The following is a 56,128-nucleotide window of genomic DNA, read 5'->3' on the forward strand; positions in this document are numbered from 1 at the left end:
ATGGGTGTACGCCTTCCGCGCGGAACCCGTCGTGCACGTTCCGCTCATCGTTGCCCGGAAGGCGTCCGGCCGGAAGTTCGGAGCGCGGGTCATCGACTGGATGTCCCGCCTCGCGGCCCTGGAAGGGCGGAACTGGGTTCGACACTTGGCGCACGGACACTGGGCTGCACGCCTACTTTGAGCAGCTTGGTTTCAGGCATGTCCGCACGGAGGCGCCGCCGCACCGGCTCTCGGGATGGCTCGCTCAACGGCCGGCGGGTGAGCTAGTGCCGGACGACCTTCTGCCCGTCCGCCCTGCTGTCGGGAGTCAGAGCACGGACGCAGTCGCCAACGCGGGAGTGCCCCACCAGAGGACATGACTCGCGCGCAAGGCGCCCCGCGGCGCGTGGCTGCGGGGCGCCTTGTGGGGTTTAGTCGATCTGCTCCCCGTCGTGCGTACCGCCCTTGCAGTGGTTGTCCGCCAGATCGGGCGTTCCGCCGCCCTGCTTGCACTCAGAAGGGGTGACGTAGGACGGGGCGCCCTGTGCGGTGGCGGTGGCGGCGGCTGTGAGGCCGAGTCCGGCGAGGGCTGCCGTGGCGATGACGGCGGCGAGGGTTCGTCGAATGCGCATGTGGTTCCCCTTTCACGGATTGCCTCGGTTGGGGCACTAGTCAGCTTGATCTCCACCCATGTGGGTGGCGCGTCATGTCACGCCATTCGGGTGACAGTGCTGCCGGGTTCGGGGTCGGTGACGCGACCCGTGGGACAGGCCCAGTGAGTCCGTTCCCGGGAGGACGTGGGTCTCACTTGGGGTCTCATTGCCGCGCTGTCCAGTGTCGTCCGGGGACGTCCCGCGAGAGGCGATTCACAGCCCTGACGTCGCCCTTTGACAGTTGGCGAACAGTGTCGGATGGCTGCGGACCAAGATCGGACAACTCGTCATGCGTAGGTCTCGGGTTCGAATCCCGAAGGCGGCTCCGCCATGAACCCCAGGTCAGACATCTGACCTGGGGTTTTTTTCATGGGTGTACGTCTTCCGCGCGGAACCCATCGTGCCCTTCCCGCTTGGCGCTGTGCTGGATCCCGGGCGGATCGGTCCGGTGCTCACTCCTGCCGGTCCGGGCGCGAACTCACCTCCCGGTGCGACCCCAGGGCGCCAGGCCGGCCGCGGAGGGCAGTGCCTGGCTGCCGAGGCTGGGCATCCCGTCTCGGGCCCGGTGCCGGCCGTGGTGGAGCAGTCGCCGGAGAGCGGTCCTCGCCGACGCGTTCGCCGCCCGGGAGCTTGCCGCCGGTGAGTCGGCGGCGGCACCCGAAGGCTCTCCTGCCCTCACCATCCCTTGCCATTTCTTTTCTTGACGCGCAAAAATATCTCCATCACACTCTTGGTAACACTGAGTCGGCCATGTGATGGAGAGGCGTGATGTGAGCGCGATGACGGCCCTGGTTCCGGACCAGACGGGAGCCGAGATCTTTGCCCAGGTGCTGACCGCCGGCCCGATCTCCAGGACGGTGATCGCGCAGCGGCTCGGGCTGTCACCCTCCACGGTGACCAGGCTGCTCGCGCCGCTGATCGAGGACGGCTATCTGAGCGAGACCGGACAGCAGAGCGCGTCGGGCCTGGGCCGCCCCCAACGCCTGCTGCGGGTCAACACCGAGCAGCACCTGGTCGTCGGGATCCAGATCGCGCGCACGCATGTTGCGGCTGTGCTCACCGACCTCGGTGCACGTCCGCTGTGCCGCCTGGAGCAGGTGCTCGATTCCCTGGAGCCCGCTCATGTGCTGGCGGTGGCGGCGGAGCTGACAGCCCGGCTCATCGCGCAGGCGCCGAGTGCCGACGCGAGGGTGCTGGGTGTCGGGGTCGGCGTGGGCGGCCACGTCGACGCGGCGAGCGGCGTGTGCCGTTCGGCGGTGCGGCTGGGCTGGACGGATGTCGCTGTCGCCGCTCCGCTGAGCGCGGCCACCGGGCTTCCGGTGGTGGTGAACAACGACGTCAACGCCTTGGTGATCGCTGAGCGTTGGTTCGGCGAGGGCCGGGATGTCGGTTCGTTCGCCGTGATCTCGGTCGGACGTGGCGTCGGTGGTGCGCTGATGCTTCACGGAGTTCTCCACTCGGGTGCCGGTGGACTGGCCGTCGAGTTCGGGCATGTGCCGATCGAGCCGAATGGTCCGGACTGCGCCTGCGGCAACCGCGGCTGCGTGGAGGCGCTGGCCTCCTCCGATGCGGTGCTGCGGATGTTCCGCGAGGCCGGTGGTCGGACCGAGGCCGACTACGACGCCGTTGTGGAGCTCGCACGGTCGGGGTCGGAGGTCGAACGACGTGCCGCGCTCGATGCGTTCGCCGTGGCCGGCGACGCGCTTGGACGTGGACTGGCATGCCTGTGCAACCTGCTCAACCCGGGACTGATCGTGATCGCGGGTGAAGGCGTGGTGGCCTATGAGCACTTCGGGCCCGCCATGACTGCGGCGTTGGAGCGCCACGCCGTCTCCACCGCGGCCCGCGACTGTGTGATCAAGGTCGACGAGGCCAGCGAGACGTTGTGGGCGCGGGGTGCCGCCTGTCTGGTCATCAGGGAGAGTGTCCGTGCCCGGTTGTCCTGAGCGGCCGAGCCCTGTCCCGCCTCCTTCGCCGAAACCCCCATGTGCCGGTCGGTCTGAGCCATTGTGGACAGGGCCGTCGCCGCCGGAATTCAAATGACGCGATATTCGACTCTCATCCCCTGGTGTCGCCCGCCTGTTATTACTCGGTAGATTTCTGTCGATGCATCGAAACGCGCTCGGCTGCTCCGTGAATGCGCAGGTCAGGACAGCGAGGTGGCGAAGCATGCCCTGAAATCGTGCCGTCTGCATTGCGCTGAAAAATGCCGTGCAAGGGTGTTGACCGGCCCGCCGTGGTGCGCTGAATAATTCTTCGTAATTTCCGAACGCGATTGTTCGACGCCTTCTCCGATCTTGTCTCTTCTGCTTGATCCGCCATCCCGTCATCACGGCCGTCTCATGAGGAATTCATGCGTACGTTCACATCCAGATCCGCCGCTGGTGCGGCAGCCCTCTCCTTTGCCCTGCTGGTGACCGGATGTTCCAGTTCCGACGACGCCGGTGGTTCGTCGAAGGCTGGGCCGGTGTCGCTGGAGTTCTGGGGCTGGGCCCCGGGCTACGACAAGATCACCGCCCAGTGGAACGCTGCCCACCCGGACATCAAGGTGACGTTCAAGCAGATCCCGTCCGGCGCCAAGGGCGGCTACGACCAGATGACCAACGCGATCACCGCGGGCAAGGCCCCGTGCCTGGCGCAGGTCACCTACAACGACATTCCGTCGATGCTGGTCAAGAAGGCGCTGATGGACATCACTCCGTACGCCTCCGGTGACTCCGGCACGTACCTGGACTGGACTGTCGCGGCGTCCTCGGCCGGCGGCAAGATGTACGGCGTCCCCGTCGACACCGGGCCGATGGCCCTGTACTACCGCGCCGATCTGTTCAAGAAGTTCGGCATCTCCAAGCCTCCCGCGACCTGGGACGAGTACGCCGCCGACGCGGCCAGGGTTCACGCGGCGGACCCGAAGGTCGCCTTCGGTACCGCGCCCCAGGACGCCTACGACATGGCCGCCTTGACCTGGCAGACCGGCAAGTCCTGGTTCGGCACGCGGAACGGGTCGTGGCAGGTCTCCATCGACAACCCGGGCACGCAGCAGGTCGCCACGTACTGGCAGGGCCTGAAGGACAAGAAGTTGGTGATGAACAACGGCAACGCCTGGGACCCGACGTTCGACAAGGCGTCGGAGGCCGGCAAGGTCATGACCTTCGTCAATGCCGCCTGGGCCGTCCCGGGCATCAAGGGGGATCTCAAGGACCTCGCCGGCAAGTGGGCCGTGGCCCCGATGCCGACCTGGACCGCGGGTGACAAGACCAGCGCGAACTCCGGCGGTTCCGCCACCTCCGTCCTGACCGGCTGCAAGACGCCCAAGGAGGCCGCGCGGTTCGCCGCGTTCCTTTCCAGCGACCCGGACGCGGTCAGCACCGGCATCAAGGTCGGCGGCCTGTATCCGGCGGCGAAGGCCGGTCTGGACAACCCGCTGCTGTCCCAGGGTGACCCCTACTTCGGCGGGCAGAAGATCTACGACGTCTTCAAGGAGTCCGCGGCGAACATCCCCACCACCTGGGTCGTCGGGCCGACGTTCGGTCAGGTCGAGGCGGACTACTCGGACGCGATCGGCAAGGGGGGATACCCCCAGGCCACGGCCACGGTTCAGCAAAAGACGGTCGAGAAGATCAAGAGCCTGGGGCTCTCCGTGACCGGCGGCTGATGCCCGGGGGGACGTCAGGTCACCCGAGGATTCCCGCGGTGCCGCTCAAGGGTGCGGCGCCGCGGGACCGTGTCCATACCGCAAGCGCGCGAGGAACGAACACTATGAGCACCCAGACAGCTTCACCGCCTGCACCGGCGCCGCCGCGCGTGGTGGCGGGGCCGAGTCGCCACCACCGCTGCCGGACCGCGCTGAACGCCGCCGGGTTCCTGGTTCCGTTCGGCGTCCTGTTCATCGCGATGATGCTCGCACCGATCGGCTACGCGATCTATCAGAGCTTCTACCAGGTCCAACGCCAGGGCCTGTTCGGCGGTGCGCAGACCGAGCGGTTCGCGGGCTTCGACAACTTCTCCGCCGCCCTCCACGACGGCGACTTCATGGCCTCGCTCGGCCGGGTGATGCTGCTCGGTGCCTTTCAGGTGCCGGTGATGCTCGGGCTGGCCCTGGTCCTCGCGCTGCTGCTGGACTCGCGTTCGGCCCGATTCAGGAAGACCTTCCGGCTGACCTTCTTCCTGCCCTACGCGCTGCCCGGTGCGATCGCTGCGGTGATGTGGTCGTTCCTGCTGGTCAAGGACCTCTCGCCGTTCACCGGGCCGCTGGCGGCGATCGGTATCCACACCGACTTCCTGTCGGCCGGCTGGATCCCGGTGTCGATCGGCAACATGATCACCTGGGGGTGGACCGGTTACAACATGCTGATCATCTACTCGGCGCTGCAGGCCGTGCCCGGCGACGTGATCGAGGCCGCGGCCCTCGACAACTGCACCGGCTGGCGCCTGGCCTGGTACGTCAAGATCCCGATGGTGCGGCCCGCCCTGGTCCTGACGACCGTCTTCTCCATCATCGGCACCGCCCAGCTCTACACCGAGCCGGCCGTGCTCGCCGCCGCGCGGATACCCGGCGCCTCTAACAAGTTCAGTCCGATCATGAACACCACGCTCACCGCCTCCCAGGCGGACCCGAACCTGGCCGCCGCCGAATCGGTTCTCCTGGCCCTGGTCACGCTGGTTCTCTCCTTCGGATTCCTGAAGTTCACTCAGCGAAGGGCGGCCGACGCATGACCACCACCCGCAGCCCACTCACCGAACGCCTGGCCGTCAACGCGATGCTCGGCCTGATGGCCCTCTACACCCTCATCCCGCTGTGGTGGCTGTTCGTCTCGGCGACCAAGGGCGAGGGATACCTCCACCAGGGCAGCCCACTGTGGTTCTCGCACTTCGACCTGGACGGCAACCTCAGCCGCGTCTTCTCCTTCCAGGACGGGGTCTTCTCCTCCTGGCTGGCCAACAGCGCGCTCTACAGCCTGGTCGGCGCGGCGGTCAGCACCCTGCTGTCGGTCATGGCCGGCTTCGCCCTGGCCAAGTACCGGTTCCGCGGCCGCGAGACGATCTTCAACGTGATCCTGGCCTCGGTGCTGATCCCGGCACCGATGTTCGCCCTGCCGCTGTTCCTGATGCTGGCCGAGCTGCGGCTGACCGACACCTACTGGGCCGTCCTGCTCCCCAGCTTCGTCAGCCCCTTCGGCGTCTACCTCTCGCGCATCTACGCGTCGGCGTCCGTCCCCGACGAACTCCTTGAGGCGGCGCGCATCGACGGCGCCGGTGAACAGCGGACCTTCTTCCGCATCGCGATGCCGGTCATGGCCCCGGCGCTGGTGACGATCTTCCTGTTCCAGTTCGTCAGCGTCTGGAACAACTACCTGCTGCCCGCGCTCATGATCAACGATGCCTCCAAGCTGCCGGTCACCGTCGGCCTGGTCCAGTGGCGCTCGGAGTTCGCCAACGGCGTCTCGCCGATGCTCCCCATCACCGGGGCATTCGTCTCCCTGGTCCCGCTGCTCGTCGCCTTCGTCGTACTGCAGCGCTTCTGGCGCAGCGGTCTGACCGCCGGCGCCGTCAAGTAACCGCAAACCCCACCGACCCATGCGGTGCCCGGCGCCGCACAGAAACAACAACGACCGAGAGCAGCAAGGTATGAGCACGCGACCCGACCTGACCATTGACGGCGACCGCTTCCTGCGCGGCGGCCGCGAGCACCGCGTGGTCTCCGCCGCCGTGCACTACTTCCGCATCCACCCCGAACTGTGGCGCGACCGGCTGCAGCGCCTGCAGGCCATGGGCTGCAACACCGTCGAGCTCTACATCGCCTGGAACTTCCACCAGCCCACCCCCGGCCCGGCCCGCTTCGACGGCTGGCACGACGTCGCCGCCTTCATCCGCGAGGCCGACGCACTCGGCCTCGACGTCATCGCCCGCCCCGGCCCCTACATCTGCGCCGAATGGGACCTGGGCGGACTCCCGGCCTGGCTGCTCGCCGACGAGTCGATGCGGCTGCGCACCGCCGACCCCGCCTACCTGGCCGCGGTCGACCAGTGGTTCGATCAGCTGATCCCGGTGCTCGCCGAACTCCAGGTCTCGCGCGGCGGCCCGATCGTCGCCGTCCAGGTCGAGAACGAGTACGGCAGTTACGGCAACGACAAGGCCTATCTGGAGCACCTGAAGGACGGCCTCGTCGCGCGGGGCATCGACTGCCTGCTCTTCACGTCCGACGGCCCCGAACCCCGCATGCTCGCCGGCGGCACCCTCCCCGGTGTGCTGGCCACCGCCAACTTCGGCTCGCGCCCCGACGAGGCCTTCGCCACCCTCGCCACGTTCCAGCCGGACGCCCCGCTGGCCTGCATGGAATTCTGGAACGGCTGGTTCGACCACTACGGCGACCCCCACCACGTCCGGGACGCCACCGACGCCGCCGAGGCGCTCGACGGGATCCTCGCCGCCGGGGGATCGGTCAACATCTACATGGGCCACGGCGGAACCAACTTCGGCTGGTGGGCCGGAGCCAACCACACCGGCAAGACCCTCGCCGAACCCGGCTACATGCCCACGATCACCAGCTACGACTACGACGCGCCGATCGGCGAGGCCGGCGAGCTCACCGAGAAGTTCCACGCCTTCCGCGAGGTCATCGGCCGCCACGTGCCGCTGCCGGACACCGAACTGCCCGCCCAGCCGCCCCGGGTCGACCCCCAGACCATCACCGCCACCCCGGTTGCGGCCCTGCGCGACAGCCTGGACCTTCTCTCCGTCGCGACGCACCGCCCGGCCCCCGAACCGATCGAGAAGCTCGGTCACCACCGCGGCCTCGTCCACTACCGGCACCGCATCACCGGACCCGCCGGGCCCGCCACGCTGACCGTCGACGGCATCCGGGACCTGGCGCAGATCTTCCTCGACGGGCACCTGGTCGGCGTGCTCGAACGCGACGAACCGAACCCGACCCTCGAACTGACCGTCCCCGAGGGCGGCGCGGAACTGGAGATCCTCGTCGAGCCCTTCGGCCGGGTCAACTACGGCCCCCACCTGGCCGACCGCAAGGGCCTGATCGCCGGCGTGCGCCTGGACTACCAGCACCTGTTCGGCTGGGACATTCGGGTGCTCCCCCTCGACGACCTGGCGGCCCTGCCCACAGCCCCTGCCGTCGAGACCGCCGACGGCCCCGTCTTCCACCGCGCCGTCGTCGACCTGCCCGAGGTGGCCGACGCATTCCTCGCCGTCCCGGGCAGCGACCGCACCCTGGTCTGGCTCAACGGCTTCCTCCTCGGCCGCCTGCGGACCGAGCAGGGCCCCCAGCGCACCCTCTACGCCCCGGCGCCCCTGTGGCGTGCGGGTGCCAACGAGGTCCTGGTGCTGGACCTCGCCGGGGCCGCCGCGCCACTCGCCGTGGAACTGCGGGCACAGCCCGACCTCGGGCCGAGTGCGCCGGCACCCCGGTACTGACCGAGAGCACCATCGACGTCCAGTAGGCACGGAGGAGCGGTAGGCGTTGCTTCATCGGCTCGGCGAGCCCTCCGGGCCACCATCCGCCATGCAGCGTCCGGGCCGCTCCAGACGGGGTGAATTTTTTCCTTTTCTTCTCTTGACTACGGACAAATAAGGAGGAAGCTAGCTAATACACCAGACAACCGGTGAGAGCCACACCGCCGGTGGAGACGTCCATCGACCCGAGTGACACCCATCTCGGCAACTGGCTAGGCTCCCGGGAAGAGCAACGTATCGACAACGGAGTCGTCGGCGACGACTGACGCTTGCGGGTCGATATGGAGCACCGGGAGCCACCGTATGTGCGGTCCCGGTCTGTAGATGACGAAACGCTGCGTGACGTCCTGCAACCAGCTGGTCGGCTGATTCTCCGGCGGCGTGCCCGTGGCCCCATGTTCGAATCCCGGAGACGGCTCAGGAAACCCCAGGTCACTCGACGTGACCTGGGGTTCTTCCTTGTCCGGACGAGGGGGTATCTGTGCGCGGCGCCCGCCGCCTTCTCGTGCCGCGACCTGTGGTGGATCCCGAATGATTCGTACGGCTCCCTCAGCGACCGGGAAGCCGCGGATGTTCACCGATCTGCGTGGCGGCGACGCGTCCTGCATGGACGGCTCCGGGCGCTGCTGAATCGGCTTCCCCATCAGGCGCGGCAGCAGCTGGTCCGGGTTCGTCGGCGCCGGGCACTGCGGAACCTCTGGGGCCAAAACCGCTGCGTGGGCGCGCCCAGGTTCGGGCCGGAACGGAAACGTTCCTGGTCAGGGCCGCTTTCCCCGTCCGGCCGGCGACCTGCGCGGACGGCGCGCGGAGTAGCCTGGAGAAGTCTCGGCCTGCGCGTGCGAAGGGGGCCGTCTCTCATGGACAGCTTGATCACCGCGGCGGTCGTCCTGGCGATGATCGCGCTGACGGCGTACGTGATCCATCTGCTCAATTCCCGGCACCGGCACCGGCATCTGCGGGCCGTGCACTACGACCATGGGGTGGCCGGGTTCGGCGGGTTCGGAGGGCCGGGTGCGGGTACAGGGCGCGTCGCTCCGCCCGCGGAAACGGTGCAGCCCACACAGCCGACACAGCCCACGCAGTCGGTGCGGAAGGGTGAGCCCGGGACAGAGGCGGCCGAACGCCCCGACGGGTGAGCTCTGCTACTTGGCGTCGGAGTAGCGTTCCACGATCGCCGTCGTAAAAGGGAAGCGCACCGGCGTCCTGCCGAAGGCGGTCCGCCCCGCCAGGTCACCGGCGGCCCGGATCGCCTTCACGACTGCCTCGGCCTCCTCTTCGGGGCAGTGCACCATCACCTCGTCGTGCTGGAAGAAGACCAGTTCGGCCCGGAGACCGGCGGCGGCCAGGGACCGACGCAGTGCGGCCAGGAACAGCAGCGCCCAGTCGGCGGCGCTGCCCTGCACCACGAAATTACGGGTGAAGCGGCCGCGCGCCCGGGCGTTCGACGAGGCGTAGCCCGGCGTGAACTCGCCCTCCCCGGACGGCTGTTCGTCGCTCTCCTGCGGGATACCGGCCTCGTCGTCGTCCCCGCGCCCGACCGCCGGCGGACTGGTCCGACCCAGCCAGGTCCGTACGAGACGGCCCTCCTCGCCCGCCTTCGCCGCGTCGTCGACATACGCCACGGCAAGCGGGAAGCGTCGTCGCAACGCCGCGAGGTTCTTCAGGCCGTCGCCCGAGGTCTGGCCGTAGATCGCTCCCAGCAGCGCGAGCTTGGCGTGGTCGCGGTCGCCGTGGAAGGCACGGTCCGACAGCGCCGTGTAGAGGTCGCCGTCATGGCCCGCGACCTCCATCAGGCCGGGGTCGCGGGAGATCGCGGCCAGAACCCTCGGCTCCATCTGGTCGGCGTCGGCGACGACCAGCCGCCAGCCCTCGTCGGCGACGACCGCCTGCCGTATCACCTTGGGGATCTGCAGCGCCCCGCCGCCGTTGGTGGTCCAGCGGCCGCTGACGGTGCCGCCCGGCTGGTACTCGGGGCGGAACCTGCCGTCCCGCACCCAGTCCTGGAGCCAGCTCCAGCCGTGCGCCGTCCAGATCCGGTACAGCTTCTTGTACTCGATCAGCGGCTCCACGGCCGGATGGTCCAGTTCCTGCAGTTCCCAGCGGCGAGTCGACTTCACCTTGATCCCGGCCTGTGCGAACGCCCTGACCACATCGGCGGGAAGGTCCGGGCGGACCCGACGGCCGAACGCCGTGGACACCGCTTCGGCCAGCTCGGCCAGCCGGCGGGGTTCGCCGCCGCCGGCGTACCGCTCGCCCAGCAGGTCGTGCAGGAGTTCCCGGTGCACGTCGGCCCGCCAGGGCAGACCGGCCCGGTTCATCTCGGCGGCGACCAGCATGCCGGCCGACTCGGCGGCCGTCAGCAGACGCATGCGGCCGGGGTGGGTGGTGGCGTCGTGGCGGCGGAGCTGCTCCGCGTACACCTGGAGGAGCGCCTCGAAAGGGATGTCCGTGCCGGACTGCGGCTCGAAGAGGGAGGACTGCGAGCCGGGCTCCGCGGCGCGGGAGGGGGGATCGGGGGGTACGGGGGCGTTACGGAGGCGGGCGTGGGCGGCCGCGGCGGAGCGGGGTTCGCCGAGCCGGCCCTCGTGCGCGAGGAGGAGGGACTCGGCTGCCTCGATGTCGTAGCAGCGGTCGATCCGTACGCCCGCGGCGAGCAGGCGGGGGTAGATCTCGGCGGTCGACCGCCAGACCCAGCGGATGACGTCCGGGCGGGAACGGACCGCCTCCACGAGGTCGGGTTCGGTCAGGACCGGGGCGGCGGGAAGGCCGTCGGCAGTCAGGGGGGTGAGGCGGGCGCCGCCGGTCTCCGTGGTGGCCAGAGCCCAGCGTGCGGTCATGTCTGTGAGTCTGGCAGGTGGGACTGACAGCGGGGCGGGGCACCGCGCGACCGGTGCCGTGCAGGGCGGCGACGACCGCCGTCCTGTCCGCGCCGGGAGCGAGGCGTGCGTCGATGCGGTCCACCTGAGCCGTCGGTGCGTTCGCCGCCGTCACGTACGCGCCGTTGTTCCCCCGTACCGATCGCCGGCACCGCCGCGATCCGCAGCGACACCGGGCGGCCGTCGCCGAGCCATACCCGTACCGTCGCGCCCACCGTGTGCTGCTCCCACTCCTCGTTCACGACGATCGAACGGTCGTCGAGGTCACGCACGTCGCCCGCCACCACCGGCAGCCGCTCGACGGCCGCGAGCGTCTTCGCGTCGTCGACGGCCCGCGCCTCCGACTCGATGAGCGCGGTGCCCTCCTCCCGTACGAAGACCGCGGTCGACGCCGACGCGTCCGTCGCGGGCCACCGGGCCGAGCGCTGTCAGGTCGCGCAGAAGTTTGCTATCCACAGGGTGTGGATGAGCGAGTCTCCTGGTGACATGAGCGGTGGACGGTCCGCGCCGCACCCGCACGGTCAGCGTGTCGATGCTCTTCACCACCACGGGCGACGCGGCGAAGCGCTGCGGCTCACGGTCCGGGGCGTCGAAGGTCGAGGCGAGTCCCAGCCCCATGGTCGCGATCAGCCCCACGCCCAGTGCGAGCGCGACGAAGGTGCCGATGAGAGTGGTCCAGCGGGTCCGCAGCGCGGCCAGGGCGACGGTCAGCACGATGCCGCCTCCGCGCGATCCCTGACCACGGCGTCCGTACGGGCCGCGCTCACGCGCGCTGCGGTCATCCAGGCCGCGATCCGTTCCACGGAGAGTCCGGTCAGGTCGTCCGCGATGTGCCCGTCGACCAGGAAGACCACCCGGTCCGCGTACGCCGCGGCCACCGGATCATGCGTGACCATCACGATCGTCTGTCCCTCCCGGTCCACCAGTTCCCGCAGCATCACCAGCACCTCCTGGCTCGTCGCGGTGTCCAGTGCGCCGGTCGGTTCGTCCCCGAAGAGCACCGCGGGCCGGGTGATCAGGGCCCGCGCCAGTGCCACCCGTTGCTGCTGGCCGCCGGAGAGCTCGGTGGGCCGGTGGTCCGCCCGGTCGGCGAGTCCGACCCGGGCGAGCGAGGCGCGCACCTCGGTACGGGACGGGCGGCGGCCCGCGAGCCGCAGTGGCAGCGCCACGTTCTGGGCGGCGGTCAGCGAGGGGACCAGGTTGAACGACTGGAAGACGAAACCGATCCGGTCCCGGCGCAGCAGTGTCAGCCGACGCTCGCTGAGCCCGGTCAGCGCCGTCCCGCCGACCTCGACCGTGCCGGACGTCGGCTGGTCGAGCCCGGCTGCGCAGTGCAGGAGCGTCGACTTGCCGGAGCCGGAGGGGCCCATGACGGCGGTGAAGGTGCCGGGGCGGACGGTGAGGTCGACGCCGCCGAGGGCGTCGAGGTTCCCGTACGAGCGTCGTACGGAGCGGAGCCGTACCGCGTCGGCGGCAGCAGTGGAGGTCATGTCTACGAGCGAACCGCGTGCGGAAGCTCCGGACACGACCACCAGAACCCGTCTCCGGGGTAGGGCCAGGCCTACCCTGCCGCGCCGCCCTGCCTACCCTGACCTCATGGAACCGGTGATCGACCAGGCATTCGCGGCAGCCCTCTACTCGGACGGCGACGCCGGTCTCGACACCGGCGCCTCCCTCCTCGCCGCCGAGCCGGCCGCCGACGCGGAACTGGTCCGGCGCGGAGAGGAATTCGTCCGCCGCGCCTGGGAGCGTGGCTGGCAGCCCGCCGATGTCGTACGGATCGTCCGCCGTGAACTCGACGAGACCGGGGCCGGGCTCGCCGCAGGGCTGATCACTGCGGAGACCGGCCGGTACGAGCAGCTGCCGCCCCGCTGGCGGTCCCAGCTGGCCGAGCTGCCCGCGCCGCCGCCGCGGAACCGGCCCGACCGGTTCTCGTACGCCTCCGCCCTCCTCGGTCTCTACCGGCTGCTCCTCCGGCTTCCCTCGATCGAGCCGGTCGGCCCGCCGCCCGGCGCCCCCGGCCGCCGGCTCGATCTGCCGCCCGTGCACGACGAACCCCGCATGCTGACCCGGATCCGCGCGCTGCTCGCGAAGGCGGAGGCGACCGGGTTCCCCGAGGAGGCGGAGGCCCTCACCACCAAGGCGCAGGAGCTGATGGCCCGGCACTCCATCGACGAGGCCCTCCTCGCCGCCCGTACGCACAGCAAGGCGGCGCCGGGCGCCTGCCGGATCGGGGTCGATGCCCCGTACGAGACGGCGAAGGCGATCCTGCTCGACGCCGTCGCCTCCGCGAACCGCTGCCGTGCCGTGTGGAACAGCGAGCTCGGCTTCTCGACGGTCGTCGGCTTCGAGCCGGACCTGGAGGCCGTGGAATTGCTGTACACCTCCCTGCTGGTCCAGGGCACGGCGGCGATGGCGAAGGCCGAGGCGGGCCAGCGGGCCGGAGGGCGCAAGCGGACCAAGACGTTCCGTCAGTCCTTCCTGATGGCGTACGTCCAGCGGCTGGGCGCGCGCCTGGCGTCCGACACCGCCCGGGTGACCGCGGCCTCGGCCTCGGAGGGGGTCGCCGCCGACGACGATCTGCTGCCGGTCCTGGCGGCGCGGGACGTGGCGGTCACGAACGCCGCGGACCGGATGTTCCCTCGGACGACCAGCACCCGGGTGCGCGGAGTGACGGACGGCGACGGCTGGGCGCACGGCACGGCCGCCGCCGACCGGGCCCGGATGGGCGAGCGGCGGCCGGGCATCGACGGTTCCCGGTAGCGGGGCGTACGCGAGCAGGCGGCGCCCCTCTCGCGGCCGAATCATGGGAAAGTCGGCCCAAGCGGCATTCCGACTAGGCTCGGTCCATGGGCTGGCTCCGGGCGCTGAGAGAGACCGCCCGCTCGGGGCTGACGATCGAGCGGCGGCGCCTCGAACCGCTGATCGCGATGCGTGGCGCGGCCGGACTCGCCCTGGTCATCGGGGTCGGCCTCGCCTTCTTCGGGCCGGTGGTCGCCGCCAGTTCCGCATTCGGTGCGTTCCAGGCGGCCATCGCCACCTTCCAGCGCAGCTGGCGCCCGCGGCCCGTCCTGGCCCTGGTCTCCGGTGCGAGTCTCGCGGTATCGACGTTCCTCGGCTATCTCACCGGCGCCCATCTCCCGCTGTTCATGGTCCTGCTGGTCCTCTGGACGTTCCTGGCCGGGCTGGCCTGGGCGGCCGGGCCGACGGGCGGCATCATCGCCGCATCCAATGTCGGCATCATGCTGGTCACGATCACCCTCCCCACCTCCGTCGCCCAGGCCTCCCTGCACGCTGTGATGATCGCGTTCGGCGGAGTCGTCCAGGCGGTGCTGATCGTCCTGTTTCCGGTACGCAGATGGGGCGCCCAGCGCGACGCCCTCGCCGACGCACTGGCGGCGGAGGCCGACTACGCCCGCAGGCTGCGCCACGACCCGGTCGCCGCGTTCGACCCGGTCCCGCTGATGACCGCCCGCAGTGCCGCCGCCGTCACGCCGCGCCAGGCCCGCCGCCGCCCCGCCGAACTGCATGGCTTCCGCGGCGTCGCCGAACGGATCAGGCCCGTGCTCGCCTCGCTCGCGGACCCGGCGGTGGGCGCCCCCGCCGAAGGTCCGGAACGCGACCGGGTCCACGAACTCCTTGCCGCCGCGGCCTCCGTACTGGACGCCGCGGCCGGCGCCATCCGGCACGGCACCCCGGTGCGTCTCCCCGCCCCCGCGGTCGCCGCCCTGAAGACCCCCGACACCGGGGCGATCCTCACCGGAGCCGCGCGCCGTGCCGCGCGCCGCCTCAGCGCGCTGCTCGCCGATGTCATCGAGACCGCCGAGGGCGACGGGACGAAGGAGGACCGGGTGGAGGCCGATCACGCGGCCGACACGATCGCGCCGCACCGCCGCCGCCCCACCCTGCTGCGGCTGGTCCCCGTCGTCCTGCGGGCGATGCGCGCCGAACTGCGCCCCGGTTCGCCGATCCTGCGGCACGCCGTCCGGGTCACAGCCGTCGTCGCCGTCGGCTATCTCGTCGGCGCCGCCCTGCCGTTCGGTCACGGCTACTGGGCGCCGATGGCCGCCATCATGGTGATGCGGCCCGAGTTCGCCCAGACGTACGCCCGAGCCGCGGGCCGGTTCGGCGGCACGATCGTCGGGGTCTTCGTCGCCACCGTCATCGTCCGGGCCGTCCACCCCGGCGCCGGCCCCGCCGCCTCGCTCGCCGTCGGCTGCGCCCTGCTGATGTACCTGCTGATGCGCACCGGGTACGTGGTCGGCCAGGCGTGCGTCTCCGCGTACGTCGTCTTCCTGCTCGGCATGGCGGGCGACGTCTGGTCGCAGACTGTGGCCGAACGGGTCGTCCTCACCCTGGTGGGCGGGCTCCTCGCGATGATCTCGTACGCCGTCTACCCGGCCTGGGAGACCCCTCGGCTGCGCAACCGGCTCGGCGACTGGCTGGCGGCCGGCGGGCGGTACGCAGCAGCCGTCGTCGACCAGTACGCGGATCCGGGGGAGCGCGGCCCCGAGGACGTCCGCGCCGCGCTCCTTGCCTCCCGCGAAGCCCGCGTGGCCTGGCAGGAGGCGGTCGCGAGGGCCCAGCACGAACCCGTGCGCCACCGCGGCCTCTCCCGCACGGCCGCCGAGGACGCCCAGCACGCCCTCGCCCAGCTGGGGCGGGCCGGGATGCTGATGGAGGCGCACCTGCCGGAGGGCGATGCCGCTCCGGTCCCCGCCGCCGCGCAACTCGCCGCCGCGCTGCGCCGGGCCACCGAGCGGGGCGCGAAGGAGGTGCGGGAGCGCCGCGTACCGCGCTGGGACGCGGTCCGTGAGGCGCTGGAGCGGTGGGACGAGGAGGACCGGCAGTGCGGGCGGACATCTGACCCGGTCGTACGCAGCGGGGCCGATCTGCTGCTGGAGTCCCTGGAGGAGTTCTCCCAGGCACTGGACGGTGGCGCGGGCACCCGGCCCCGAACGAGCGGTGCCGGACGGAGCTGAACGGTCCGGCAGCGCTCCCGCGTCACGGGGTGGGCAGGCCCGGCAGTCCCGTCGGCAGCGCACCCGGCTCCGTCTTGGCCAGCGTGTCCTTGCCACCGGCGTCCCACTGAACGACGATCGTCTTGCCGTCGTTGGACGCGATGGCTCCCATGGTGCGGGCGGTGTCGCCGTCGGTGCACTTCAGCGCCAGCATCACCTTGCCCATGTCCTTCACCTCGCCCGAGCAGACGTGGGCGTCGGCGACGAGCGCGGCCTTGCCGGCGGTGACCGACAGGGCGACGGCCTTGCCGTCGGTCACCCCGGCCCATGTCCCGTCGAGCGCCGCGGCGTCTTTCGCGGAACCGCTGTCGCTGCCGTCGGCGGGTGCCGAGGCGGGCGCGTCGGCTGCGCCCTTGTCCGAGTCGCTCTTCCCGCTGTCACTGCCGCAGCCCGTCAGCGCGACCGCGGCGGCCAGACCCGCGACGGCGACGGCGCCGGTGCGTACGAGTAGGTGCACCTGAAATTCCCCCTTGTTGACGAAAGACCGCCCAAAGTTACCAGGGCGTTCCGATCGATTTACTGGGCAACTCCTGCTGCCGGGAGCCAAATAGACGCTCTGTTCGTCTGTCTCTCCGTGAGAGCGGGCGGGCGGGCGAAGGTAAAGCTGTAATCAAGAGAACACCCCGCGTGCACGTGCATCTGCTCATGCATCGGCATATGAACACAGCTATGATCCGAACCAGTTGACACTTGCACCTTGCAAATCGGGGAGCGTCCTGTGCACCACGTGTACAACGGCATGGCCGCCACAGAGCTTCGCGGAGTCGTCTGGCAGAAGAGCAGGCACAGCAACTCCCAGGGATCCTGCGTGGAGTTCGCCAAGTTGCCCGACGGGGATGTGGCGATGCGGAATTCACGCCACCCCGATGGGCCCGCCCTGGTCTATACGCCGGCCGAGATAGAGGCGCTGCTGCTCGGCGTGAAGGACGGGGAGTTCGATCACCTGATAGCGGGCGGCTGACCGCCGTACGGGCGGAAGGGGCAGGCCGTGCGCGGGGAACGCCGCGCCGGGCCGCGTGCGTCAGACGGTGTCGGAGAGCCGGAACAGCGCCCAGACCACCTTGCCGCGCAGCGCCTGCGAGCCCGCGGCCGGATTCTCCGGACCCAGTGCGGGGGACGGGTGCCAGCCCCAGCCGTCGCTGAACGACTCGACCAGGAACAGACCACGGCCCGACTCCGCCGAGTCCGCCGCCTCGGAAGCCACCGGACTCGCCTGACTGGGGTCGCGCACCGCGCACACCAGACGTGAGGACCAGCGCATCAAGTGCAGCTTTACCGGGGCCTCCTGAGGGTCCCTCGGGGCGTCATCGGGCAGCGCGTGCCGCAGCGCGTTGGTGACGAGTTCGGAGACGACCAGGGCGACGTCGTCGAAACGGTTGCTCAGCTCCCACCGGGCCAGCGTCGCCTTGGTGAACTGGCGGGCCCCACCGACGGCTTCGTACCGGGCCGGCAGGGTGCAGGTGGCTGATCCGGAGGCGGCTGAGGGATCGGCGGGGGGAAGCCCCTGCCTTAACGGCCCGAGCATCGTCGATCCATTCGTCCCCATGCGAGGCACTCCCGGGATTCGCGGCTGTAGCGGTACTGCGGTGGTACAGCGGACAACACGAACGAGCACGCAGGTGCGCGGGGCCCATGGTTCCGAATGCGCTGAGCAGATGCAAGGGCAGATGCACGTGCACGCGCCGGACCTGTCCGACCCCGTGCCGGTTCTTGCTCATTTCTCCCTACAGGCAGTTTCACGGCTTTCCGGAAGTCTTCTCATTTCCGTAATCGAACGAGTACGGGCTGAAGCGTTTTGATGGCAGAATCCGGCTCTTGGGGTTCAGAGGATGCCCCGATGCCCAGGAAGCGATGGGGAGGGTTGGACCAGTGGCGGCAGGCGAGTCGAGTGGATCTGTGGTGCGGCGCATCCTGCTGGGCTCTCAGCTCAGGCGGCTGCGCGACTCGCGCGGCATCACCCGCGAGGCGGCCGGCTACTCCATCCGTGCTTCCGAATCGAAGATCAGCCGCATGGAGTTGGGACGGGTGAGCTTCAAGGCCAGGGACGTCGAGGACCTGCTCACGCTCTACGGGGTCACGGACGAGGCGGAGCGCGACTCGCTCCTCGGTCTGGCTCGCGAGGCCAACGTGGCAGGCTGGTGGCACAGTTACGGAGACGTGCTGCCCGGCTGGTTCCAGACGTACATCGGTCTGGAGGGGGCTGCCTCGCTCATCCGGATCTACGAAGTCCAGTTCATCCACGGTCTGTTGCAGACCGAGGCCTATGCGCACGCCGTCGTCTCCCGCGGCATGTCCGGTGCCCCCGCCGCCGAGATCGACCGCCGGGTCGCGCTCCGGCTCGAGCGGCAGAAGGTCCTCGTCTCCGAACGCGCTCCGAGCTTCCACGCCGTGCTGGACGAAGCGGCATTGCGCCGCCCGTACGGCGAGCGCGAGGTGATGCGCGCGCAATTGCGCCATCTGATCGAAATGTCGGAGCACCCGAACATCACGCTTCAAGTGATGCCCTTCAGTTTTGGCGGGCATGCCGGAGAGAGCGGTTCCTTCACGATGCTGCGATTCCCGGAATCCGACCTGTCGGACATTGTCTATTTGGAGCAGCTGACAAGTGCGCTCTATCTGGACAAGGCCGAGGAAGTCGCCCAGTACGAAAGGGCGATGGCGCGGCTCCACCACGACAGTCCGGGGCCCGAAGAGAGCCGCGATCTGCTCCGCGGGCTTCTCCAACTGTCCTGATTCATCAGTACGATGACGTATCAACAGGAGTCTGCACCTGCAGTAAGGGATCGCATGTCCTTCTTCAACGAGCTGGCCAACCAGTACATCGACGGTGAGTGGCGGACCGGCACGGGCTCGTGGGACATCATCGATTTCAATCCGTACAACGGGGAAAAGCTTGCCGCCATCACCGTCGCCACCGCGCAGGAGGTCGACGAGGCCTACCGTGCCGCCGAGCGCGCCCAGCGGGTCTGGGCCACCACCAACCCGTACGAACGCCGCCTCGTCCTCGAACGCGCCCTGCGTATCACCGAGGAGCGCACCGAGGACATTGTCGGGGCGATCAGCGACGAACTGGGCGGCACCCGGCTCAAGGCGGAGTTCGAGATCCGCTGCGCCAAGGACTTCCTGCGCGAGGCGATCCAGCAGGCGGTGCGCCCCGAGGGACGGATCCTGCCGTCCCCGCTGGACGGCAAGGAGAACCGCGTCTACCGGCTGCCCGTCGGCGTCATAGGCGTGATCAGCCCGTTCAACTTCCCTTTCCTGGTGACGATGAAGTCGGTCGCACCGGCCCTGGCGCTCGGCAACGCGGTCGTCATCAAGCCCAACCAGAACGCTCCCGTCGTCGGCGGCGGACTGATCGCCAAGCTCTTCGAGGACGCCGGGCTGCCCGCCGGGCTGCTCAACGTCCTGGTCACCGACATCGCCGAGATCGGCGACGCGCTGATAGCGCACCCCGTGCCCAAGGTGATCTCCTTCGCCGGCTCGGACCGGGTCGGCCGCCATGTGGGTGCGATCGCGGGCGGACTTCTCAAGCGGGCCATCCTCGAGCTCAGCGGCAACAGCGCCCTGGTGGTGCTGGACGACGCGGACATCGACTACGCGGTCGACGCGGCCGTCTTCAGTCGCTTCGTCTACCAGGGGCAGGTCTGCATGGCCGCCAACCGCATCCTGGTGGACCGCTCCCTCGCACCCGAGTTCACCGAGAAGTTCATCGCCAAGGTGGCGGCGCTCAGGACCGGCGACCCGCGCGACCCCGAAACCCAGATCGGCCCGGTCATCAACACCTTCCAGGCCGACGCGCTGACCGCGCTGGTCGACCAGGCGATCGCCGAAGGCGCCACGGCGCTCGTACGGGGTGGCACCCGCGGCAATCTCGTCGAGCCGACCGTCCTCACGGGGCTCCCGGACGACTCGCCGCTGCTCGCCCAGGAGATCTTCGGTCCGGTGGCGCTGCTGATGACGTTCGACGGCGAGGAGGAGGCCGTACGGATCGCCAATGACACTCCGTACGGGCTGAGCGGCGCCGTGCACACCGGGAACGCCGAGCGCGGGGTGCGGTTCGCGCAGCGCATCGTGACCGGAATGTTCCACGTCAACGACTCCACGATTGCGGATGACCCGTTGGTGGCGTTCGGCGGCGAGAAGTTCTCCGGGACCGGGCGGCTGAACGGCGACGCCACCGTGGAGGCGTTCACCACCCAGAAGTGGATCTCGATCCAGCACGGCCGGACCGCATTCTCGCTCTGATGCCCGCCCGTTGAGGACGGATGCTGTCCGCAAGGGTCCGTAGCTTGGTCGGTGTCAGGAAGACGCCGAGCTCAGGCTCGAACGGTCCCGAAGGGCGGACATCGTGGTCACTCACGTTCCCGCAGAGGTCCACGGCGACGAGCGCGGCGCGCTCCTCTCCTTCGTCGAGGCCCAGCGCGGCGCGATCCGGCGCTCGCTGCTCGGACTCACCGAGGAGCAGGCGGCGAGCCGGCCCAGCGCCGGCGAACTCTCCCTCTCCGGGCTGCTCAAGCATGTCGCGGAGACCGAGCTGAACTGGCTGCGCATGGCCCAGCAGCGCCCCAACGAGAAGGCCCGCACCGAGGAGACCTGGGCGGACAGCTTCCGGCTTGTCGGGGACGAGACCGTCCCGCAGATGCTGGAGTTCTGGGCGAAGGTCGCGGCGGAGACCGAGGAGTTCATCCACTCGGTGGAGAGCATGAACGACACGTTCCCGCTGCCCGAGGCGCCCTGGTTCCCGAAGGGCGAGCGCTGCTCGATGCGCTGGCTGCTGGTCCATCTCGTCGAGGAGATCGCCCGGCACGCCGGGCACGCGGACATCATCCGGGAGTCCCTGGACGGCCGGACCGCGTTCGAACTGGTCGCCGAGGAGGCGGGCTACCCTAGTCAAAGTTGAGTAGGAAGGGTAGGTGGGATGTCCGCGATCCGGCTGCTGGTCCTCGGTGCCGTGCGTCAGCACGGCCGGGCGCACGGCTATCAGGTCCGCAACGACCTGGAGTACTGGGGCGCCCACGAGTGGTCCAACGCCAAGCCGGGCTCGGTCTACCACGCTCTGAAGCAGATGGCGAAGCAAGGGCTGTTGATCGCCCATGAGGTCGCCCCGAGCACCGCGGGCGGTCCGCCCCGTATCGAGTACGAGATCACCGAGAAGGGCACCGAGGAGTACCTCGCCCTGCTGCGTGCGGCGCTGACCTCGTACGACCAGAAGATGGACGTGTTGTCGGCAGGCATCGGCTTCATCGTCGACCTGGAACGGTCCGAAGCGGTCGCGCTGCTCAAGGAACGCGTGGCGGGGCTGGCGGCCTGGCGGGCGTCGGTCACCGAGTACTACACGCCGGAGGACGGGCCCGGGTCGCTCGGTCACATCGGCGAGATCATGAACATGTGGGTCCACTCGGCGGACGCGGGGGCCGAGTGGACGCGGGGGCTGATCGAGCGGATCGGGGGCGGCGCGTACACCTTCGCGGGGGAGGGCGATCCGTTCGTCGGGGTACTCGCCGAGGGTGAGGAGAACCCGTACGCGACCGGTGTCCCGGATCCCGGGGATCTCGACTAATCAAGTTTGACGAATGGAGCCACTCCGACTATCTTTCGCCGCCTAGTCAAGTTTGACTAGAGGCCTTGTGGTGGCGACGAGAGGGTGTGGCGAGGGTGTCGGACGCGATCGTTCTCGACGATGTGCACAAGAGGTACGGGGGCAAGCGCGCCTTGGACGGCCTCGATCTCACGGCCGGTCGCGGCACGGTGCACGCCGTGCTCGGCCCCAACGGCGCGGGCAAGACCACGGCCGTACGCATCCTGTCCACGCTGCTCCGCCCCGACAGGGGCCGGGCCGAGGTGGTGGGGTTCGACGTACGGAGCGAAGCCGGCGAGGTCCGGCGGCGGATCGGGCTGCTCGGGCAGCACGCCGCCCTCGATGAGGAGCTCGACGGACGGCAGAACCTGGAGATGTTCGGCCGGCTGTACCACCTGGGCACACGCCGGGCGGGCGTACGGGCCGACGGACTGCTGGCCCGCTTCGGGCTCGCGGACACCGGCCGCAAGCCGGTCAAGGAGTACAGCGGCGGTATGCGCCGGCGGCTCGATCTGGCCGCCTCCCTCATCACCGATCCCGAGGTGCTCTTCCTGGACGAGCCGACGACCGGACTCGACCCGCGCGGGCGCGCCGAGGTGTGGTCGTCGGTGCGCTCCCTGGTCGGAGGGGGCACGACCGTCCTGTTGACCACGCAGTATCTGGAGGAGGCCGACCAGCTCGCGGACCGGATCTCGCTGATTGACGGCGGCCGGGTGGTCGCGGACGGCACCGCCGACGCATTGAAGGAGCAGATCGGCGGGGACCGTATCGACGTCGTCGTCCGTGACGCATCCCAACTGGGCGCCGCGGCAGAGCTCCTGACGGGCGGCACGGTCCTCGACGCCGACCGGCGGCTGATCGGGGCGCCCGTCGTGGACCGGATGGCGACGCTCACCCGGACGCTGCGGGCGCTGCAGGAGGCAGGGATCGAGGCGGAGGACATCGCGGTGCGCCGCCCCACCCTGGACGAGGTCTTCCTGGCGCTCACGGGCGCAGACACGGAGGTTGCCGCATGAGTGCCATCGGTACGCGCACCAGCACGAGCGCGGTCGGCTGGGTGCTGGCCGATTCCTGGACGATGACCCGGCGCGAACTCGCCCACTGGGCGCGGCAACCGGTGCAGATCGTCGTCGGCCTGGTCTTTCCCGTCATGCTGCTGCTGATGTTCGCGTATCTGGTCGGCGGCGGCCGAGGCGTCGACGGCGACCACGCCGAATTCCTGGTGCCCGGCATGCTCGCGCTGACCATGGCGTTCGGCCTGGAAGCGACCATGCTCGCGGTCACCCAGGACCTCACGAAGGGCGTCATCGACCGGTTCCGCGCCATGCCGATGGTTTCCGGTTCGGTGCTGGTCGGCCGGAGCGTCGCGGACATGCTCCAGTCGGTGGCGGCGCTCGCGGTGATGATCGGCGTCGGGTACGCGGTCGGCTGGCGCTGGCACAACGGGGTCACCGCGGCGCTGGGCGCGGTCGGGCTGCTCCTGCTGCTGCGGTTCGCGATGCTGTGGGCCGGCATCCAGCTGGCGATGGTGGCGGGGAAGCCGGAGATGGTGCAGGCGGTGCAGATCCTGGTCTGGCCGGTCGGCTTCCTCTCCAACGTCTTCGCGACGCCGGAGTCGATGCCGGGCTGGCTGGGCGCGGTCGTCGAGTGGAACCCGATGTCAGCGACGGCCACGGCGGTCCGCGGGCTGTTCGGCAACCCCGGCGGTTCCGAGGGCTCCTGGGCGGCCGCCCATGCCGAACTTCTCGCGGTGGTCTGGCCGCTGGTGCTCATCGCGGTGTTCTTGCCGCTGGCGGTGCGGAGGTTCGCCCGGCTCGGCCGGTAGACCCCCCATGTGCCGGCCGGTCTCAGTGATGGAACGCCGTCGGGACCTCCCGGTCGTGGCTCAACGGATGCCGCTGGGAGCGCAGGTCGGGCAGGAGCAGGCGCAGGTCCTCCATGAGCAGTTCCGCGAGGTCCGAGGAGAAACCGTTGCGGCACACCACCCGGAGCACCGACAGGTCCTGCCGGTTGGCGGGGAAGGTGTACGCGGGCACCAGCCAGCCGTGCTCGCGCAGCCGCCGTGACACGTCGAAGACGTCGTACGCCCGCACATCGGGCGCGGTGGTCAGCGCGAAGACGGGCAACTCGTCGCCCCGGGTGAGGAGGTGGAAGTCGCCCAGCTTCTCGATCTGGGCGGCGAGTGTGCTCGCCACATCGCGAGACGCCTGCTGAACGGCCCGGTAGCCCTCCCGCCCCAGCCGCAGGAACGTGTAGTACTGAGCCACCACCTGGGCGCCGGGCCGGGAGAAGTTCAGCGCGAAGGTCGGCATGTCGCCGCCCAGGTAGTTGACCCGGAAGACGAGTTCCTCGGGGAGGTCGGCGGGCGAGCGCCAGAGCGCCCAGCCGACGCCCGGGTAGACCAGGCCGTACTTGTGCCCGGAGGTGTTGATGGATGACACCCGGGGAAGCCGGAAGTCCCATACCAGGTCCTCGTCCAGGAACGGTGCCACCATCGCCCCGGACGCACCGTCGACATGGACGGGGATGTCGAGCCCGGTGCGCTCCTGCAGCGCGTCCAGGGCGGCGCAGAGTTCGGCGATGGGCTCGTACGAACCGTCGAAGGTGGAGCCCAGGATTCCGACGACACCGATGGTGTTCTCGTCGCAGAGCTCGGCGGCGGCCTGTGGGTCGAGATGGAAGCGGCTGCCCTCCATCGGGACCTGCCGGGCCTCGACCTCCCAGAAGTTGCAGAACTTGTCCCAGCAGACCTGCACATTGATGCCCATGACCAGATTGGGCCGGGCGGTCGCCGGGTAGCGGTCGGCGTTCCTGGCCGCCCAGCGTCGTTTGAGCGCCAGGCCGGCGAGCATGCAGGCCTCGCTGGAGCCGGTGGTCGAACAGCCCACGGCCGCCGACGGGTCGGGGGCGTTCCACAGGTTGGCGAGCATCGCCACACAGCGCCGTTCCAGCTCGGCGGTGCGCGGGTACTCGTCCTTGTCGATCATGTTCTTGTCCCGGCACTCGCCCATCAGTGAGCCGGCCTCGGGCTCCATCCAGGTGGTGACGAAAGTGGCGAGATTGAGCCGGGAGTTGCCGTCGAGCATCAGCTCGTCATGGACGAGTCCGTATGCGGTGGAGGGCGGCAGCGGGCCGTCGGGCAGCTGATGCCTGGGCGGCGCGGACGTCATGCCCGCGGTCGGGTCCGCCTCCCCGAAAAAGGGGTTGAGGGCGAGCCTGCGGTGCTTCTCGGCCGGCCCTCTGCGGTGGTTCGAACCCTGGTGGAGAGGCATCGGCGGACAGCCCTTCTCAGCTGGTGGTGGCTCTGACGGTGGCCCAGTGCCCCTTCCGGCAAGCTGTGCCCTGTCGCGCGGGGCAAACGTCGCCGGTCACGGCTCTGGTCGGTGCTCGGGGTCAGCTCGCGGCCGCGAGGCCGTCCTTGATGGCACGGGTGAACTTCACGACGCGATCGGCCTGCACCCGGGCGGCGGTCAGCGTCTGCTCACCGACCGGGATGCCGCCCTGCCCCGCCACGTGCGAGGTGCCGTACGGATTTCCATCGACGAACTTCGACGGGTCCGTGTATCCGGGGGCGACGAGGATGCCGCCGAAGTGGTGGATCGTGTGGTACAGGGCGAGCAGCGTGGACTCCTGCCCGCCGTGCGTGGTGCTGGTGGAGGTGAAGCCGCTGTACACCTTGTCCGCGAGATGGCCCGCCTGCCAGAGGCCGCCCAGGGTGTCCAGGAACTGCTTGAGCTGGGAGGTGACGTTGCCGAACCTGGTCGGCGTACCGAAGATCACGGCGTCCGCCCAGACCATGTCGTCCGGCGCGGCCACGCGGATGTCCGCGGTCGCCTTCGCGTTGGCCGCCCAGGCGGGGTTGGAGTCGATGGCGGCCTGCGGGGCGAGCTCGGCGGCCCTGCGCAGCCGGACCTCGGCACCCGCCTTCTCGGCGTCCTCCGCGATCGCGTTGGCCATGGTGGCCACGGTGCCGGTGGAGGAGTAGTAGATGACGGCGACGTTGACGGACGTGGGCATTGCACAAACCTCCGTGGGGCAGGGCGACGCATGGCCATACGAATGCGACGATACGGACAACTGCCGTGACCGGCGCGTCGGACGGGACCGGGAGGGGACCCGGCTCACCGCAGCGGTGTGCCGTCCGCGCGCAGCTGCATCTGCGGCCGTCCGGTCACCAACAGCCAGGCCGGCAGGGAGGCGACGCAGAGCAGCGGCAGCACTCCCGAGTCACTGACCAGCACCGCCGCCGTGAACAGGCTCAGCCAGCCCTGCCGGGTGACGGCCAGCAGGACCCCCAGCACCGCGCTCGGCACCGCGAGGGCCAACGGCACCGTGTCGACCAGCGCATGGGCGCACATGCCGAGCGCGACGCCCACGAAGACAGACGGGAAGATCCGCCCGCCCCGGAAGCCACAGGTCGTGGCGATCACCAGGGCGGCCGTCTTCACCACGGCCATGGCGGCGAACTGCCCGGGCGACCAGCCGCTCGGATCGGCGCTGAGCTCCTTCACCTCGTCCAGCCCCTTGAAGAGGGTGAGATGCCCGCCGAGCGCGCCGAGCAGCCCGAGCAGCAGACCACCGGCGGTCAGCATCAGGACCGGATGCCGCAGCGCTTGGAACGCCCGGTGCGCGGGCGGAACCGCGTACACCGCCGCCAGACCGAGCAGCGCCCCCGCCGAGGCGATCACCGTCGACGAGAGCAGATCGCCCCAGTGCGCTCCCGGGTACGGCGGCAGCGACAGGTCGAAACTGGGATGGGCGAGCAGTGTCATGGTGAGCGCCCCCGCGGCGCCCGCCGCGAGCGGGGCGAAGAGCCGGTCCCAGAGCGCGCCCGGTCCGCCGCCGCCCGTGGTGAACGACTCGGCGACGATCAGGGCCGCGGCGACCGGGGTGCCGAAGAGAGCGCCGATCGTCCCGGCCGAGGCGAGCACGATCCAGAGGTCGGCCGTATTGTCCGGGGCGGCCCGGCGGCCCAGCCAGAAGGCGAGCGCGATATTGGCGGCGGTGATCGGGCTCTCGGGCCCCAGGCTGACCCCGCCCGCCAGCGCCAGCACCGTCACGACCAGCAGTCCGGGGATGACGTTCGGAGGCAGGGGTGCATCGACCAGCCCGGTGGTGGCCGGATCGGGGCCTGCGTGGCCGTGCACCGTTTGGACGACCAGCCCGACGGCAAGGCCGGTCGCGGTGAGCATCACGATGATCCACGGTGCGGAGTAGCGGCCGATGGAGAGCGCGTCCGGAAGCATCTTCCAGAGCACGTCCTGGAGTCGCTCGGCGAGCAGGCTGACGGCGAGCAGGATCAGGGCCGAGACCATCCCGACGACCAGGGCGGGCACGATGAGGAACAGCAGCCGGCGCGCCGGGGTGGTCCGGGCGAGAGCGACGGAGTCGGAGGCCATCGGGTCACCATAACGACGCAAAAGCCGCATAACCCACCCATTGCGTCAGGGCGTGAGGGCAATTCGGGCTTGCACCTCACGTCACGTCAGGGCTCAGGCTCGGGTCCGTACCGACGCACCGACGCACCGACGTACAGAGCGAAAGCAGAAGGCGGAGAGCCGTGGACTTTTCCGTGGGACAGGTCGCCGGGTTCGCCGGAGTCACTGTGCGTACCCTGCACCACTACGACGGGATCGGACTGCTGTCGCCCAGCGGGCGCAGCCGCGCGGGTCACCGGCGTTACAGCGACGCCGACCTCGACCGGCTGCAGCAGATCCTGTTCTACCGGGAACTCGGCTTCCCGCTCGAAGAGATCGCGGTGCTGCTCGACGACCCGGCAGCGGATCCGCAGGACCACCTGCGCCGCCAGCACGCGTTGCTGTCCGGCCGGATCGCCGAACTCCAGAAGATGGCCGCCGCCGTCGAAACAGCCATGGAGGCACGGAAGATGGGTATCAATCTCACGCCCGAGGAGAAGTTCGAGGTCTTCGGGGCCAAGGACCCGGAGGAGCACGCGGAGGAGGCGGAGCGCCGTTGGGGCTCCACCGCCACGTACGCGGAGTCGCAGCGCCGGGTGGCCCGGTACACCAAGGACGACTGGAAGCGGATGCAGGCGGAGGTCGCCGAGTGGAGCGAGGCGTACACCGCGGTGATGGAGGCGGGCGAACCCGCCACCGGGGAGCGGGCGATGGAGCTCGCCGAGGCACACCGGCTCCACATCTCCACATGGTTTTACGAGTGCACCTACGACATCCATCGTGGGCTCGGCGAGATGTACGTCAGCGACCCGCAGTTCCGCGCCTACTACGAGTCGATCGGGCCCGGCCTGGCCGAACACCTGCGGGATGCGATCCATGCCAATGCGGAGCGCCGGGCGTAACTCCGGGCACGGGGGTCGAGAGCGACTCGGCCCCCGTCGGTGCCCGTCGGGACGGTCAGGCCTTCTCGACGACGGCTGCCGTGCCGTACGCGCAGACCTCCGTGCCCACGTCGGCCGCCTCCGTCACATCGAACCGCATCATCAGCACCGCGTTGGCACCGCGCGCCCTCGCCTGCTCGACAAGCCGCTCCATGGCCTGATTGCGGGTCTGGACGAGGGTCTTGGTCAGCCCCTTCAGCTCGCCGCCGATCATCGACTTCAGCCCTGCGCCGATCTGGCTGCCGAGGTGACGCGAGCGCACGGTCAGACCGAACACCTCACCGATCACCTGGGTCACCCGGTACCCGGGGACGTCGTTCGTGGTGACGACCAGGACATCGGACTGTGCCGTCTGCCCGCCGCCGAAATCCTCAATGCCCATTGTGTGGCACCTCCTGGGGGCAGCTTTTCATCCCGCGCGGTCCACTGGAACCCGGGGCCGCCTTCTGACGTTGATAGCTTTGGGCGGCCACTGCTGCCATCGACTGATCCTGGAGCCCGGACCCTTGAATACGCTTGCGCTCGGACCGAGCTGGCTGGACCCGGACTATCTCATCGGGCAGTTCGGACTGCTCGGTGTGCTGGTCGTCGTCTTCGCCGAGTCCGGGCTGTTGATCGGCTTCTTCCTGCCCGGCGACTCCCTGCTGTTCACCACGGGTCTGCTGGTGACGACGGACAAGCTGCACACCCCGCTGTGGCTGGTCTGCGTCCTGGTGGCGCTGGCGGCGGTCATCGGCGACCAGGTGGGCTATCTCTTCGGCCGCAAGGTCGGGCCTTCGCTCTTCAAGCGCCCCGACTCCCGCCTCTTCAAGCAGGAGAACGTCGAGAAGGCCCACGACTTCTTCGAGAAGTACGGGCCGAAGTCGCTGATCCTGGCCCGCTTCGTGCCTGTCGTGCGTACGTTCACGCCGATCATCGCCGGTGTGAGCCGGATGAACTACCGCTCGTTCATCACGTTCAACATCATCGGCGGTGTGCTCTGGGGCGTCGGGGTCACCCTGCTCGGTGCCGCGCTCGGGCAGATCGAGTTCGTCCGCAAGAACATCGAGGCGATGCTCATCCTGATCGTGCTGATCTCGGTGGTGCCGCTCGCTGTCGAGTTCCTGCGCGCCCGCAGCAAGTCGAAGAAGGAAGAGACCGCCGGGGGCGGCGAAGGCCGGGGCCCGATCGTCGGCGGTGGCGCCCCGTCCACGGGCCAGCGAGGCCGCCACGCCAAGCGCTGACCGCTGCTGAGGGCTGTCCCGTACCCGGGTCAGAAGCCGCGCGTCCGCTTGGCCGCGCGGCGGTTCGCCCCGCCGACCGCTCCGGGCACCCGCATGAACAGCCGGGAGATCTCGCCTCCCAGATTCACCCCGATCGCGATGGCCAGCGCCGTCGCCACCGCGGTCGACAGCGAGGCGAGCCCCCGGACCAGATCGTTCTGCGCGACACCGAGCAGACCGAAGTACGTCGCCGAACCCGGCAGCAGCGGACCGATCGCGGCCGTGATGAAGGGCAGCGAGGAGGTGTACCGGTACCGCGAGAGCAGCTGTCCGAACAGCCCCACCAGCCCGGCGGCCACCGCCGTGGCCGCCACCGGCGAGATACCCCCGGTCCGGGCCATCGCCCCGTAGATCACCCAGGCCACACCGCCGTTCAGGGACACCGCGAGCACCGTGGACCGCTCCTGCTGCAACAGGATCGCGAAGGCGAAACAGAGGGCCATCGACGCCAGGATCTGCACCACCGGCCGGTCGTGGACCACGAACCGCGTCTCCGGATTGAGCTGGGCCCCCAGCTGCACTCCCAGATACAGGACCAGCAGCACCCCGGCGACGATGCCGATGAAGAGGTACATGACTTCGAGGAGCCGGGCCGCCGCGGTGATGTAGAAGCCGGTCAGGCCGTCCTGGACGCCCGCCACCAAGGCCCGCCCCGGCAGCAGCGCGAACAGCCCACCGGTGATGACGGCGGACGGCTGGATGTCCGTCGAGTGGGTGAGGGTCAGCGCGACCCCCATGGCGGCCGGGGGCATCGCCGCCACCACGAACTGGTAGAACTCCGGCAGCCCGCGCCCGGCGCAGAGCCAGGCGAACCGGTCGCCGAGCATCGCGCCGATCGCCGCCACCACGAAGACCAGTGCGTTGCCGCCGACCAGCACCGATGCCGCACCCGCCAGCCCGCCGGCGGCCAGTGTCAGCACCCAGCCGGGGTACGGATGCCGGTTGCGGCGGATCTCGGCGAGCCGCCGGTACGCCTCCTCCAGGGAGACCTCGACGTCCTCGTGGGTAATGTCGTCGATGAGCCGGAAGACGGCGGCCAGCCGGGTGTAGTCGGTGCCGCGGCGGCGTACGGTACGGCTCGCCGTCACCGGGTCGTCGACCAGCGACGGCTGGTGCGAGATCGACAGCAGGGTGAAGGTGACCGTCGGCTCGCACCGGTCGAGACCGTACGAGCGGGTCACCGCGAACATCGCGGCCTCGACGTCCTCCGCGCCCTCACCACCCGCGAGCAGCAACTCCCCGATACGCAGCGTCAGGTCGAGCACACGCGGCACCGCGGGTCCCGTGTCGTCGGGCTTCTGCATCGGCTCGGGCGCCGGCCGCTCGGCAACCGGCATCCGCAGCATCGTGCGCATCCGGTCCTGCCAAGGAGCTTCCTTGGTCAGCCGGATCATCGGCATGCCGTGCGCGGGAGTGAAGGCGGGCGGCGACTGGCTGGCGCTGTACGTGCTCGGCGGGGCGAAGGCCGAACCGATCGTGTCCGAACCAGAACCCGGTCCGGAGCCGGAAGCGGAACCCGGTCCCGGGCCGGATCCGGACCCCTGCGGTTCGGTCGTCAGACCGGCCGGGAGGGCGAATTCCGAGGTGGGGTGGTCGTCCTCGGGCGGCGCTGCGGGGCGCCCCACCCCGGCCGGCGGGACAAAGGCGCTGCGCGCCTCGTCGGACTGGGGCTTCTGATCCTCGGGACCGCCCGGTTCCGCCACCACTGGACCTCGCTCCTTCTTGGCTGCGCGTCTTGGGTTGCGCTCCTGCCCCAGTATGGGCACGGTCATGGGCGCAGATGCGAAACGGGCGGCACACCGGTGAGGGGTGTACCGCCCGTTCCTGGCGCCGAACTCTTCACGGAACCGCAGCGGGAACCGTAACGGCCTGCCCCACGACAGGGAGTGGGCTCCCGACCGCGGGGGAGGCCGTAAGCGGAACCGGGATCACGCCTGTGCGGCAGTCACGGGCACCGCAGTGTTCAGTGCTTGCCGCCCTGCGCCTCGAGGCGCTTGTAGGAGGCCTCGATCTCGGCCTCGGCCTCGGCGCGGCCGACCCAGTCGGCACCCTCGACGGACTTGCCGGGCTCCAGGTCCTTGTAGACCTCGAAGAAGTGCTGGATCTCCAGGCGGTCGAACTCCGACACGTGGTGGATGTCGCGCAGGTGCTCCACCCGCGGGTCGGAGGCCGGGACGCACAGCAGCTTGTCGTCGCCGCCGGCCTCGTCCGTCATGCGGAACATGCCGATGGCGCGGCACTTGATGAGGCAGCCGGGGAAGGTCGGCTCGTCCAGGATGACCAGCGCGTCCAGCGGGTCGCCGTCCTCGCCGAGGGTGTTCTCGACGAAGCCGTAGTCCGCCGGGTAGCTGGTCGAGGTGAAGAGTCGACGGTCCAGGCGGATCCGACCGGTCTCGTGGTCCACCTCGTACTTGTTCCGCGAACCCTTCGGGATCTCGATGGTGACGTCGAACTCCACGGGTGGCTCCTCCATGATCAACACATACGACTGGTGATTAAGTGTCCCCCACGGAGATGTGTGCTCGCGAAAGGGGCTGGTCAACGGTGGCCGAGCCGGTGAAAAGACCGTCGATCAACCCGTTGAACGCCTTGCGCAGGCCGACCGTGGCGGGCTGCCTGAACAAGGTGAACGGATGGAGCAACTGGCAGTTCACGGCAGGCTCCGCCGTCCTCGGCCTGGCGCTCGCGGCCGGCGCCGTCCTCGCCGCCGGTCCCTGGGACTCGGGTCAGCGTAAGGCCGAGCGGCAGTGGACAGCCGCCCGGGACCGCACAGGTGGCGCACATCACGAACCTGCCGCGCCCGTCCCGCCGGCCCCCGCCCCCAGTGCCCCGGCCGTCCTCGCGGCCCTCGGCACCCGGGTCGACCAGGCCGCCCCGGACGCAGCGGCGGCCGCTCTCCGCACCACCCTCGACAAGCTGCTGGACTCCTCCGCGCTCGGCACCGTCCGCACCGCCGTCGTCATCGACACGACCACCGGCAAGCGGCTGTACGGGAAGGGTGCCGACACAGCGATGACGCCCGCCTCCACCGTCAAGATCGCCACCGGCGTCGCCGCACTCTCCGCCCTCGGCCCCGACCATCGCATCGCCACGACCGTCCGGGCATCGCCGGACTTGCGCACCCTCACCCTCGTGGGCGGGGGCGACCCCACCCTCGACAAGGCGGCGCTCGGCGAACTGGCCGCCGGGACCGTACGAGCCCTGCGCGACCGCGGCGTCGACTCCGTCCGGCTCCGGTACGACACCTCCTGGTACTCCGGCCCCGCCCGGCACCCGATCGGCCCCAACGAGAACATCGCCCCGGTCAGCGCCCTGATGCTGGACGAGGGGCGGCTCGACCGGACGGACAGCGGCCCCGCCCCGCGCAGCGGCGACCCGGCCGGTGACGCCGCCCGCACCTTCGCCGGACTCCTGAACGACGCCGGTATCGGCACCCGGTCCGCCCCCGCGCGGGGCCGCGCCGCCGCCGCGTCCCGGCCGGTCGCCACACATCTCTCCGCCCCGCTGTCCGCCCTGGTCGAACGGGCCCTGACCAACAGCGACAACGACATCGCCGAGGCGTTGGCCCGGCAGACCGCCCTGGCCGCCGGCGAACCGGCCGACTTCGACGGCGGCCGACGGGCCGTCACCGCCCAGCTGAAGAAGCTGCACCTGCCGCTGGCCGGCGCGAACTTCGCCGACGGCAGCGGGCTGAACCGCAAGGACAAGGTCACCGCCGGGCTGCTGGCGGGCCTCCTCGCCCGCGCCGCCGAACCCGGCCGCCCCGAGCTGCGCCCCGTCCTGACCGGCCTCCCGGTGGCCGGTTTCACCGGCACGCTCAGCAACCGGTACACCTCGACCTCGCGCGGCACCGGACTGATCCGCGCCAAGACCGGCACCCTCACCGGGGTGAACACCCTCGCCGGGACGGTCGTGGACGCACAGGGCCGGCTGCTCGCCTTCGCCTTCCTGGCGTCCGGTACGACGTCACCGTCCGAGGCCCAGTCCGCCCTCGACGCCCTCGCCACGAGCCTCGTCGTCCGTACCCGATGAGCCGGTCAACAGCACACCGCGGGCGGACCCGAGCACGTACGGTTGACGCATGACGAGCATCGGTGGTGCCGAGATGGTCGACTGGAATCTCGCGGTCGCGACCGCGACCCGGCTCGTACGGCCGGGACCCGACATCAGCCGCGAGGAGGCCCGCGAGGTCGTCGCGGAGCTCCGCAGACATGCCCAGGCGTCGGAGGAGCACGTCCGTTCCTTCACCCGGATGATCCCGGAGGGGACCGAACCGGAGGACACCCCGGTCCTGGTCGTCGACCGGGCCGGCTGGATCAGGGCGAACGTCGCGGGCTTCCGCGAACTGCTCCGCCCGCTCCTGGCGAAAATGGAGAACCGGCGGTCCAGCAGCCCCGGCGGTGCCGTGCTCGGCGCGGTCGGCTCCAAGGTGACCGGCGTCGAGCTGGGCATGCTGCTGTCGTTCCTGGCTTCCCGGGTCCTCGGACAGTACGAGACGTTCGCCCCCGCGAGCCGTGAGCTCCCGGCCTCCCTCAGCGGTGGTGGCAGACTGCTGCTCGTCGCCCCGAACGTCGTGCACGTCGAGCGCGAACTCGACGTCGACCCGCACGACTTCCGGCTCTGGGTCGCGCTCCACGAGGAGACCCACCGCACCCAGTTCACCGGTGTCCCGTGGCTCCGCGACCATCTGCAGGGCGAAATCCAGTCGTTCCTCGACGAGACCGACGTCGACCCGATGACCGTGCTGGAACGGCTCCGCGAGGCCGCCCAGTCGCTCGCCGGCAGCACGCCCGAGGGCGAGGAGGGCGAGGACGGCGGCCGCAGCTTCGTCGAGATCGTCCAGACGCCCGCCCAGCGCGAGATCCTCGGCCGGCTCACCGCCGTGATGTCCCTGCTCGAAGGACACGCCGACTACGTGATGGACGGTGTCGGTCCCGAGGTCGTCTCCTCCGTCGGAGAGATCCGGGAGAAGTTCCAGCAGCGCCGGGCGCGCGGCGCCGGCCGCCTCGACCAGGCGTTGCGCAAGCTCCTCGGCCTCGATGCCAAACTGCGCCAGTACCGGGACGGCGAGCGGTTCGTGCGCGCCGTCGTCGACGAGGTCGGCATGGACGGCTTCAACCGGGTCTGGACCTCCCCGAACACGCTCCCCACCAAGGCCGAGATCGCCAAACCGGTGGACTGGATCGCGAGGGTGCACCGTAAGGCAGAGTCGTGATCATGAGGCGGCCGACGGGGAAAGCCGGAAGAAGTACGCCCCGGTAATCACCCATCCGAGGGACCGTAGGGGCATGGGAAGGCGTGCAATGCTCGATGAACGGCTCGGTTCTGTCACCATCGACGCACTCTGGGTGACGGCACTCTTCCCGTCCCGACGCTCCGAGGCACCCCCAAAACTTCACGAAGGGCACCGGACATGGGTCCCCATCCTGCGGTCGCGGCGATACGCCTGGCGGTCCGCCGCGTACTCCACGACGTACTGAACGAATTCGCCGAACGCACCGAACGCACCGAACGCGCCCCGCGCCCCGAGCTCGCCGAAGCCGGTCCGGGCAGGCGGCGCCCCGCACTCCCCGAACGCCCCGACGCCCCGCTGGTGCTGGTGGCCTGCTCCGGCGGCGCCGACTCCATGGCGCTCGCCTCCGCCCTCGCCTTCGAGGCCCGCAAACTCGCCGTCCGGGCCGGCGGTATCACCGTCGACCACAACCTCCAGGACGGGTCCGACGTCCGCGCCGCCGAGGTCGTCGCCCGCCTCGCCGCCATGGACCTCGACCCGGTGGAGGCCGTCGCCGTGCAGGTCGGCCGCGACGGCGGACCCGAGGCCGCCGCCCGCGACGCCCGCTACGCGGCCCTGGACGCCGCAGCCGAGCGCCACGGCGCCGCCGCCGTCCTGCTCGGCCACACCCGTGACGACCAGGCGGAGACCGTCCTGCTCGGCCTCGCCCGCGGCTCCGGCATCCGCTCGCTCTCCGGCATGGCCGCCGCCTCCGGCCCGGCCGGCCGTTACCGTCGCCCCTTCCTGCAGCTCGACCGGCAGACCGCCCGCAAGGCGTGCCTGGTCCAGTCCCTGCCCGTCTGGGACGACCCGCACAACACCGACCCCGCCTACACCCGCTCCCGGCTGCGCCACGAGGGCCTGCCCGCCCTGGAGAAGGCCCTCGGCAAAGGCGTCGTCGAGGCCCTGGCCCGGACCGCGCAGTTGTCCCGCGACGACGCCGACGCCCTGGACACCTGGGCCGCTGAGGCCGACACCGCCGTACGGGACGACGCCGGGCAGCTGGACTGCGCCAAGCTGTTCGCGCTGCCCCCCGCCGTACGCCGTCGAGTGCTGCGCCGGGCGGCCGTAGAGGCAGGCGCTCCGGCCGGTTCTCTCTTCGCCCGCCACATCGAGGAAGTCGACCGTCTGATCACCGGCTGGCGCGGTCAGCAGGCCATCAACCTGCCCGGCCGCGTCGAAGCCCGGCGGCAGGGTGGCAGACTGGTGATTCGGCAGAGCTGAAGCACAAGCGGCTGACATGCAGGCGAGCGGCTGCGCACGGCCGGGGCACCACCCCGGGCCGGGCAGGCAAAGAAAGAGACGTGGGTGAACGAGAAGGACATGGGCACCGACCTTCAGTCGGTGCTCCTCACCAAGGAAGAGATCGACGCGAAGCTCGTCGAGCTGGCCGCGAAGATCGACGCGGAGTACGCGGGCAAGGACCTGCTCATCGTCGGTGTCCTCAAGGGCGCCGTGATGGTGATGGCGGACCTGGCGCGCGCGCTGTCCACCCCCGTCACGATGGACTGGATGGCTGTCTCCTCGTACGGCGCGGGCACCCAGTCCTCCGGTGTCGTCCGGATCCTCAAGGACCTGGACACCGACATCAAGGGCAAGCACGTCCTGATCGTCGAGGACATCATCGACTCGGGCCTGACCCTGTCCTGGCTGATGTCGAACCTGGGCTCGCGTGAACCCGCAAGCCTGGAGATCTGCACCCTGCTGCGCAAGCCGGACGCGGCGAAGGTCGCGCTCGACTGCAAGTGGGTCGGCTTCGACATCCCCAACGAGTTCGTCGTCGGCTACGGGCTGGACTACGCGGAGAAGTACCGCAACCTGCCCTTCGTCGGCACGCTCGCCCCGCACGTCTACGGCGGCTGAAGGCCCCGCAGCTTTTCTCCGGTCCGCACCCGACCCGGGTGCACCCCCGGGAACCCCTGACGGGTTCCCGCCGTTGGAGCCTTTGAAGGCGGGTTTGACAGACGGCCCAGGCAGTCACAGGCGACAATGCTGGGGTACCGTCCGAAGAAACAGTCTTTTCTCACAGCAGCATTTACCTACGGGCAGGAGGGACGGGGCGACTTCGCTCCGTATGGATGGACGTGAAGCGATACTTCCGTGGGCCGGTCATGTGGATCGTGCTGGCCGTCCTCGCCGTGGTCGTGTTGATGCAGGTCGTCGGCTCGTCGGGCGGCTACAAGACGGTGGACACCGGCAAGGTGATCCAGGCGATCAGCAAGAACCAGGTGGACCAGGCCAAGCTGACCACCGGCGACGAACAAGTCCTCAAGATCGAGCTGAAGGACGGCCAGAAACTCGCGGGCGAGTCCGGCAGCAAGTTCCAGGCGAGCTACATCGGTGACCAGGGTGTCCAGCTCGCCGACACGCTGCAGAAGAAGTTCGAGAGCGGTGACATCGAGAAGGGTTACACCGTCTCGCCGTCGAAGCAGTCCCCGTTCATCTCGATCCTTCTCTCGCTGCTGCCCTTCGTCCTGATCGTGGTCGTCTTCCTGTTCCTGATGAATCAGATGCAGGGCGGCGGCTCCAAGGTCATGCAGTTCGGCAAGTCCAAGGCCAAGCTGATCACCAAGGACACCCCGAAGACGACCTTCGCCGATGTGGCGGGGTCCGACGAGGCCGTCGAGGAACTCCACGAGATCAAGGAGTTCCTCCAGGAGCCGGCGAAGTTCCAGGCCGTCGGCGCGAAGATCCCCAAGGGAGTCCTGCTGTACGGGCCTCCCGGTACGGGCAAGACGCTGCTCGCGCGCGCCGTCGCGGGCGAGGCCGGCGTCCCGTTCTACTCGATCTCCGGTTCCGACTTCGTCGAGATGTTTGTCGGTGTCGGTGCCTCCCGGGTCCGTGACCTGTTCGAGCAGGCGAAGGCGAACGCCCCGGCGATCGTCTTCGTCGACGAGATCGACGCCGTCGGCCGGCACCGCGGTGCGGGTCTCGGCGGTGGTCACGACGAGCGTGAGCAGACCCTGAACCAGCTGCTCGTCGAGATGGACGGCTTCGACGTGAAGGGCGGCGTCATCCTGATCGCCGCCACGAACCGGCCGGACATCCTCGACCCGGCGCTGCTGCGCCCGGGCCGCTTCGACCGGCAGATCGCGGTCGACCGGCCGGACATGCAGGGTCGTCTCGAGATCCTCAAGGTGCACCAGAAGGGCAAGCCGGTCGCCCCGGACGTCGATCTCGGCGCCGTGGCCCGTCGTACGCCCGGTTTCACCGGTGCCGACCTGTCGAACGTGCTGAACGAAGCGGCGCTCCTCACGGCGCGCAGCAACCAGAAGCTGATCGACAACGAGATGCTGGACGAGGCGATCGACCGCGTCGTGGCGGGCCCGCAGAAGCGGACCCGGATCATGTCCGACAAGGAGAAGAAGATCACCGCGTACCACGAGGGCGGACACGCCCTGGTCGCGGCGGCTTCCCCCAACTCGGACCCGGTGCACAAGGTCACGATCCTCTCCCGCGGCCGTGCCCTCGGTTACACGATGGTGCTGCCGGAGGAGGACAAGTACTCCACGACGCGCAACGAGATGCTCGACCAGCTGGCCTACATGCTGGGCGGACGCGCGGCCGAGGAGCTGGTCTTCCACGACCCGACCACCGGCGCTGCGAACGACATCGAGAAGGCCAGTGCCACGGCCCGCGCGATGGTCACGCAGTACGGCATGACGGAGCGGCTCGGCGCGATCAAGTTCGGCGGCGACAACACCGAGCCCTTCCTGGGCCGGGAGATGGGCCACCAGCGCGACTACTCGGAAGAGGTCGCGGCGCTCGTCGACGAAGAGGTCAAGAAGCTCATCGAGACCGCGCACAACGAGGCGTGGGAGATCCTCGTCGAGAACCGCGACGTTCTCGACAACCTGGTTCTCCAGCTGCTGGAGAAGGAGACCCTCGGCAAGGAGCAGATTGCCGAGATCTTCGCCGGAATCGTGAAGCGTCCGGCCCGCCCGGCATGGACCGGCTCCGCACGGCGTACGCCGTCGACGCGGCCGCCGGTGCTCTCGCCGAAGGAGCTCGCCCTCACCAACGGGGTCACCACGGCCAACGGGTCGACCCCGGCGGACACCGCCGCGGCCACCGAGGCGATCCCTGAGGACCGTCCCGAGAGCTAGTACGGACCCCGGTGTGGCCCCTGTCACGGGGGTCCACCGACCCGGAATGGATGCCGCGCCCCCCAGGTTTTAGCCTGGGGGGCGCGGCTTTTTGTATGTCTGCGCGATGTCCGCGCAGGTGACAGCTGAAGGAACGAGGCACAGATGACCGACCCGGTGACGCTGGACGGCCAGGGTTCGATCGGTGAGTTCGACGAGAAGCGGGCTGAGGCAGCCGTGCGTGAGCTTCTCCTCGCCGTCGGGGAGGACCCGGACCGGGAGGGGCTGCGTGAAACACCGGGACGGGTGGCGCGGGCGTACAAGGAGATATTCGCGGGTCTGCACCAGCACCCCGAGGACGTCCTGACCACCACGTTCGACCTCGGCCACGACGAGATGGTGCTGGTCAAGGACATCGAGGTGTTCTCGACCTGCGAGCACCACCTGGTGCCGTTCCGTGGGGTCGCGCATGTCGGGTACATCCCGGCGACCACCGGCAAGATCACCGGCCTGTCGAAGCTGGCCCGGCTGGTCGACGTCTACGCCCGGCGCCCGCAGGTCCAGGAGCGGCTGACCACGCAGATCGCCGACTCGCTGATGAGGATCCTGGAGCCGCGCGGAGCCATCGTCGTCGTCGAGTGCGAGCACATGTGCATGTCGATGCGCGGCATCCGCAAGCCCGGGGCCAAGACGCTGACTTCTGCGGTACGCGGCCAGCTCCGTGACCCCGCGACGCGCGCCGAGGCGATGAGCCTGATCATGGCCGGCTGAGGCCCGGAGGCGGTGCCGGTGGCCGGGCGGGGGCGGAGCGTCAGGCCGAGGCGGCGCTCTTGTCGTCGTCCTTGTCCTCCGGGAGCTTGCAGACGCGCTCCAGGAACAAGGCGGCAGCGACCACCCCGATCCCGGCCAGCACCGCGAAGCCGGCGTAGATCGCCTGGTCGCGGCGGGCCGGAATGTCGAGCGAGCCGAGCAGGAAGACCCCGATGCCGCCGTACAGGCCGGCGACCAGCGACACGACGAGGGCGCTGGCCTGGCCGAAGACCACGGCGCGGGCGGCCATCAGCGGCTCGACGCCCTTCGCCCCCGGGCGGCGCTCCCGCTGCGCGCGCAGCCGGGAGCGGATGGAGAGCGCCGTCGCGAGCAGGATGACGGCGATCACCGCGAGCACAATGGGCGCGGCGATCGGCACGCTCGGCAGGGTCGCGAGGGAGTCCCAGAGGCGGGCACCGCCCCAGGACAGCACGCCGGCCGCGGCGAAGAGTCCGGCCAGTACCCCGAGCCGTAGTTGCTTCACCGAGAAAGCCGCCCTTCGCCGCCGGCCGACCGGGCCGTCCGCCCGTCTGTCCGGCTGTCTGTTCTGTGTCCTGTGCTGACCTGCCCTGAGCCTAACGACTACTCGGGCAGGCGGAGTTCCAGATCGGTCCGGGGGCGTATGCCGTCGCGGCCGATCGTGCCGAGCAGCTCTGCCACCGGGCCGTGGCCGGGCAGCTGCGCCTCGGGGGCGACGTCGTACCACGGGGCGAGCACGAAGGCCCGCTCGTGGGCCCGGGGATGGGGAAGGGTCAGCACCGGGTCGTCGGAGACCACATCCGCGTACGCCACGATGTCCACGTCGATGGTGCGCGGGCCCCAGCGCTCCTCGCGGACGCGGTCGAAGGCCTCCTCGATGGCCTGGCCGCGCTCCAGGAGGGAGGACGGGGGCAGCGTCGTCTTCACGACGATCACCGCGTTGAAGTACGACGGCTGGGAGCCGGGGGCGACACCCCACGGCTCCGTCTCGTACACCGGGGACACCGCCTTGACCCGCAGGCCGGGGGTGTCCTCCAGGGCGTCGATGGCGCCCTGGAGGGTCTCCAGGCGGTTGCCCAGGTTGGAGCCGAGCGAGATCACGGCCGGTTTCGGGTTGGAGAGGGTGATGTCCGCCGCGTCGACCTGCTCGACCACAGAGGCGGGCACCGGCTGTACGGTCGGGTCGCTCTGCCCCTCGGTAGAAAATGCTGTCATGCTCGGCTCCGGGTGATGGTGATGGTCACGTCGTCGAACGGGACGGTGATCGGCGCATCCGGCTTGTGCACGACGACCTCGACCTCCTCGACGCCTTCGTGTCCCAGGCACTTCTGGGCGATGCGCTCCGCGAGTGTTTCGATCAGATCGACCGGCTCTCCTTGCACGATCTCGACGACCTCCTCGGCGACCACGCCGTAGTGCACGGTCTTGGTCAGGTCGTCCTCGGCTGCCGCGGGGCGGGTGTCGAGACCGAGAACCAGGTCGACGATGAAGGTCTGGCCCTCTTCCCGTTCCCGGGGAAAGACGCCATGGTTCCCACGGGCCTTGAGGCCGCGCAGCGCGACACGATCCACGCGAATCACTCCTGCTCTTGTTGGTCGTAGAGACACGGGGCCGCGTGCGGACGGCAAGGTGCCCTGTTTCGAATCTACCTGCGAGCGCGGACAGTGCTCGCCCGCGGGGGCTATGGTCGGCACCGTGCGGGGCTGGTGGGCGCATCTCCTACCCCGCAGCCCGGAGTCCAATCCCCTCGGGGGCGTATCCGTACGGGGCCGCCCCCCCGCAGGGGGGTTCAGGAGGGCGACTCGTCCTCGTCCTCGTCCTCGTCCTCGGTCAGCACCGGGGACCCGTGATGGGACCAGAGCTTCCAGCCGTCTTCGGTGCGGCGGAACACATTGGTGGCGACGACGAGTTGGCCGACCAGTGGTCCGAGCTCGCCGCCGTCCTCCGCGGGACCGCCGCTGAGGATGTTCTCGGTGCAGGTGACCAGGGCCGTGTCCCCGGTCATCGAGATCCCGACATCGGTCAGGAAGAACTGGATGTACTCGGTGTTCGCCATGATCAGGGCGTAACTGCGCAGTACCTCGCCGCGTCCGCTGAGCACCGGCCAGCCGGGGTGGACGCAGGAGATCGTGAGGTTCTCGCCGGGCAGCCAGAGCCCGGAGAGCTCGTCCAGGTCGCCGCGCTCCATCGCCTCGTAGAAGGCGGTGTTGGCCTGTTCGACCGCTGCGATGTCGGCGGCCACCTGTTCCTGGTCGTCGCTCACGTGGCTCCCTCGATGGCGCGGGCGACCCGGACGGCGTCGGCGGTCGCCCGGACCTCGTGGACCCGGACCGCCCAGGCGCCCGCCTGGGCGGAGAGGGCGGAGATCGCGGCGGTGGCCGCGTCGCGTTCCCGGGCGGGTGGCGGTGCGGCGCCCTCACCGGCCAGCACATGGCCGAGGAACCGCTTGCGGGAGGCAGCGACCAGCAGGGGGCGGTCCAGCGCGCGCAGCTCGTCGAGGTGGGCGACGAGGGAGAGATCGTGGGCGGCGTCCTTGGCGAAGCCCAGGCCGGGGTCGATCACGATCCGTTCGGGGGCGACACCGCCCGCGACCACCGCGTCCATCCGCGTCCGCAGTTCCGCGACGACCTCGGCGACGACGTCCTCGTACACCGCACGGCTGTTCATCGACTCGCTGAAGCCACGCCAGTGCATGACCACGAACGGCGCTCCGGCGGCGGCGACGACCGGGATCATGTCCGGGTCGGCGAGCCCGCCGCTCACATCGTTGACCAGCGCCGCGCCTGCGGCGACGGACTGTTCGGCGACCCGGGCCCGCATGGTGTCCACGGAAACCGTGACGCCTTCCTGGGCCAGCCCCCGGACGACCGGGATCACGCGCCGCAGCTCTTCGGCCTCGTCCACCCGGCTGGCACCGGGACGGGTCGACTCGCCGCCGACATCGACCAGATCGGCGCCTGCGGCGACCAGGTCGAGGCCGTGCTTGATCGCAGCCGTGGTGTCGAACCAGCGGCCTCCGTCGGAGAAGGAGTCGGGGGTCACATTGACGACACCCATGACCGCACAGCGGTCCCACTCCGGCAGGCCCTGGACCGTGCCTCGTCCACGCAACGTACTCATGCGACCAGCGTAGGCCCGTACGGAGCGGTGTTACGCCGCGCTGGTACCGCGCTCCGGTCCGGGACCCGGTGTGTGTGCGCAGGGCCGGGGCCGGGGGCCCGGGAATCGGCGGGCGAACGGACGGGGCAGCCCGACGTTGACGAAGCCCTCGGCCTGCATCGCGGCGAACGAGATCCGGGGCAGGTCGCGGCTGGTGCGGTAGACGACGAAGCGGGGCTCCCAGCGGGGCTGGAACTTGGCGTTGAACTTGTAGAGCGACTCGATCTGGAACCAGCGCGACAGGAAGATCAGGAGCCCGCGCCAGCCCCGCAGCACCGGGCCCGCGCCCAGTTTCTCGCCGCGGGCGAGCGCCGAGCGGAACATCGCGAAGTTCAGCGAGACACGCTCGATGCCGAGCCGGGGCGCGTCGTGCAGGGAGGCGACGATCAGCAGCTCGTTCATCCCGGGGTCGGCGGCGCGGTCGCGGCGCATTAGGTCCAGGGACATGCCGTCCGTGCCCCACGGGACGAATTGGAGTACGGCCTTCAGATCGCCGTACGGGGAGTCGGCGGTGTGCTCGTCGGCCTTGTGAGCGGTGGCGATGACGCAGTCGCCGTCGGCCGGGTCGCCGATCCGGCCGAGCGCCATGGAGAAGCCGCGCTCGGTATCGGTGCCGCGCCAGTCGGCGGCGGCCCGCCGGATGCGGGTGAGCTCGGTCTCACCTATCTCGCGGACGCGCCGGACGCGGGTCTCGTAACCGTTCCGCTCAATGCGCTTCACCATCTGTCGCACGTTGCGCATCGCGCGCCCGGCGAGCGAGAAATCCGCGACATCCACCACCGCCTCGTCGCCGAGCTCCAGCGCGTCGAGCCCGGTCTCGCGGGTCCAGACCTCGCCGCCCGTCTCACTGCAGCCCATCACCGCGGGGGTCCACGAGTGCGCCTTGGCCTCGTCCATGAAGCGTTCGATGGCGCCCGGCCAGGCCTCCACGTCACCGATCGGGTCGCCGCTGGCCAGCATCACCCCGGACACCACGCGGTAGCAGACGGCGGCCTTGCCGCTGGGGGAGAAGACGACGCCCTTGTCGCGACGGAGCGCGAAGTGGCCGAGCGAGTCGCGGCCGCCGTGCTTGTCGAGGAGGGCCCGCAGCCGGACCTCGTCCTCCTCGGTGAGCCGGGCGGCCGGATGTTCGGGGCGGAACGCGAGGTAGATGGTGGTGACGGCGGTCAGCAGACCGAGTGCGCCGAGCGAGTAGGCCACCTCCCAGGAGGTCACTCCGGCGTACTCGACGGGGCCCTCGAAGCCGAACAGCCCGTACAGGACGTGCTGGAGACGGTCGGCGATGGAGGGGTTGCCGACGACGCGGCCGGGGTGAACGGAGACGATGATCAGCCCCAGGCCGAGCGAACCCGCTCCGAGAAGAACAAAGTTGGCCAGCGCCCTCCAACGGCTGCGCGGGTCGGGGAGCGCGGCGAACTCACCCCGGTGGCGGACCAGCAGACAGCAGAGCGCGAGGGAGACGAGGGTGCCGAGGATCGAGTGCCGGTAGACGAACTGCGCAGCCGCGCCTGCCGGCAGCAGGACCACGGCGGCGCGCCAGGCCCGCCGTTTGCGCCGCTTGAGGCCGTGGGCGAGGAGCAGCAGCAGGATGCCTGCGCTCAGCGACAGCGCGGCGGCGAAGGGGCCGAGGGCTCCTGGAAGGACTTCGGCGAGCGTGTGCATCCGGCTGTGCCGGAAGCGCGGGAACACCCCTGCGGCGACATCGATGAGACCGACGACGGTGCAGGAGGCGCCGACGAGCGCCGGTACGGATTCGGGGCGCGGTCCGCGTACGAACTTGCGTACAGCGTTCGGAACCGATCCCGATTTATCCTCATCTAGCGTGATAGACATCGCTTCCCGTGGCTCCGCGAGAGATTCTTGAGTCCGTCGGCCGAAGCGGTCCGGACGTTGTGCGACCTCTAGGACGAGGCTTCCGGGCAGTGGGTTCACCCACATCCCGGAAATTTCCTGACAAGAAAGCTCACCCGACCATGGGGCTCACCAGCAAAACAGTTCTGACCCTGTCCACTGTGCTGACCGTCGTTCTGTTCGCTGCCACGGTCCTGATCTGGCCGAGACTGGCCCGCCGCAGTGTGCCCGCAGTGCTCGGCCGGATCGGCCTGCTGCTGGCGACCCAGGTGATGGTTTTCACCTCGGTCGGCCTCGTGGCCAACAACTCCTTCCTGTTCTACGGCTCCTGGGCGGATCTCTTCGGCAGGCCGCAGGAGCTGGGCGTGGTCACGGACGGGGCGGCCGGGACCCTGGCAACGAAGAACATGGTCCGGGTCGGGATACAGCAGCCGGACGTCCCCGGTGGTTCGCGCCTGACGACGGCCGGCCGGATCGACAAGGTCGTCATCGCGGGGCGGCGGTCGAAGATCAAGAGTTCGGCGTACGTGTATCTGCCGCCGGAGTACTTCCAGCCGGAGTACGCCAACCGGAAGTTCCCGGCGGTCGTCGTCCTCACCGGCTATCCGGGCACCGCGGAGAACCTCCTGAAGCGTCTTGAGTATCCACGCACCGCACTCGATCAGGTGAAAGCCGGACGGGCACAGCCGATGATCCTGGTGCTGCTGAGGCCCACGGTCGCGCCGCCGCGTGACACCGAGTGCGTGGACATAGCGGGCGGGCCGCAGACCGAGACGTTCTTCGCGAAGGATCTGCCCCAGGCGGTCTCGGACTCGTACCGGATCGGGAAGCAGGCACGGAACTGGGGCATCATCGGCAACTCGACCGGCGGGTACTGCGCACTGAAGATCGGCCTGCACCACCCGGACAGGTTCGCGGCGAGCGCCGGTCTGTCCGCGTACTACAAGGCGGCCGAGGACCCGACGACCGGTGATCTCTTCCACGGGAACCAGGCGGAGCGCGAGCGCGCGAACCTGCTGTGGAGCCTGGACCACCTGCCCCAGCCCGACTCGTCGTTCCTGGTGACGACATCACGGCAGGGCGAGGGGAACTACCGCAGTACGCGGAGGTTCATGGCGAAGGTGAAGGCGCCCGCCCAGGTCTCCTCGATCGTGCTGGACAGCGGCGGGCACAACTTCAACACCTGGCGGCGGGAGATCCCTTCGGCGCTGGAGTGGATGAGCAGCCGGCTGAGCGAGAACTGACCGGGTGCGGCGGGGCCGTGGAGATGCCCGGCGCGTGCCCCCAGTTCAGAGCGAGCCTGCCCGGGCCACCGTCTCCACGTTCACGTCGGCGCGCGGCAGGTCCTGGGCGTCCGCGTCGATCGAGCGGCGCAGCGCCTCATGGAGGCGGGCGGGGGTGAGCACCCCGAGGAACCGGCCGGTGCTCTCCTTGTCGATGACCGCGATCCAGCCCGCGTCGTGCTGCAGCATCGTGGCGAACGCCTGCTTGAGCGGGGCGCCGACGGGGAGCCACGCCTCCATGCGGCGGGCGTGTTCACGGACCGTGCCCGTGGCCTCGGTGAGGGTGGTGCCGGCCGGGATCCAGCCGTGCAGGTGGTCATCGGCGTCCAGGACGACGGCCCAGCGCGCACCCTCGGCACGCAGCCGTTCGGTCGCCCGGGAGAGCGGGTCGTCCAGATGGACGACGGGCGGCTGGTCGAGATCGCCCTCCTCGATGGGGGTCACGGAGAGCCGCTTGAGGCCGCGGTCGGCGCCGACGAAGTCCGCGACGTACGGGGTGGTGGGGGCACCGAGCACGGTCGCGGGGGAGTCGAACTGCTCGATGGAACCCTGCCCGTAGACGGCGATGCGGTCGCCGAGCCGGACGGCTTCCTCGATGTCGTGCGTGACGAACAACACGGTTTTCCGGACCTGGGCCTGGAGTTTGAGGAATTCGTTCTGCAGCCGTTCACGGACCACCGGGTCGACCGCGCCGAAAGGCTCGTCCATCAGCAGCACCGGCGGATCCGCGGCCAGCGCCCTGGCCACTCCCACGCGTTGGCGCTGACCACCGGAGAGCTGGTCCGGATATCGGTCACCATAAACGGAAGGATCGAGTCCGACGAGGTCGAGGAGTTCGGCGGCGCGCTCGCGGCCCTTTCCCCGCTTCCAGCCCAGGAGATGAGGAACCGTCGCGGTGTTCTCCAGCACCGTCTTGTGCGGAAACAGCCCGACCTGCTGGATCACATAGCCGATACGGCGGCGGAGCCGCACGGGGTCGATGGCGGATATGTCGTCCCCGCCGAGGAATATCCGGCCCTCGGTCGGTTCGACCAGCCGGTTCACCATCTTCATGGTGGTGGTCTTGCCGCAGCCGGACGGCCCTACGAGCGTGACCAGTTCACCCTCGGCCACTTCGAAGGAAAGGTCGTCGACTGCGGTCGTACCGTCGGCGTACCGCTTGGTGACGTGCTCGAAACGGATCATGGTTCCCCATTGTGGCGCGTGTTCCGTGAAGAACACGTTGCTGGAATAGAACGGCCTCAGCGATTGTCAGTGGTCGGGGGTAGGGTCGCCAGACATCAGTACGGACCGGCGACCGGGAGGTGGGGGACGGATGGCCGGACAGAACTGCCTGGTGACGAACGACTGGATCTGCGGTGAGTATCTCCGTTCCCGTAGCCAGGAGTTGACCGATGCGACCGTTCAGCACATCGGGCTCACCGCTGTCTCGGTGGTGATCGGACTCCTGGTGGCATTTCCGCTGGCGCTGCTCGCGCGCCGCAGCCGGCGTATTGCGGGACCGGTGCTCGGACTGACGACGGTGCTCTACACCGTGCCGTCGCTGGCGATGTTCTCGCTGCTGCTGCCGTTGTTCGGGCTCTCGGCCGCGCTGGTCGTCACCGGCCTGGTGCTGTATTCGCTGACCATTCTCGTCCGGAACATCCTGGCCGGGCTCGAATCCGTGCCGCAGGAGGCGAAGGACGCCGCGAAGGGCATGGGATACGGGTCGGGCCGACTCCTGTGGGAGGTCGAACTCCCGCTCGCCCTGCCCGCGGTGATGGCCGGGGTCCGGATCGCCACCGTCTCCACCATCGCGCTGACCACGGTCGGCTCGATCGTCGGCAGAGGCGGCCTCGGCAACCTCATCGAGGACGCTCTGCCGAGCTTCTTCAAGGCACAGGTGCTCACCGCTTCGGTGCTCTGCGTGCTGCTCGCGGTGGTCGCGGACCTGCTGCTGCTCGGGGTGCAACGGCTGCTGACGCCCTGGACCCGCATACGCACGACGCGCGACGCCGTGGGTGCGGTCGCCAAGGTGAAGGCGGTCTGACCCATGGGAGTACTCGGCGAGGCCTGGACCTGGCTGACCACCGGCGCCAACTGGTCGGGTGAGAGCGGGGCGGGGCACCGGCTCGGCGAGCATCTGTACGTCAGCGGGGTGTCACTCGCGCTGGCCTGCGCGATCGCGCTGCCGGTCGCTCTGTACCTGGGGCACATCGGGAAGGGCGGCGCACTGGCCGTGAACCTCTCCAATGTGGGGCGGGCGATCCCGGTCTTCGCGGTGCTGGCTCTGTTCATGGTGTCGCCGCTGCGCAACGCCGGTTATGTGCCGACGATCAGCGCGCTGGTCCTGTTCGCCGTGCCGCCGCTGCTGACCAACGCCTATGTCGGGATGGCGGAGGTGGACCGGTCGGTGGCCGAGGCGGCGCGCGGCATGGGGATGTCGGGCGGCCAGCTCTTCGTACGGGTCGAGCTCCCGCTCGCCTATCCGATGATCATGACCGGTCTGCGCTCGGCGGCGGTCCAGGTGATCGCCACGGCCACGATCGCCGCCATGGTCGGTCAGGGCGGGCTCGGCCGCATCATCACCGCCGGCTTCAACACGTACAACACACCGCAGGTGGTTGCCGGAGCGCTGCTCGTCGCCGTGCTCGCCCTGGCGGTGGAGGCCGTGCTGGTGGGGCTGGACCGGGTCCTGTCGCCGCTCCGCCGCCGCCGGACCGCCTGACCCATCCGATTTGCCCGACACGACTCGTAATCAGCCCTGTTGCTGTGGACGGAGAACATCATGAGCAAGACCTCGCGCATAGCGGGCGCGGTCATCGGCATGGTCGCGCTGGCCGGCTCGCTCGCCGCCTGCGGCGGCGACAGCCTGGAGAAGGACAAGGGTGGCTCTGCCGCGTCCGGTGACTCGGGGAAGAAGGGCTCGCTCGTCGTCGGCGCCGCGGCCTTCACCGAGTCCAAGGTGCTCGCCGAGCTGTACGCACAGATCCTCGGCGACACCGGATACAGCACCTCGGTCACCACGGTGAAGAACCGGGAACTGTACGAGCCGTCCCTGGAGAAGGGCGAGATCGACGTCGTGCCCGAATACGCCGCGACGATCGCCGAATTCCTCAACGCCAAGGCGAACGGCGCGAAGACGGCCGAGAAGAATCCGGTCGCCTCCGGTGACGCGGCGGCCACCACCGCCGCACTGGAGAAGCTCGCCGCCCCGCGCGGACTGAAGGTGCTCCCGTACGGTGAAGCGGTCGACCAGAACGCGTTCGCGGTGACCAAGGAATTCGCCGACAAGAACAAGCTCAAGTCCCTTTCGGATCTGGGTGCGTCCAAGCTGAAGGTGAAGATCGCGGCGGGTGACGAGTGCGAGGTGCGGCCCTTCTGCGCACCGGGTCTGAAGAAGACGTACGGCATTGATGTCACCGGGATCGACCCGAAGGGAGTCGGCACCCCGCAGTCCAAGCAGGCCGTCAAGGACGGCAAGGACCAGCTGGTCCTCACGACCACCACGGACGCGGTGCTGGACAGCTTCAACCTGGTGTTCCTGGAGGACGACAAGAAGCTCCAGAACGCGGACAACGTCATACCGGTTCTCAATGCCAAGGACGCCGGAGCGCAGGACATTGCCGATGCGCTCGGCAAGCTCACCAAGACGCTCACCACCGAGGACCTCGCGGAACTGAACCGCAAGGTCGACGCCGAGCGTGCCAAGCCGGCCGATGTGGCCAAGGACTATCTGCAGTCGAAAGGTCTGATCAAGAAGTAGGAAGGGACCGCTTCGGGGGCCGCCTGGTAACCCGTCAGGTAACCGCCGTGGAACAGATTGCCGGGCGGCCTCCCAAGCGACCCGTACACACGGTAAATTTCAGGCCATGCCACGTGGACGTCATCGCCATTCGCCACCTCTGCACAGAATCCTTCCGCCTTCGGTCGTCGCCGGAGCGTCGGTTGTCTGTGCTGCGGGCGCCTGGCTCCTCGCCGAGCCCCTGGTCCTGCGCGGACTGGTCGCCGTCGCTGCGGCCGCCGCCGTCACCGGTGCGTATCTGATGCGCTCCTGGGACCGGGAGGCCGGCCGTCGCGTTGCGGAACTGATGCGTGCCCGCGCAAACGACGAATGGAAGACCGAGGAGCGCATCGCGGAGCTCGAGGCCGACCTGGAGGAGTCGCGGGCCCTGCGCGTCCGGCTGGAGGCGAAGCTGCGCCGCAAGCGTGTGGAGCTCGCCGGCCTGCGCGGTGAGCACGCCGCACTGCTGCGCCGTTACGCCAACGCCGAGACCGAGCGGGCCAGCGCGCTGGAGGGGCGCAGGCAGCTCGCGCTCGAAGCGGCCGCCTCGCCCAGGGAACTGCCCACCGCCCGCTCCACGCCGACACCTGCCGCGTATGCGTGCGCCGCCCAGGCCCTGCAGGACCTCACTCGCAACGCCGCGCTCCAGGAGGCCCGCCGCACCGCCGAGCAGGCCAGGAAGCGCGATCTCGCGGAGCGCGCCCCGGAGGCGGAGGAGCGCAAGGGGAAGCACGCGGCGGCCGCTGCCGAGCAGCACCGCCGCCCGTCGGCCGCCCTGCCTCAGGCCCGCCCGTCCACCGCGCTCCCCGCGCCGCGCGCCGTCCCGGCAGCCAGTGCGGTCATGCCGCACGCCGGGTCCCGCCGTCATGCGGTGCCGCAGGGCAGCTTCGACTTCTTCGGTACGCAGAAGGCGCGCGCCGCGATCGAGTCCGTGCAGAACGAGGACCTCGCGGACGTGGTCGGAGAGGAGGCGCTGGCAGCGCACCGCACGGGGACGGCGCAGAACCGCGCCGTCGGCAAGGTCATCGACCTGACCGCGCACGACGAGACGGAGCAACTGGACGTCGTGGAGCTGCGCAGCGCTATCTCGTAGGCCCTGTCCTGCCGCCGGTCGTCGGCGGAGCTACTTGTCGATGTCGCCGACGACGAAGAACAGCGAGCCCAGGATCGCGACCATGTCGGCGACCAGCGTGCCCGGCAGCAGCTCGGTGAGCGCCTGGATGTTGTTGTACGAGGCGGAGCGGAGCTTCAGCCGGTACGGGGTCTTCTCACCCTTGGACACCAGGTAGTACCCGTTGATCCCGAGCGGGTTCTCGGTCCAGGCGTAGGTGTGGCCCTCGGGGGCCTTCAGCACCTTGGGCAGCCGCTGGTTGATCGGACCGGGCGCGAGCCCGGCCATCCGGTCCAGGCAGGCGTCCGCCAGGTCCAGCGAGTTGTGGGTCTGTTCCAGCAGGCACTCGAACCGGGCCAGGCAGTCGCCCTCGGTGCGGGTGACGACCTTGAGGGTGTCCTGCAGCTCCCCGTACGCCAGATACGGTTCGTCGCGCCGCAGATCGAAGTCGACCCCGGAGGCGCGGGCGATCGGCCCGGACACCCCATACGCGTGCACGGTCTCGGCGGACAGCACACCGACACCGCGGGTACGGCCCCGGAAGATCTCGTTGCCGAGCACCAGCCGGTCGTACACGTCCATCCGTGAGCGGACCGAAGCGACGGCGTCCCGGGCGCGGCCGAGCCAGCCCGCCGGAAGGTCCTCCTTGAGACCGCCGACCCGGTTGAACATGTAGTGCATCCGGCCGCCGGAGACCTCCTCCATCACGGCCTGGAGCTCCTCGCGTTCCCGGAAGGCGTAGAACACCGGGGTGATGCCGCCCAGCTCGAGCGGGTACGAGCCGAGGAACATCAGGTGGTTCAGCACCCGGTTCAGCTCGGCGAGCAGCGTCCGCGTCCAGACCGCGCGCTCCGGGACCTCCATGCCGAGCATCCGCTCGACGGCCATCACCACACCCAGTTCGTTGGAGAAGGCCGACAGCCAGTCGTGACGGTTGGCGAGCATCACGATCTGCCGGTAGTCGCGCGCCTCGAAGAGCTTCTCCGCACCGCGGTGCATATAGCCGATGACCGGCTCGGCGTGCTGGATCCGCTCGCCGTTGAGAACGATCCGCAGACGGAGCACGCCATGTGTCGAGGGGTGCTGCGGCCCGATGTTGAGCACCATGTCGGTGCTCTCCGCCGCGCCACCGATGCCGACCGTCGTCTCCGTCATACCGCCAGTATTCCCTGCGCGCCGCACAGCGCGCTCCGGGCCCCGGGCTTTCCGGCCCGTCCGCCCGGCGCACCGGCCGGGTTGCCTCCGGGGCGCTGCCGCGGAGCCTGCTCGTCACACGCCGGAGGGGGTCGACAGGCTCGCCCCGACCCGTTGCATCAGCCACCCGAAATCGCCCAGCCCGCCCCGTGCGGTCAGCTCGGCCGCCTCGCCCGCCGACGCCAGCGCCCGCACATACGCCGCCGGGTCGGCCGAGGCGAGTGCGAGCGACGGCCGCTCCCCGCTGACCCCCAGCCCCCGCAGCGCCTCCCGCTGATCCACCACCTCCGGCTGGGTCCCGCCCCTCGCACCCGCCGCCGCGCACGCGTCCAGCGCCACATGAGAGGTCAGGTCGCAGCTGCCGTCCGGCACCGGCCGCACCTCGCGCCCGGCCCGGAAACCGGTCAGTGTGCCGAACGGCGGCCGCGCCTCCCGTACGTGGGCGTAGTCGACCGCCACCGCGAGCCCTTCGGACAAGGTGGCGACCGCCCGCGCCCACGCCTCGTCGCGCGGCCGCCCGATCTCCGCGCGGCTGCCGGGACCGGCCGACGGCCACCAGCGGCGCAGCCACTCGGCGTCCGCTCCGGTCACCGGTGCGCCCAGCCGCTCCGTGCCGTCCACCGTCCGGACAAGCACATACCGGTCGACGCCGTCCGCGTCGGTCTCCGCGACCGGCGTCGGCACGTTGTCCAGCCACTCGTTGGCGAACAGCAGCCCCCGCACCCCCTGCGGGGGCTCGGCGCACCACTCGATCCGGGGGTCGAGACCCGGCGGCCGGGCGGCGATCTCCACCGCGTACGCCCGTACCGCGAGCCCCGTCGGGGCGATGCCCGGGAGCGCCGCCAGCACCCCCGTCAGCAGCTCGCCCCGCCCGGCCCCGAGGTCGACCAGATCGACCCGGTCCGTTCCCAGCTCCCGCGCCGTCCCGGCCAGCAGTCTGGCCACGGCGGCGGCGAACAGCGGCGAGGCATGTACGGAGGTACGGAAATGCCCGGCAGGCCCTTCGGGGCTGCGGTAGAACCCCCCGTCCCCGTACAAAGCGGCCTGTGCCGCCTCCTGCCACCCACACCACTCATCCGTCACGGAGCCAAGTCTCCACCCTGGGGAGTATGGTCCCGAGAACCGGATCGGCCCTTCGGCTGACCCAGTCACCTGTCGGCCTTCCCTACGCTGGGTCACGTGCAGCGCCTCTACGACTTCATCCGCAGACACCCGACGGGCGTCGACATCTCCTGGGCTGTCGTCCTCCTCGGTCTCTCCGGCCTGTCCGTGGTGGCCGACTCGAGCCGCGGATCGGAGCGGCTCCCCGCCGTGCCGGTCATCATCGGCCTCTGCCTGGTCGTCGCGCTGCGCCGCAGGGCACCGGAGAAGATGCTGCTGCTCGCCGTCACGATGGGCGTCGCGCAGCTGGCGTTCGGTGTCAGACCGAGCGTCGCGAACTTCGCCATGCTGGTGATCACCTTCACCGTGGCCACGGTCGGTGAGCGCTGGGCGTCCCGGCTCGCGCTGGTCTGCAGTCTCTGTGCGGCCGGTGTCTCACAGCTGCGCTGGCCGGACGAGATGCGGGGCAGCTGGGCGCAGGAGGTCTTCGTCGTCGTCGTCATGACGGTGCCGTTCGTGCTGGCCTGGGTGCTCGGCGACTCGATGCGGACCCGTCGGGCGTACTTCGACCAGCTGGAAGAGCGCGCTGCCCGGCTGGAGCGGGAGCGCGAGGCGCAGTCGAAGGTCGCGGTGGCCGCCGAGCGGGCCCGTATCGCCCGCGAACTGCACGATGTCGTCGCACACAACGTCTCCGTCATGGTGGTGCAGGCCGACGGTGCGGCGTACGTGATGGACGCGGCGCCCGACCAGGCCCGGCAGGCCCTGGAGACGATCTCCAGCACCGGCAGGCAGGCCCTCGCCGAGATGCGCCGGCTGCTCGGCGTGCTGCGGACCGGCGACGCCCGGGAGAGCGGGGAGTACGTCCCGCAGCCCGACGTCGAGCAGATCGAGGAACTGATCGAGCAGGTCAGGCAGACCGGCCTGGCAGTGGACTTCAAGATCGAGGGCACCCCGCGCCCGCTCCCCAGCGGGGTCGAGCTGACCGCGTACCGCATCGTGCAGGAGGCCCTGACCAACACCCGCAAGCACGGGGGCCCGGACGCCGGTGCGAGTGTGCGGCTGGTCTACTTCGACGACGGGCTCGGGCTGCTGGTCGAGGACGACGGCCGGGGCGCCGCGCACGAACTGTACGAGGACGGCGGCGCCGACGGCGCGGGCCACGGGATGATCGGCATGCGCGAGCGGGTCGGCATGGTCGGCGGCACGCTCGACGCCGGGCCGCGCCCCGGCGGCGGTTTCCGGATCAGCGCGCTGCTGCCGCTCAAGCCCGCCCACTAGCCGGCTGACCCTTGCTGGACAGGAACAGGAGACAAGGACCCTCATGGCGATCCGCGTGATGCTCGTCGACGACCAGGTGCTGCTGCGCACCGGCTTCCGGATGGTGCTCGCAGCCCAGCCGGACATGGAGGTCGTCGCCGAGGCCGGCGACGGCGCGGAGGCGATCGAGAACCTTCGTTCCACCGCCGTGGACGTGGTGCTGATGGACGTCCGCATGCCGAGGCTGGACGGCGTCGAGGCGACCCGGCGCATCTGTGGCGGGCCCGGTGCGCCCAAGGTGCTCATCCTGACCACCTTCGACCTCGACGAGTACGCCTTCTCCGGGCTGAAGGCGGGGGCCAGCGGCTTCATGCTCAAGGACGTGCCGCCGGGCGAGCTGCTCGCCGCGATCCGTTCGGTGCACAGCGGAGACGCGGTCGTCGCCCCGTCCACCACGCGGCGACTGCTCGACCGCTTCTCGCCCCTGCTGCCGAGCAGCGGCAGCGAACCGCAGCACAAGGACGTCGGCAAGCTCACCGACCGCGAACGCGAGGTGATGCTGCTGGTGGCGCAGGGCCTGTCGAACGGCGAGATCGCGGCACGCCTGGTGCTGTCCGAGGCGACGGTGAAGACGCACGTCGGCCGCATCCTCACCAAGCTGAATCTGCGCGACCGGGTGCAGGTCGTCGTCCTCGCGTACGAGACGGGGCTGGTGCGGGCCGGCGGGGGCGGGGCGGGCTGACCGGCATCGCGGCCTCTCCGCGGGACCGTCCGGGCTCAGGCACGGGCGGCCGGACCGGGCCCACGGCGCCCGGTGCCGCTCACCGCAGCACACCCTCCAGGAAGTCGCTGCCGAGCCGGGCCACCACAGTCAGGTCCAGTTGGTGCAGCACGTAGCGGCCGCGGCGTCGCGTGGTGACCAGGCCGGCCTTCTTCAGTACCGAAAGATGCCGGGAGACCTCGGGCGCCGTGATGCTGTGCGAGTCGGCGAGTTCACCGGTGGTGTACGGGGAACGGGCGAGGTTGCGGCACAGGCGCATCCGCAGGGGGTGGGCCAGCGCCTCCATCCGCAGCTGCAGGAGCTCGACCGAGGCGGGGGACGGCAGCTCCGGGCGGTGCACCGGGTAGTGGATCACCGGGCGCCAGCCGGGTGCGTGCAGCACCATCAGATGCGGCCAGCCGAAGCTGGACGGTATGAGGGTCAGCCCGGCGCCGATGGACGGGTCGGTCGCGGTGGTCGAGCCCTCGGTCATCTTGTCGACGCTGATCCGGCTGCCGCTCTCGTCGAGCGAGAGCGCTGCGGACACCGCGCCCAGCGCCTCGCCGACGCCCTTGCGGCGCAGCAGATCCTTCTTGTGCCGGGCGTCGGCGACCAGCTGGACCTGGACCCGGCGCCAGGTGTCCGCGAAGAACGCCTCGTCGCAGTCCTCGAAGAGGCGCCGGACCCAGCGGCGTACGGGGGCGGGGTCGGCCAGCAACTGCTGGGTGAACTCCACCTGTCGCGGACCGCGCGCCGCCGCCATGTCCAGGGCGCGGGCGCGCATGCCCGGGTCGCTGAGCGGGGAGGGGGCGCCGATCCCGTACAGGCTGGCGCAGGTGAACTCCAGGGCGGAGGCGACGAACCGCTCGTCGTCCAGCCGGTCGAGGGTGTCGAGGTCCTCGGCGAGCGTCGCCCCGGTCCGGCCGTCGCCGCCGCGGACTCCGGCGAACGGCATGAAGACGTCCGAGAACGTGTTCCGCCACAGGAACTCGGCCTCGTGCAGCCGGTCGGCCAGGTCCGGCTCCAGCGCACTGCCGGTCGCCGTCGCCCAGCCGTGCAGGCCGGGGTGGTGCCCCGGCTCGGAGAGCGCATGCAGCGCGAGCCCCAGTTCGGCGAGGGGCGAGGTCTCGAAGACGATGCGTTCCGACGGCAGTCCCGCGATGTCGATGTTCACGCTCACCTCTCCATAGTGCGGGGTGCGGCGAGAGCGTCACGCGCCATTTGACGGTGGTCGTCAATCGACGGGCCGGACCCGCCGGAGCGGCCCAGGCTGAGGTCATGGACGCGATACAGCAACACATGATCGACA

Annotated in this window: 51 protein-coding genes, 1 tRNA gene and 3 pseudogenes (1 of these 55 running past the window's edge); 33 read left to right on the top strand and 22 right to left on the bottom strand. The window is 70.0% G+C overall.

The features are described from left to right. Positions 1-410 precede the first annotated feature (410 nt). Entirely contained in the window at positions 411-611 is a 201-nt protein-coding gene (locus AB0N06_RS06135) for a hypothetical protein (RefSeq protein ID WP_366133503.1), read from the bottom strand. Between the two features lie 247 nt (positions 612-858). Between AB0N06_RS06135 and AB0N06_RS06140 the strand changes: the two genes are divergently transcribed. The 8 genes and pseudogenes from AB0N06_RS06140 (at position 859) to AB0N06_RS06175 (ending at position 9,235) form a co-directional block, all read left to right on the top strand. Then, positions 859-957 (top strand) — tRNA-OTHER (locus tag AB0N06_RS06140). 454 nt (positions 958-1,411) lie between these two features. After that, positions 1,412-2,578, top strand: coding sequence for an ROK family protein (locus tag AB0N06_RS06145; protein WP_366133581.1), 1,167 nt, complete (start codon positions 1,412-1,414; stop codon positions 2,576-2,578). 407 nt (positions 2,579-2,985) lie between these two features. After that, positions 2,986-4,284 carry an extracellular solute-binding protein gene (locus AB0N06_RS06150; protein WP_366133504.1) on the top strand — a complete coding sequence of 433 codons (1,299 nt, stop codon included), beginning with the start codon at positions 2,986-2,988 and terminating at the stop codon, positions 4,282-4,284. Positions 4,285-4,388: 104 nt separating this feature from the next. After that, complete coding sequence (locus AB0N06_RS06155) at positions 4,389-5,345, top strand: sugar ABC transporter permease (protein ID WP_366133505.1); 957 nt, start codon at positions 4,389-4,391, stop codon at positions 5,343-5,345. After that, positions 5,342-6,187, top strand: coding sequence for a carbohydrate ABC transporter permease (locus tag AB0N06_RS06160; RefSeq protein ID WP_366133506.1), 846 nt, complete (start codon positions 5,342-5,344; stop codon positions 6,185-6,187). The genes AB0N06_RS06155 and AB0N06_RS06160 overlap by 4 nt, the downstream gene beginning before the upstream one ends. A 70-nt stretch (positions 6,188-6,257) precedes the next feature. Next, entirely contained in the window at positions 6,258-8,060 is a 1,803-nt protein-coding gene (locus tag AB0N06_RS06165) for a beta-galactosidase family protein (protein ID WP_366133507.1), read from the top strand. Positions 8,061-8,651: 591 nt separating this feature from the next. Next, positions 8,652-8,801: pseudogene (locus AB0N06_RS06170) on the top strand (S1 family peptidase); the annotation flags it as partial. Between the two features lie 155 nt (positions 8,802-8,956). Next, entirely contained in the window at positions 8,957-9,235 is a 279-nt protein-coding gene (locus AB0N06_RS06175) for a hypothetical protein (protein ID WP_366133508.1), read from the top strand. Positions 9,236-9,241: 6 nt separating this feature from the next. On the opposite strand, the gene AB0N06_RS06180 is transcribed toward AB0N06_RS06175, so the two are convergent. From AB0N06_RS06180 to AB0N06_RS06190, 3 genes and pseudogenes are all read right to left on the bottom strand, one after another. Next, positions 9,242-10,936: a bifunctional 3'-5' exonuclease/DNA polymerase gene (locus tag AB0N06_RS06180; RefSeq protein ID WP_366133509.1), complete on the bottom strand. Its 1,695-nt coding sequence runs from the start codon at positions 10,934-10,936 to the stop codon at positions 9,242-9,244. A gap of 61 nt (positions 10,937-10,997) precedes the next feature. Further along, positions 10,998-11,370, bottom strand: a pseudogene (locus AB0N06_RS06185) (ABC transporter permease); the annotation flags it as partial. 312 nt (positions 11,371-11,682) lie between these two features. Beyond that, the gene (locus tag AB0N06_RS06190) at positions 11,683-12,465 is read right to left on the bottom strand and encodes an ABC transporter ATP-binding protein (protein ID WP_366133510.1); all 783 of its coding nucleotides are present in this window, start codon (positions 12,463-12,465) and stop codon (positions 11,683-11,685) included. Positions 12,466-12,571: 106 nt separating this feature from the next. On the opposite strand from AB0N06_RS06190, the gene AB0N06_RS06195 reads away from it, so the two are divergent. Together AB0N06_RS06195 and AB0N06_RS06200 are read left to right on the top strand one after the other, a co-directional pair. Next, entirely contained in the window at positions 12,572-13,738 is a 1,167-nt protein-coding gene (locus AB0N06_RS06195) for a DUF2786 domain-containing protein (RefSeq protein WP_366133511.1), read from the top strand. A gap of 86 nt (positions 13,739-13,824) precedes the next feature. Then, positions 13,825-15,957 carry an FUSC family protein gene (locus AB0N06_RS06200; RefSeq protein WP_366133512.1) on the top strand — a complete coding sequence of 711 codons (2,133 nt, stop codon included), beginning with the start codon at positions 13,825-13,827 and terminating at the stop codon, positions 15,955-15,957. Positions 15,958-15,982: 25 nt separating this feature from the next. On the opposite strand, the pseudogene AB0N06_RS06205 reads toward AB0N06_RS06200, so the two are convergent. After that, positions 15,983-16,453 (bottom strand): annotated as a pseudogene (locus tag AB0N06_RS06205) (hypothetical protein); the annotation flags it as partial. A gap of 261 nt (positions 16,454-16,714) precedes the next feature. Here AB0N06_RS06205 and AB0N06_RS06210 point away from each other — a divergent pair. Next, positions 16,715-16,957 (top strand): DUF397 domain-containing protein, encoded by a 243-nt coding sequence (locus tag AB0N06_RS06210; protein ID WP_037690973.1) that lies wholly within the window; start codon positions 16,715-16,717, stop codon positions 16,955-16,957. A 60-nt stretch (positions 16,958-17,017) separates the two neighbouring features. On the opposite strand, the gene AB0N06_RS06215 is transcribed toward AB0N06_RS06210, so the two are convergent. After that, a complete protein-coding gene (locus tag AB0N06_RS06215; protein WP_366133513.1) occupies positions 17,018-17,542 on the bottom strand; it encodes an ATP-binding protein in 525 nt (174 codons plus the stop codon). Between the two features lie 305 nt (positions 17,543-17,847). Here AB0N06_RS06215 and AB0N06_RS06220 point away from each other — a divergent pair, with 305 nt between their 5' ends. The 6 genes from AB0N06_RS06220 to AB0N06_RS06245 all read left to right on the top strand — a co-directional run bounded on the left by AB0N06_RS06220 (position 17,848) and on the right by AB0N06_RS06245 (position 23,399). Continuing rightward, positions 17,848-18,729, top strand: a complete 882-nt coding sequence (locus tag AB0N06_RS06220; protein WP_366133514.1) for a helix-turn-helix transcriptional regulator — start codon at positions 17,848-17,850, stop codon at positions 18,727-18,729. A gap of 54 nt (positions 18,730-18,783) precedes the next feature. Continuing rightward, the gene (locus AB0N06_RS06225; RefSeq protein ID WP_366133515.1) at positions 18,784-20,241 is read left to right on the top strand and encodes an aldehyde dehydrogenase family protein; all 1,458 of its coding nucleotides are present in this window, start codon (positions 18,784-18,786) and stop codon (positions 20,239-20,241) included. Positions 20,242-20,344: 103 nt separating this feature from the next. Then, a complete protein-coding gene (locus AB0N06_RS06230) occupies positions 20,345-20,896 on the top strand; it encodes a DinB family protein (protein WP_366133516.1) in 552 nt (183 codons plus the stop codon). A gap of 18 nt (positions 20,897-20,914) precedes the next feature. Then, positions 20,915-21,556 carry a PadR family transcriptional regulator gene (locus tag AB0N06_RS06235; RefSeq protein WP_366133517.1) on the top strand — a complete coding sequence of 214 codons (642 nt, stop codon included), beginning with the start codon at positions 20,915-20,917 and terminating at the stop codon, positions 21,554-21,556. A 95-nt stretch (positions 21,557-21,651) separates the two neighbouring features. Next, positions 21,652-22,590, top strand: coding sequence for an ATP-binding cassette domain-containing protein (locus AB0N06_RS06240; RefSeq protein ID WP_366133518.1), 939 nt, complete (start codon positions 21,652-21,654; stop codon positions 22,588-22,590). After that, positions 22,587-23,399: an ABC transporter permease gene (locus AB0N06_RS06245; RefSeq protein WP_366133519.1), complete on the top strand. Its 813-nt coding sequence runs from the start codon at positions 22,587-22,589 to the stop codon at positions 23,397-23,399. Before AB0N06_RS06240 ends, AB0N06_RS06245 begins: the two co-directional genes overlap by 4 nt. A 22-nt stretch (positions 23,400-23,421) precedes the next feature. On the opposite strand, the gene AB0N06_RS06250 is transcribed toward AB0N06_RS06245, so the two are convergent. The 3 genes from AB0N06_RS06250 to AB0N06_RS06260 all read right to left on the bottom strand — a co-directional run bounded on the left by AB0N06_RS06250 (position 23,422) and on the right by AB0N06_RS06260 (position 26,973). Beyond that, entirely contained in the window at positions 23,422-24,846 is a 1,425-nt protein-coding gene (locus tag AB0N06_RS06250) for a glutamate decarboxylase (RefSeq protein ID WP_366133520.1), read from the bottom strand. A 121-nt stretch (positions 24,847-24,967) separates the two neighbouring features. Next, the gene (gene wrbA / locus AB0N06_RS06255) at positions 24,968-25,591 is read right to left on the bottom strand and encodes an NAD(P)H:quinone oxidoreductase (protein ID WP_366133521.1); all 624 of its coding nucleotides are present in this window, start codon (positions 25,589-25,591) and stop codon (positions 24,968-24,970) included. A gap of 104 nt (positions 25,592-25,695) precedes the next feature. Then, positions 25,696-26,973, bottom strand: a complete 1,278-nt coding sequence (locus AB0N06_RS06260) for an ion channel protein (protein WP_366133522.1) — start codon at positions 26,971-26,973, stop codon at positions 25,696-25,698. 161 nt (positions 26,974-27,134) lie between these two features. On the opposite strand from AB0N06_RS06260, the gene AB0N06_RS06265 reads away from it, so the two are divergent. Next, positions 27,135-27,893, top strand: coding sequence for a MerR family transcriptional regulator (locus AB0N06_RS06265; protein ID WP_366133523.1), 759 nt, complete (start codon positions 27,135-27,137; stop codon positions 27,891-27,893). A 55-nt stretch (positions 27,894-27,948) separates the two neighbouring features. Here the strand turns inward: AB0N06_RS06265 and AB0N06_RS06270 are convergent, their stop codons facing one another. Then, positions 27,949-28,314: a YbjQ family protein gene (locus AB0N06_RS06270; protein ID WP_366133524.1), complete on the bottom strand. Its 366-nt coding sequence runs from the start codon at positions 28,312-28,314 to the stop codon at positions 27,949-27,951. Positions 28,315-28,438: 124 nt separating this feature from the next. On the opposite strand from AB0N06_RS06270, the gene AB0N06_RS06275 reads away from it, so the two are divergent. After that, positions 28,439-29,155, top strand: a complete 717-nt coding sequence (locus tag AB0N06_RS06275) for a VTT domain-containing protein (protein ID WP_366133525.1) — start codon at positions 28,439-28,441, stop codon at positions 29,153-29,155. 29 nt (positions 29,156-29,184) lie between these two features. Here AB0N06_RS06275 and AB0N06_RS06280 read toward each other — a convergent pair whose 3' ends face one another. Next, the gene (locus AB0N06_RS06280) at positions 29,185-30,900 is read right to left on the bottom strand and encodes a threonine/serine exporter family protein (protein WP_366133582.1); all 1,716 of its coding nucleotides are present in this window, start codon (positions 30,898-30,900) and stop codon (positions 29,185-29,187) included. 257 nt (positions 30,901-31,157) lie between these two features. Continuing rightward, on the bottom strand, positions 31,158-31,652 hold the full coding sequence (locus AB0N06_RS06285) for an inorganic diphosphatase (protein ID WP_037691000.1): 495 nt from the start codon (positions 31,650-31,652) through the stop codon (positions 31,158-31,160). Positions 31,653-31,738: 86 nt separating this feature from the next. Here AB0N06_RS06285 and dacB point away from each other — a divergent pair, with 86 nt between their 5' ends. The 6 genes from dacB to folE all read left to right on the top strand — a co-directional run bounded on the left by dacB (position 31,739) and on the right by folE (position 39,322). Beyond that, positions 31,739-33,226 (top strand): D-alanyl-D-alanine carboxypeptidase/D-alanyl-D-alanine-endopeptidase, encoded by a 1,488-nt coding sequence (dacB, locus tag AB0N06_RS06290; protein WP_366133526.1) that lies wholly within the window; start codon positions 31,739-31,741, stop codon positions 33,224-33,226. A 49-nt stretch (positions 33,227-33,275) separates the two neighbouring features. Beyond that, on the top strand, positions 33,276-34,409 hold the full coding sequence (locus tag AB0N06_RS06295; protein ID WP_366133527.1) for a zinc-dependent metalloprotease: 1,134 nt from the start codon (positions 33,276-33,278) through the stop codon (positions 34,407-34,409). A 198-nt stretch (positions 34,410-34,607) separates the two neighbouring features. Continuing rightward, positions 34,608-35,690 carry a tRNA lysidine(34) synthetase TilS gene (gene tilS, locus AB0N06_RS06300; protein ID WP_366133528.1) on the top strand — a complete coding sequence of 361 codons (1,083 nt, stop codon included), beginning with the start codon at positions 34,608-34,610 and terminating at the stop codon, positions 35,688-35,690. Positions 35,691-35,789: 99 nt separating this feature from the next. Further along, positions 35,790-36,329, top strand: coding sequence for a hypoxanthine phosphoribosyltransferase (gene hpt, locus AB0N06_RS06305; protein ID WP_072487175.1), 540 nt, complete (start codon positions 35,790-35,792; stop codon positions 36,327-36,329). Between the two features lie 215 nt (positions 36,330-36,544). Further along, positions 36,545-38,572, top strand: a complete 2,028-nt coding sequence (ftsH, locus tag AB0N06_RS06310) for an ATP-dependent zinc metalloprotease FtsH (protein WP_366133529.1) — start codon at positions 36,545-36,547, stop codon at positions 38,570-38,572. 144 nt (positions 38,573-38,716) lie between these two features. Then, positions 38,717-39,322, top strand: a complete 606-nt coding sequence (gene folE, locus AB0N06_RS06315) for a GTP cyclohydrolase I FolE (RefSeq protein ID WP_366133530.1) — start codon at positions 38,717-38,719, stop codon at positions 39,320-39,322. A 40-nt stretch (positions 39,323-39,362) separates the two neighbouring features. Here the strand turns inward: folE and AB0N06_RS06320 are convergent, their stop codons facing one another. The 6 genes from AB0N06_RS06320 to AB0N06_RS06345 form a co-directional block, all read right to left on the bottom strand. Further along, entirely contained in the window at positions 39,363-39,845 is a 483-nt protein-coding gene (locus AB0N06_RS06320) for a DUF3180 domain-containing protein (RefSeq protein WP_366133531.1), read from the bottom strand. Between the two features lie 98 nt (positions 39,846-39,943). Beyond that, a complete protein-coding gene (gene folK / locus AB0N06_RS06325; protein ID WP_366133532.1) occupies positions 39,944-40,555 on the bottom strand; it encodes a 2-amino-4-hydroxy-6-hydroxymethyldihydropteridine diphosphokinase in 612 nt (203 codons plus the stop codon). After that, positions 40,552-40,911, bottom strand: a complete 360-nt coding sequence (folB, locus tag AB0N06_RS06330) for a dihydroneopterin aldolase (RefSeq protein WP_358858777.1) — start codon at positions 40,909-40,911, stop codon at positions 40,552-40,554. The genes folK and folB overlap by 4 nt, the downstream gene beginning before the upstream one ends. A gap of 218 nt (positions 40,912-41,129) precedes the next feature. Beyond that, positions 41,130-41,603, bottom strand: a complete 474-nt coding sequence (locus AB0N06_RS06335) for a nuclear transport factor 2 family protein (protein ID WP_366133533.1) — start codon at positions 41,601-41,603, stop codon at positions 41,130-41,132. Next, a complete protein-coding gene (folP, locus tag AB0N06_RS06340) occupies positions 41,600-42,397 on the bottom strand; it encodes a dihydropteroate synthase (protein ID WP_366133583.1) in 798 nt (265 codons plus the stop codon). Before folP ends, AB0N06_RS06335 begins: the two co-directional genes overlap by 4 nt. 93 nt (positions 42,398-42,490) lie before the next feature. Further along, entirely contained in the window at positions 42,491-44,332 is a 1,842-nt protein-coding gene (locus tag AB0N06_RS06345) for a phosphatidylglycerol lysyltransferase domain-containing protein (RefSeq protein WP_366133534.1), read from the bottom strand. A gap of 140 nt (positions 44,333-44,472) precedes the next feature. Between AB0N06_RS06345 and AB0N06_RS06350 the strand changes: the two genes are divergently transcribed. After that, complete coding sequence (locus AB0N06_RS06350) at positions 44,473-45,594, top strand: alpha/beta hydrolase-fold protein (RefSeq protein ID WP_366133535.1); 1,122 nt, start codon at positions 44,473-44,475, stop codon at positions 45,592-45,594. Positions 45,595-45,639: 45 nt separating this feature from the next. Here the strand turns inward: AB0N06_RS06350 and AB0N06_RS06355 are convergent, their stop codons facing one another. Then, positions 45,640-46,818 carry a betaine/proline/choline family ABC transporter ATP-binding protein gene (locus AB0N06_RS06355; protein WP_366133536.1) on the bottom strand — a complete coding sequence of 393 codons (1,179 nt, stop codon included), beginning with the start codon at positions 46,816-46,818 and terminating at the stop codon, positions 45,640-45,642. A gap of 130 nt (positions 46,819-46,948) precedes the next feature. Here AB0N06_RS06355 and AB0N06_RS06360 point away from each other — a divergent pair, with 130 nt between their 5' ends. From AB0N06_RS06360 to AB0N06_RS06375, 4 genes are all read left to right on the top strand, one after another. After that, positions 46,949-47,662 carry an ABC transporter permease gene (locus AB0N06_RS06360; protein ID WP_366133537.1) on the top strand — a complete coding sequence of 238 codons (714 nt, stop codon included), beginning with the start codon at positions 46,949-46,951 and terminating at the stop codon, positions 47,660-47,662. Between the two features lie 3 nt (positions 47,663-47,665). Next, entirely contained in the window at positions 47,666-48,340 is a 675-nt protein-coding gene (locus tag AB0N06_RS06365; protein ID WP_366133538.1) for an ABC transporter permease, read from the top strand. 60 nt (positions 48,341-48,400) lie between these two features. Beyond that, complete coding sequence (locus tag AB0N06_RS06370; RefSeq protein WP_366133539.1) at positions 48,401-49,378, top strand: ABC transporter substrate-binding protein; 978 nt, start codon at positions 48,401-48,403, stop codon at positions 49,376-49,378. Positions 49,379-49,484: 106 nt separating this feature from the next. Next, complete coding sequence (locus AB0N06_RS06375; protein ID WP_366133540.1) at positions 49,485-50,489, top strand: hypothetical protein; 1,005 nt, start codon at positions 49,485-49,487, stop codon at positions 50,487-50,489. Positions 50,490-50,519: 30 nt separating this feature from the next. Here the strand turns inward: AB0N06_RS06375 and AB0N06_RS06380 are convergent, their stop codons facing one another. Beyond that, the gene (locus AB0N06_RS06380) at positions 50,520-51,662 is read right to left on the bottom strand and encodes an NADH-quinone oxidoreductase subunit D (protein ID WP_366133541.1); all 1,143 of its coding nucleotides are present in this window, start codon (positions 51,660-51,662) and stop codon (positions 50,520-50,522) included. Positions 51,663-51,776: 114 nt separating this feature from the next. Continuing rightward, positions 51,777-52,784, bottom strand: coding sequence for an SAM-dependent methyltransferase (locus AB0N06_RS06385; RefSeq protein WP_366133542.1), 1,008 nt, complete (start codon positions 52,782-52,784; stop codon positions 51,777-51,779). A gap of 96 nt (positions 52,785-52,880) precedes the next feature. Here AB0N06_RS06385 and AB0N06_RS06390 point away from each other — a divergent pair, with 96 nt between their 5' ends. Both AB0N06_RS06390 and AB0N06_RS06395 read left to right on the top strand, forming a co-directional pair. Next, entirely contained in the window at positions 52,881-54,080 is a 1,200-nt protein-coding gene (locus AB0N06_RS06390; RefSeq protein ID WP_366133543.1) for a sensor histidine kinase, read from the top strand. 43 nt (positions 54,081-54,123) lie between these two features. Beyond that, positions 54,124-54,801, top strand: a complete 678-nt coding sequence (locus AB0N06_RS06395) for a response regulator transcription factor (RefSeq protein ID WP_366133544.1) — start codon at positions 54,124-54,126, stop codon at positions 54,799-54,801. Between the two features lie 79 nt (positions 54,802-54,880). On the opposite strand, the gene AB0N06_RS06400 is transcribed toward AB0N06_RS06395, so the two are convergent. Then, positions 54,881-55,993: a DUF5937 family protein gene (locus AB0N06_RS06400; RefSeq protein ID WP_366133584.1), complete on the bottom strand. Its 1,113-nt coding sequence runs from the start codon at positions 55,991-55,993 to the stop codon at positions 54,881-54,883. 104 nt (positions 55,994-56,097) lie between these two features. Here AB0N06_RS06400 and AB0N06_RS06405 point away from each other — a divergent pair, with 104 nt between their 5' ends. Next, a protein-coding gene (locus AB0N06_RS06405) for a hypothetical protein (protein WP_366133545.1) crosses the window boundary here: on the top strand, positions 56,098-56,128 show its start. Its footprint extends 245 nt past the window's final position; the window shows 31 of its 276 coding nt (coding positions 1-31); it begins with the start codon at positions 56,098-56,100; the stop codon falls past the right edge of the window.

It is taken from the genome of Streptomyces sp. NPDC051020 (assembly GCF_040683105.1).
GTDB lineage: Bacteria > Actinomycetota > Actinomycetes > Streptomycetales > Streptomycetaceae > Streptomyces.

What these genes read in the sequence shown, in the direction of transcription:
- AB0N06_RS06135 (WP_366133503.1), bottom strand. Translation starts at nt 611, where the DNA reads ATGCGCATTCGACGAACCCTCGCCGCCGTCATCGCCACGGCAGCCCTC.
- AB0N06_RS06145 (WP_366133581.1), top strand. Translation starts at nt 1,412, where the DNA reads ATGACGGCCCTGGTTCCGGACCAGACGGGAGCCGAGATCTTTGCCCAG.
- AB0N06_RS06150 (WP_366133504.1), top strand. Translation starts at nt 2,986, where the DNA reads ATGCGTACGTTCACATCCAGATCCGCCGCTGGTGCGGCAGCCCTCTCC.
- AB0N06_RS06155 (WP_366133505.1), top strand. Translation starts at nt 4,389, where the DNA reads ATGAGCACCCAGACAGCTTCACCGCCTGCACCGGCGCCGCCGCGCGTG.
- AB0N06_RS06160 (WP_366133506.1), top strand. Translation starts at nt 5,342, where the DNA reads ATGACCACCACCCGCAGCCCACTCACCGAACGCCTGGCCGTCAACGCG.
- AB0N06_RS06165 (WP_366133507.1), top strand. Translation starts at nt 6,258, where the DNA reads ATGAGCACGCGACCCGACCTGACCATTGACGGCGACCGCTTCCTGCGC.
- AB0N06_RS06175 (WP_366133508.1), top strand. Translation starts at nt 8,957, where the DNA reads ATGGACAGCTTGATCACCGCGGCGGTCGTCCTGGCGATGATCGCGCTG.
- AB0N06_RS06180 (WP_366133509.1), bottom strand. Translation starts at nt 10,936, where the DNA reads ATGACCGCACGCTGGGCTCTGGCCACCACGGAGACCGGCGGCGCCCGC.
- AB0N06_RS06190 (WP_366133510.1), bottom strand. Translation starts at nt 12,465, where the DNA reads ATGACCTCCACTGCTGCCGCCGACGCGGTACGGCTCCGCTCCGTACGA.
- AB0N06_RS06195 (WP_366133511.1), top strand. Translation starts at nt 12,572, where the DNA reads ATGGAACCGGTGATCGACCAGGCATTCGCGGCAGCCCTCTACTCGGAC.
- AB0N06_RS06200 (WP_366133512.1), top strand. Translation starts at nt 13,825, where the DNA reads ATGGGCTGGCTCCGGGCGCTGAGAGAGACCGCCCGCTCGGGGCTGACG.
- AB0N06_RS06215 (WP_366133513.1), bottom strand. Translation starts at nt 17,542, where the DNA reads ATGGGGACGAATGGATCGACGATGCTCGGGCCGTTAAGGCAGGGGCTT.
- AB0N06_RS06220 (WP_366133514.1), top strand. Translation starts at nt 17,848, where the DNA reads ATGGGGAGGGTTGGACCAGTGGCGGCAGGCGAGTCGAGTGGATCTGTG.
- AB0N06_RS06225 (WP_366133515.1), top strand. Translation starts at nt 18,784, where the DNA reads ATGTCCTTCTTCAACGAGCTGGCCAACCAGTACATCGACGGTGAGTGG.
- AB0N06_RS06235 (WP_366133517.1), top strand. Translation starts at nt 20,915, where the DNA reads ATGTCCGCGATCCGGCTGCTGGTCCTCGGTGCCGTGCGTCAGCACGGC.
- AB0N06_RS06245 (WP_366133519.1), top strand. Translation starts at nt 22,587, where the DNA reads ATGAGTGCCATCGGTACGCGCACCAGCACGAGCGCGGTCGGCTGGGTG.
- AB0N06_RS06250 (WP_366133520.1), bottom strand. Translation starts at nt 24,846, where the DNA reads ATGCCTCTCCACCAGGGTTCGAACCACCGCAGAGGGCCGGCCGAGAAG.
- wrbA (WP_366133521.1), bottom strand. Translation starts at nt 25,591, where the DNA reads ATGCCCACGTCCGTCAACGTCGCCGTCATCTACTACTCCTCCACCGGC.
- AB0N06_RS06260 (WP_366133522.1), bottom strand. Translation starts at nt 26,973, where the DNA reads ATGGCCTCCGACTCCGTCGCTCTCGCCCGGACCACCCCGGCGCGCCGG.
- AB0N06_RS06270 (WP_366133524.1), bottom strand. Translation starts at nt 28,314, where the DNA reads ATGGGCATTGAGGATTTCGGCGGCGGGCAGACGGCACAGTCCGATGTC.
- AB0N06_RS06295 (WP_366133527.1), top strand. Translation starts at nt 33,276, where the DNA reads ATGACGAGCATCGGTGGTGCCGAGATGGTCGACTGGAATCTCGCGGTC.
- tilS (WP_366133528.1), top strand. Translation starts at nt 34,608, where the DNA reads ATGGGTCCCCATCCTGCGGTCGCGGCGATACGCCTGGCGGTCCGCCGC.
- hpt (WP_072487175.1), top strand. Translation starts at nt 35,790, where the DNA reads ATGGGCACCGACCTTCAGTCGGTGCTCCTCACCAAGGAAGAGATCGAC.
- ftsH (WP_366133529.1), top strand. Translation starts at nt 36,545, where the DNA reads ATGGACGTGAAGCGATACTTCCGTGGGCCGGTCATGTGGATCGTGCTG.
- folE (WP_366133530.1), top strand. Translation starts at nt 38,717, where the DNA reads ATGACCGACCCGGTGACGCTGGACGGCCAGGGTTCGATCGGTGAGTTC.
- folK (WP_366133532.1), bottom strand. Translation starts at nt 40,555, where the DNA reads ATGACAGCATTTTCTACCGAGGGGCAGAGCGACCCGACCGTACAGCCG.
- folP (WP_366133583.1), bottom strand. Translation starts at nt 42,397, where the DNA reads ATGGGTGTCGTCAATGTGACCCCCGACTCCTTCTCCGACGGAGGCCGC.
- AB0N06_RS06345 (WP_366133534.1), bottom strand. Translation starts at nt 44,332, where the DNA reads ATGTCTATCACGCTAGATGAGGATAAATCGGGATCGGTTCCGAACGCT.
- AB0N06_RS06350 (WP_366133535.1), top strand. Translation starts at nt 44,473, where the DNA reads ATGGGGCTCACCAGCAAAACAGTTCTGACCCTGTCCACTGTGCTGACC.
- AB0N06_RS06355 (WP_366133536.1), bottom strand. Translation starts at nt 46,818, where the DNA reads ATGATCCGTTTCGAGCACGTCACCAAGCGGTACGCCGACGGTACGACC.
- AB0N06_RS06360 (WP_366133537.1), top strand. Translation starts at nt 46,949, where the DNA reads ATGGCCGGACAGAACTGCCTGGTGACGAACGACTGGATCTGCGGTGAG.
- AB0N06_RS06365 (WP_366133538.1), top strand. Translation starts at nt 47,666, where the DNA reads ATGGGAGTACTCGGCGAGGCCTGGACCTGGCTGACCACCGGCGCCAAC.
- AB0N06_RS06370 (WP_366133539.1), top strand. Translation starts at nt 48,401, where the DNA reads ATGAGCAAGACCTCGCGCATAGCGGGCGCGGTCATCGGCATGGTCGCG.
- AB0N06_RS06375 (WP_366133540.1), top strand. Translation starts at nt 49,485, where the DNA reads ATGCCACGTGGACGTCATCGCCATTCGCCACCTCTGCACAGAATCCTT.
- AB0N06_RS06380 (WP_366133541.1), bottom strand. Translation starts at nt 51,662, where the DNA reads ATGACGGAGACGACGGTCGGCATCGGTGGCGCGGCGGAGAGCACCGAC.
- AB0N06_RS06395 (WP_366133544.1), top strand. Translation starts at nt 54,124, where the DNA reads ATGGCGATCCGCGTGATGCTCGTCGACGACCAGGTGCTGCTGCGCACC.